The organism is Micromonospora sp. NPDC049891, from assembly GCF_040660295.1.
GTDB lineage: Bacteria > Actinomycetota > Actinomycetes > Mycobacteriales > Micromonosporaceae > Micromonospora.
On record NZ_JBFAML010000037.1, the window covers coordinates 1 to 45,425 of the forward strand.

Annotated in this window: 46 protein-coding genes and 3 pseudogenes; 28 read left to right on the top strand and 21 right to left on the bottom strand. The window is 69.8% G+C overall.

The annotated features are described in order from the left end of the window. The first annotated feature begins 217 nt into the window (after positions 1-217). Positions 218-376, top strand: coding sequence for a CNNM domain-containing protein (locus AB0I71_RS29340; RefSeq protein ID WP_357590105.1), 159 nt, complete (start codon positions 218-220; stop codon positions 374-376). A 162-nt stretch (positions 377-538) separates the two neighbouring features. Here the strand turns inward: AB0I71_RS29340 and AB0I71_RS29345 are convergent, their stop codons facing one another. From AB0I71_RS29345 to AB0I71_RS29360, 4 genes are all read right to left on the bottom strand, one after another. Then, on the bottom strand, positions 539-955 hold the full coding sequence (locus AB0I71_RS29345) for a PIN domain nuclease (protein WP_357590107.1): 417 nt from the start codon (positions 953-955) through the stop codon (positions 539-541). Next, entirely contained in the window at positions 946-1,170 is a 225-nt protein-coding gene (locus AB0I71_RS29350) for a hypothetical protein (RefSeq protein WP_282236437.1), read from the bottom strand. The genes AB0I71_RS29345 and AB0I71_RS29350 overlap by 10 nt, the downstream gene beginning before the upstream one ends. Before the next feature lie 379 nt (positions 1,171-1,549). Continuing rightward, positions 1,550-2,053, bottom strand: a complete 504-nt coding sequence (locus AB0I71_RS29355) for a tyrosine-type recombinase/integrase (RefSeq protein WP_357590109.1) — start codon at positions 2,051-2,053, stop codon at positions 1,550-1,552. Then, positions 1,968-3,098, bottom strand: a complete 1,131-nt coding sequence (locus tag AB0I71_RS29360) for a site-specific integrase (protein WP_357590111.1) — start codon at positions 3,096-3,098, stop codon at positions 1,968-1,970. Before AB0I71_RS29360 ends, AB0I71_RS29355 begins: the two co-directional genes overlap by 86 nt. Positions 3,099-3,721: 623 nt before the next feature. Here AB0I71_RS29360 and AB0I71_RS29365 point away from each other — a divergent pair. Further along, entirely contained in the window at positions 3,722-4,693 is a 972-nt protein-coding gene (locus AB0I71_RS29365; protein WP_357590113.1) for a hypothetical protein, read from the top strand. Here AB0I71_RS29365 and AB0I71_RS29370 read toward each other — a convergent pair. Next, positions 4,683-4,856: a CsbD family protein gene (locus AB0I71_RS29370; RefSeq protein WP_204009015.1), complete on the bottom strand. Its 174-nt coding sequence runs from the start codon at positions 4,854-4,856 to the stop codon at positions 4,683-4,685. The two genes, AB0I71_RS29365 and AB0I71_RS29370, sit on opposite strands and share 11 nt — an antisense overlap. Positions 4,857-4,961: 105 nt before the next feature. Between AB0I71_RS29370 and AB0I71_RS29375 the strand changes: the two genes are divergently transcribed. The 4 genes and pseudogenes from AB0I71_RS29375 to AB0I71_RS29390 all read left to right on the top strand — a co-directional run bounded on the left by AB0I71_RS29375 (position 4,962) and on the right by AB0I71_RS29390 (position 8,626). Next, positions 4,962-5,423: a hypothetical protein gene (locus AB0I71_RS29375; protein ID WP_357590115.1), complete on the top strand. Its 462-nt coding sequence runs from the start codon at positions 4,962-4,964 to the stop codon at positions 5,421-5,423. A gap of 2 nt (positions 5,424-5,425) precedes the next feature. Continuing rightward, positions 5,426-5,818, top strand: a pseudogene (locus AB0I71_RS29380) (ATP-binding cassette domain-containing protein); the annotation flags it as partial. 484 nt (positions 5,819-6,302) lie between these two features. Further along, complete coding sequence (locus AB0I71_RS29385) at positions 6,303-7,616, top strand: hemolysin family protein (protein WP_239099164.1); 1,314 nt, start codon at positions 6,303-6,305, stop codon at positions 7,614-7,616. Continuing rightward, positions 7,616-8,626: a hemolysin family protein gene (locus tag AB0I71_RS29390; protein ID WP_357590118.1), complete on the top strand. Its 1,011-nt coding sequence runs from the start codon at positions 7,616-7,618 to the stop codon at positions 8,624-8,626. The genes AB0I71_RS29385 and AB0I71_RS29390 overlap by 1 nt, the downstream gene beginning before the upstream one ends. Before the next feature lie 88 nt (positions 8,627-8,714). Here the strand turns inward: AB0I71_RS29390 and AB0I71_RS29395 are convergent, their stop codons facing one another. The 3 genes from AB0I71_RS29395 to AB0I71_RS29405 all read right to left on the bottom strand — a co-directional run bounded on the left by AB0I71_RS29395 (position 8,715) and on the right by AB0I71_RS29405 (position 11,625). Beyond that, the gene (locus tag AB0I71_RS29395; RefSeq protein WP_204009011.1) at positions 8,715-8,936 is read right to left on the bottom strand and encodes a hypothetical protein; all 222 of its coding nucleotides are present in this window, start codon (positions 8,934-8,936) and stop codon (positions 8,715-8,717) included. A 106-nt stretch (positions 8,937-9,042) separates the two neighbouring features. Next, entirely contained in the window at positions 9,043-10,128 is a 1,086-nt protein-coding gene (locus tag AB0I71_RS29400; RefSeq protein ID WP_357590120.1) for a sporulation protein, read from the bottom strand. 180 nt (positions 10,129-10,308) lie between these two features. Then, the gene (locus AB0I71_RS29405; protein ID WP_357590122.1) at positions 10,309-11,625 is read right to left on the bottom strand and encodes a hemolysin family protein; all 1,317 of its coding nucleotides are present in this window, start codon (positions 11,623-11,625) and stop codon (positions 10,309-10,311) included. Between the two features lie 127 nt (positions 11,626-11,752). On the opposite strand from AB0I71_RS29405, the gene AB0I71_RS29410 reads away from it, so the two are divergent. Then, entirely contained in the window at positions 11,753-11,953 is a 201-nt protein-coding gene (locus tag AB0I71_RS29410) for a hypothetical protein (protein ID WP_204009004.1), read from the top strand. A gap of 374 nt (positions 11,954-12,327) precedes the next feature. Here AB0I71_RS29410 and AB0I71_RS29415 read toward each other — a convergent pair whose 3' ends face one another. Beyond that, the gene (locus AB0I71_RS29415; RefSeq protein WP_357590124.1) at positions 12,328-12,657 is read right to left on the bottom strand and encodes a hypothetical protein; all 330 of its coding nucleotides are present in this window, start codon (positions 12,655-12,657) and stop codon (positions 12,328-12,330) included. A 205-nt stretch (positions 12,658-12,862) separates the two neighbouring features. Here AB0I71_RS29415 and AB0I71_RS29420 point away from each other — a divergent pair, with 205 nt between their 5' ends. From AB0I71_RS29420 to AB0I71_RS29450, 7 genes are all read left to right on the top strand, one after another. Next, positions 12,863-20,263, top strand: coding sequence for an RHS repeat-associated core domain-containing protein (locus AB0I71_RS29420; RefSeq protein ID WP_357590126.1), 7,401 nt, complete (start codon positions 12,863-12,865; stop codon positions 20,261-20,263). A gap of 15 nt (positions 20,264-20,278) precedes the next feature. Then, positions 20,279-20,815 carry a hypothetical protein gene (locus AB0I71_RS29425; RefSeq protein WP_204008999.1) on the top strand — a complete coding sequence of 179 codons (537 nt, stop codon included), beginning with the start codon at positions 20,279-20,281 and terminating at the stop codon, positions 20,813-20,815. A 28-nt stretch (positions 20,816-20,843) separates the two neighbouring features. Continuing rightward, positions 20,844-22,100, top strand: a complete 1,257-nt coding sequence (locus AB0I71_RS29430; RefSeq protein WP_204008996.1) for a S8 family peptidase — start codon at positions 20,844-20,846, stop codon at positions 22,098-22,100. After that, positions 22,093-23,259: a Dyp-type peroxidase gene (locus AB0I71_RS29435; RefSeq protein ID WP_357590129.1), complete on the top strand. Its 1,167-nt coding sequence runs from the start codon at positions 22,093-22,095 to the stop codon at positions 23,257-23,259. The genes AB0I71_RS29430 and AB0I71_RS29435 overlap by 8 nt, the downstream gene beginning before the upstream one ends. Before the next feature lie 214 nt (positions 23,260-23,473). After that, complete coding sequence (locus AB0I71_RS29440; protein WP_357590131.1) at positions 23,474-23,674, top strand: hypothetical protein; 201 nt, start codon at positions 23,474-23,476, stop codon at positions 23,672-23,674. Between the two features lie 120 nt (positions 23,675-23,794). Further along, complete coding sequence (locus AB0I71_RS29445; protein WP_357590133.1) at positions 23,795-24,025, top strand: hypothetical protein; 231 nt, start codon at positions 23,795-23,797, stop codon at positions 24,023-24,025. Then, entirely contained in the window at positions 23,989-24,537 is a 549-nt protein-coding gene (locus AB0I71_RS29450; protein WP_357590135.1) for an integrase core domain-containing protein, read from the top strand. Before AB0I71_RS29445 ends, AB0I71_RS29450 begins: the two co-directional genes overlap by 37 nt. A gap of 324 nt (positions 24,538-24,861) precedes the next feature. Here the strand turns inward: AB0I71_RS29450 and AB0I71_RS29455 are convergent, their stop codons facing one another. The 8 genes from AB0I71_RS29455 to AB0I71_RS29490 all read right to left on the bottom strand — a co-directional run bounded on the left by AB0I71_RS29455 (position 24,862) and on the right by AB0I71_RS29490 (position 29,675). Then, positions 24,862-25,164 carry a class I SAM-dependent methyltransferase gene (locus tag AB0I71_RS29455; RefSeq protein WP_357590137.1) on the bottom strand — a complete coding sequence of 101 codons (303 nt, stop codon included), beginning with the start codon at positions 25,162-25,164 and terminating at the stop codon, positions 24,862-24,864. A gap of 13 nt (positions 25,165-25,177) precedes the next feature. After that, a complete protein-coding gene (locus tag AB0I71_RS29460; protein ID WP_357590139.1) occupies positions 25,178-25,486 on the bottom strand; it encodes a hypothetical protein in 309 nt (102 codons plus the stop codon). A gap of 100 nt (positions 25,487-25,586) precedes the next feature. Beyond that, positions 25,587-26,837, bottom strand: coding sequence for an MFS transporter (locus tag AB0I71_RS29465; RefSeq protein WP_357590141.1), 1,251 nt, complete (start codon positions 26,835-26,837; stop codon positions 25,587-25,589). Further along, entirely contained in the window at positions 26,837-28,246 is a 1,410-nt protein-coding gene (locus AB0I71_RS29470) for an FAD-dependent oxidoreductase (RefSeq protein ID WP_357590143.1), read from the bottom strand. Before AB0I71_RS29470 ends, AB0I71_RS29465 begins: the two co-directional genes overlap by 1 nt. 86 nt (positions 28,247-28,332) lie before the next feature. Further along, positions 28,333-28,830 (bottom strand): N-acetyltransferase family protein, encoded by a 498-nt coding sequence (locus tag AB0I71_RS29475; protein WP_357590145.1) that lies wholly within the window; start codon positions 28,828-28,830, stop codon positions 28,333-28,335. Next, entirely contained in the window at positions 28,830-29,156 is a 327-nt protein-coding gene (locus AB0I71_RS29480) for a metalloregulator ArsR/SmtB family transcription factor (protein WP_357590147.1), read from the bottom strand. Before AB0I71_RS29480 ends, AB0I71_RS29475 begins: the two co-directional genes overlap by 1 nt. Before the next feature lie 114 nt (positions 29,157-29,270). Then, positions 29,271-29,507 (bottom strand): hypothetical protein, encoded by a 237-nt coding sequence (locus tag AB0I71_RS29485; RefSeq protein WP_357590149.1) that lies wholly within the window; start codon positions 29,505-29,507, stop codon positions 29,271-29,273. 18 nt (positions 29,508-29,525) lie between these two features. After that, positions 29,526-29,675: a hypothetical protein gene (locus tag AB0I71_RS29490; RefSeq protein WP_158240288.1), complete on the bottom strand. Its 150-nt coding sequence runs from the start codon at positions 29,673-29,675 to the stop codon at positions 29,526-29,528. 85 nt (positions 29,676-29,760) lie between these two features. On the opposite strand from AB0I71_RS29490, the gene AB0I71_RS29495 reads away from it, so the two are divergent. Continuing rightward, on the top strand, positions 29,761-30,135 hold the full coding sequence (locus AB0I71_RS29495; protein WP_357590152.1) for a metalloregulator ArsR/SmtB family transcription factor: 375 nt from the start codon (positions 29,761-29,763) through the stop codon (positions 30,133-30,135). Between the two features lie 39 nt (positions 30,136-30,174). Here the strand turns inward: AB0I71_RS29495 and AB0I71_RS29500 are convergent, their stop codons facing one another. Continuing rightward, positions 30,175-31,302, bottom strand: coding sequence for an NAD(P)/FAD-dependent oxidoreductase (locus AB0I71_RS29500; protein ID WP_357590154.1), 1,128 nt, complete (start codon positions 31,300-31,302; stop codon positions 30,175-30,177). A 62-nt stretch (positions 31,303-31,364) separates the two neighbouring features. Between AB0I71_RS29500 and AB0I71_RS29505 the strand changes: the two genes are divergently transcribed. Then, positions 31,365-31,697, top strand: a complete 333-nt coding sequence (locus AB0I71_RS29505; RefSeq protein ID WP_357590156.1) for a metalloregulator ArsR/SmtB family transcription factor — start codon at positions 31,365-31,367, stop codon at positions 31,695-31,697. 8 nt (positions 31,698-31,705) lie between these two features. Continuing rightward, positions 31,706-32,111 (top strand): annotated as a pseudogene (locus AB0I71_RS29510) (FAD-dependent oxidoreductase); the annotation flags it as partial. Between the two features lie 44 nt (positions 32,112-32,155). Here the strand turns inward: AB0I71_RS29510 and AB0I71_RS29515 are convergent. Then, positions 32,156-33,205 carry an ArsO family NAD(P)H-dependent flavin-containing monooxygenase gene (locus tag AB0I71_RS29515; protein WP_357590158.1) on the bottom strand — a complete coding sequence of 350 codons (1,050 nt, stop codon included), beginning with the start codon at positions 33,203-33,205 and terminating at the stop codon, positions 32,156-32,158. Between the two features lie 74 nt (positions 33,206-33,279). On the opposite strand from AB0I71_RS29515, the pseudogene AB0I71_RS29520 reads away from it, so the two are divergent. Continuing rightward, a pseudogene (locus AB0I71_RS29520) lies at positions 33,280-33,411 on the top strand (transcriptional regulator); the annotation flags it as partial. A gap of 49 nt (positions 33,412-33,460) precedes the next feature. On the opposite strand, the gene AB0I71_RS29525 reads toward AB0I71_RS29520, so the two are convergent. Both AB0I71_RS29525 and AB0I71_RS29530 read right to left on the bottom strand, forming a co-directional pair. Beyond that, positions 33,461-33,871: a MerR family transcriptional regulator gene (locus AB0I71_RS29525; protein ID WP_357590160.1), complete on the bottom strand. Its 411-nt coding sequence runs from the start codon at positions 33,869-33,871 to the stop codon at positions 33,461-33,463. Positions 33,872-33,886: 15 nt separating this feature from the next. Next, positions 33,887-34,906 (bottom strand): NADP-dependent oxidoreductase, encoded by a 1,020-nt coding sequence (locus AB0I71_RS29530; RefSeq protein WP_357590162.1) that lies wholly within the window; start codon positions 34,904-34,906, stop codon positions 33,887-33,889. A gap of 344 nt (positions 34,907-35,250) precedes the next feature. Here AB0I71_RS29530 and AB0I71_RS29535 point away from each other — a divergent pair, with 344 nt between their 5' ends. From AB0I71_RS29535 to AB0I71_RS29580, 10 genes are all read left to right on the top strand, one after another. Next, positions 35,251-36,450 carry a sensor domain-containing protein gene (locus tag AB0I71_RS29535; protein ID WP_357590164.1) on the top strand — a complete coding sequence of 400 codons (1,200 nt, stop codon included), beginning with the start codon at positions 35,251-35,253 and terminating at the stop codon, positions 36,448-36,450. After that, a complete protein-coding gene (locus AB0I71_RS29540) occupies positions 36,438-37,100 on the top strand; it encodes a response regulator transcription factor (RefSeq protein ID WP_357590166.1) in 663 nt (220 codons plus the stop codon). Before AB0I71_RS29535 ends, AB0I71_RS29540 begins: the two co-directional genes overlap by 13 nt. A gap of 130 nt (positions 37,101-37,230) precedes the next feature. Beyond that, positions 37,231-38,004: an ABC transporter ATP-binding protein gene (locus tag AB0I71_RS29545; RefSeq protein ID WP_357590168.1), complete on the top strand. Its 774-nt coding sequence runs from the start codon at positions 37,231-37,233 to the stop codon at positions 38,002-38,004. Positions 38,005-38,007: 3 nt separating this feature from the next. Next, entirely contained in the window at positions 38,008-40,545 is a 2,538-nt protein-coding gene (locus AB0I71_RS29550) for an ABC transporter permease (RefSeq protein WP_357590170.1), read from the top strand. 95 nt (positions 40,546-40,640) lie between these two features. Next, complete coding sequence (locus tag AB0I71_RS29555) at positions 40,641-41,879, top strand: serine hydrolase domain-containing protein (RefSeq protein ID WP_357590172.1); 1,239 nt, start codon at positions 40,641-40,643, stop codon at positions 41,877-41,879. Positions 41,880-42,020: 141 nt separating this feature from the next. Beyond that, positions 42,021-43,205, top strand: coding sequence for a serine hydrolase domain-containing protein (locus AB0I71_RS29560; RefSeq protein ID WP_357590174.1), 1,185 nt, complete (start codon positions 42,021-42,023; stop codon positions 43,203-43,205). Positions 43,206-43,411: 206 nt separating this feature from the next. Then, positions 43,412-43,798, top strand: a complete 387-nt coding sequence (locus AB0I71_RS29565; RefSeq protein WP_357590176.1) for a DUF2267 domain-containing protein — start codon at positions 43,412-43,414, stop codon at positions 43,796-43,798. A gap of 197 nt (positions 43,799-43,995) precedes the next feature. Further along, positions 43,996-44,385: a DUF2267 domain-containing protein gene (locus AB0I71_RS29570; protein WP_357590178.1), complete on the top strand. Its 390-nt coding sequence runs from the start codon at positions 43,996-43,998 to the stop codon at positions 44,383-44,385. 174 nt (positions 44,386-44,559) lie between these two features. After that, positions 44,560-44,781, top strand: a complete 222-nt coding sequence (locus AB0I71_RS29575; RefSeq protein ID WP_357590180.1) for a hypothetical protein — start codon at positions 44,560-44,562, stop codon at positions 44,779-44,781. Positions 44,782-45,261: 480 nt separating this feature from the next. Next, on the top strand, positions 45,262-45,425 hold a 164-nt coding region (locus AB0I71_RS29580), incomplete at its 3' end, for a TMEM175 family protein (protein WP_357590182.1).

Here is a 45,425-nt window from a genome sequence, read left to right on the forward strand (position 1 = left end):
CCCACACCCTGCCTCTCGACGAGGCGGAACGCGGATTCGAGATCTTCAAGAACAAGCAGGGCAACTGCGAGAAGGTCGTCCTCAAACCCTGACCATAAACCGCATCCCGGCGGGCACACAGCAACGTATCGGGTGCCTGCCTAACCGGGCCGGTATGTGACGCAAGAACGGAACCTCCCAGTACCGACCAGCCCGAGCTCCGAGAGGCGGCGTGCCGGTGACCGAGTGGCTGCTGCTGGCTGGGGCGGGCCTGCTGATCGCGGCGAACGCGCTGTTCGTGGCTGCGGAGTTCGCCTTCGTCACGGTCGACCGATCGACGGTCGAGCGCCGGGCGCAGGAGGGCGACCGCCGCGCCGTTAGACTACTGGCACGGTGAACTCGTACCGAAGAACTGGGCGACCTCCGAACCGCTGCGCGTCGGCCGCGCCGTCGCCCTGTCCGGGACTGCCCCCGGTTCGGTCTCGCCGGGTGGGGGCGCTCGTGGGTCTGCGGTCGGGGCCGGTTCTTGCGGCACTGGCTCTGACTTTCCGGGTGCGGCTCAGCCGGGCAGGGTTTCGATCGGCTGGCCGGTGAGCGTGGCGATGAGGTCGAAATCTTTGTCGACGGCCAGGACGGTTAGTCCGGTCTTTTCGGCGGTTGCGGCGATCAGTAGGTCGGGGATTGACGGGGCGCGGTGTTGGCCGCGGTCGGCGAGCAGCATCTGCACTTCCAGTGCCCGGTCCTCGATTGCGGGTGTGAGGTGTTCGACCGGCATGAGTGACAGCGGTGGGGCGGCGAACTGTCGGCGTCCTGCTTCTCCGGAGCGCGCCGAGTAGCCGAGTTCGAGGCGCGTGATGGTGGAGAGGCGGACGAGTCCTCGGCTGATGCGTGCGCTCCACTCGTCGCGGTTCGCCGCTTGACCATGTTGGAGGCGTATGTACGCGGACTTGTCGATCAGCCAGCTCGTCACCGCCACGCGGCCTCCATCACCGTAGGGTCGGCGAGGTCGGCGAAGGCCTCTGCGGATCGTTGCCAGTCCTCGGCGGTGATCGTCCGGTCGCCAGTGGGGCTGATGTTCTCCTCGAACTTGCGGCGTAGGTACTCGTTGCGGGACAGCCCGAGGCTGGCGGCGGCGGCGTCGATGCGGTCCACGGCTTCTTGACTGAGATCACGGACGAGGATGTTGGGCATGTAGCACCTCCCTTGGGCGAATGATATCACGATATCATTCCGACGATGACGTGAACGCGGATCCGGAGCGTTGCCGCACATGCCTCGCTGGTCTACGGACGGGTCGAGCGGCCCCGGCTGGCACGAGCCACGGTCACCTGCCGTGATGGTGCTCCGTTGGTGCTCGGATGTCCGGTACTTGATCGGCACGAACTGATCGGAATCGGCAACGGACGCCTCGCTCGCCGACATTTTACGCCTGATCTTGACCCTTCATCCGCTGTAGCGCCCGGACCAGCAGGTACTCAGCCGCTTGTTTCGGCACGCAGCACCACTCGGCGGCACACATGAAGCGCCGGTTACGCAGCGTGGAGAGCATCTGGTGGGTTCGGACTACGGATCAGAAGGTTAGGGGTTCGAGTCCCTTCGGGCGCGCAAGATCATAAGGGCTCTGAGCTGCGGGAACGCGGTTCGGGCCTTTTCTGTTGTTGGACCTGTTTGGACGGTGGGTGTCACGTGGGCGCCATTCGGGTGTCATCACGTTCCGTGACGATGGGTTCCGTCGGGGGTTGGTGACCTGTGGCTTCTTTTCCTTGGCGGTTGCCTTGCGGGCTGGAGTATGTGCCGCCGATCGCGGCTGGGGTCGGTTGCGGCGGCCCTTCTTGCGGATCTTGGCGCGGGTGCGGTGGGCGGCGGCGAGGACCAGGTGGGCGGTGGCGTCGGCGCAGCGGCGTTGGGCGTGGGGTAGGACGCTGGTGTAGGTGTCGGCGGTGATGACGATGCTGGAGTGTCCGAGCATGTCCTGCAGGGTCTTCAGATCAGCGCCGGCTTCGTGGGCCAGCGAGGCGGCGCCGTGGCGCAGGTCGTGCAGCCGGACCGGCGGGATGCCGGCGCGTTTGACCAAAAGCCGAAACCGACCGCTGGCATAGCCGGTGCAGGGGACTGCCGTCCTTGCGGACGAACACGTAACCGGACTCGACCCATGTCTTCCCGCCCGCCTTCCGGCGGGCTTGCTGGTCTCGTTGGCGTTCTCGGTGGTCGCGCAGAACCTTGACGGTGCGCTTATCGAGGGCGACCGGGCGGCGTCCAGCGGCGGTCTTGGGGTCGCCTTCGATGACCTGGTAGCCGGCGGTGGTGCGGTTGCGTTCGACGTACAGCACCCCGCGGTCGAGGTCGATCTCGGTCCACCGCAGTCCGCACATCTCACCGCGGCGCAGGCCGCGTAGGGCGGTGAGCCACCAGAACGCGAACAGCGGGTCGTCGACCACGGTGTCGAGGAACGCGCCGAGCTGCGGGGCGGTCCACACCGCGACGGTGGGGTGTTCGCCGGTGGCCTGCCAGGCGTGGACACGGTCGTCGGTCCACACCTGGGCGTGGGGTTTGCGGTAGCCGACGACGGTGATGTGCCGGGCCGGGTTCGCGGCGATCAGGCCGTGTTTGACGGCGAGGTTGAGCGCGGCGCGCAGGGTGGTGCGCAGGTGCTGCATCGCCGAGGCTGACTGTGGCAGTCCTTTGGTGTTGGTGGTGCGGGCGATCTGGTCGAAGACGGTGCGCAGTAGTCGGGCGTCGAGGTCGGCGAGCCGGTACGGGCCGAGGTGGGGGATCAGCACGCGTTCGACGTCTCGGGTGTAGTGCAGGCGGGTGGTCGGCCGGATCCGGGTGTGCTGCTCCAGCCAGTGCCGCAGCCACCGCTGCACGGACCAGCCGCCGGCGGTGCGCTGCTCCTCGGTCGCGGCCAGCCACTCGTCGCGCGCCCGGCGGGCCGCCGCCTGCGACGGGTAGCCGCCTCGGCGGACGCGTTCGGATCGGCCGAGCGCGTTGCGGGCGGAGCAGTGGAAGTACCAGGTGCCGTGGTTGCGGTCGCCCAGGTTCGGGCAGCGCTGTTCCAGCCGTCGGCCGCTGTCGTTGCGGCACCCGCACCGTTTGAAGATCACACCTGACGTCGCCATGACGGCACCTTCCTCGTGGAGTCACCTCTTTACCGATGCCGGTCTGCCGGCTGGTACGGGTCCGTCAGCCGATAGTCGCCAGCTTCCGACCATCAGCGCGCCCTGCCCGGGGGATGAGCCGTCGCTCGGCCGGCAGAGCGGCGGGTTGCGGCACTGGTGTGCTCCGGTGTCGAGGGCCGGTTCGCCGCCGCCTGCGCTCATGGTGGTGTGTGCCGCTGCTGACACCGGGTCGTCAACCATCGGCCGCCCTGCTGGCAGTGTGTTGTTCAACCCGGACCGGCAGGCCACGCCGACGGCGATCGCGTTCGCCGCGGCGGTGCTGGTGCTGCCGTATTCGCTGGTGGGGCCGTTCGCGGGGGTGTTGCTGGACCGGTGGAGCCGCCGGACGGGGACCGTGGTGACCAATCTGGTCCGGGCGGGTGTCGTGCTGCCGATCGCCGCGATGATCTTCTTCGGGTCGGAAGGGCCGCTGTTCTTCGTCTCGACGCTGGTGGTGATCGGTTTGGGCAGGCTGCTGCTGTCGGGACTGTCGGCGGCGACTCCGCATGTGGTGCCCGGCCAGGGGTTGGTCACCGCCAACGCCGGTCGGCGGTACGGCGGGGTCGGTGGCGTACTCGCTCGGGTTGGGCTGCGCCCTGCTTCTGCTGCAGACCGCCTTCCCGGCTGGCGACGCCGGTTACGCCGCCATCGCGCTGCTCGCGCCAGTCGGCTACCTGGCGTCGGCCGCGCTGGCTCGGTTCTCCTTCGCCCGGCTCGAGCTGGGTCCTGACGGTTCCCTGCCGCATCGCCCGGGCCTCGCGGGAGAGGCGGTTGCGGTGGTCCGCGGCATGGCCGACGGGATACGCCACCTGGGGCGGGCGCGCGGCGCCGCGTACGCGATGGTGGCTCAGGCGGGGTTCCGGCTGTTGTTCGGGGTTCTGGCTTTGGCGATGCTGCTGCTTTACCGCAACCGGTTCGCCGGCGATGATCTCGACGGCGTACCGGCGCAGTTGGGTCTGGTCTTCGCCGCGGGCGCGGGCGGGGTGTTGCTGGCGGCGGCGGTGACTCCGGCGGTGGCCCGCCGGGTCGGGGGGTGGCGGTGGGTGGTCGGGCTGCTCGCGGCGGTGGCGGTGGCGTTGCCGGTGTTCGGGTTGCCGTTCGACCCGCTGCTGCTGGTGGCCGTCGTCCTCGTCGTCAACGTCGCCGGGCACGGCATCACTATCGTGGTGGACACGAGTGCAGCACGAGTGTGCCGACGCGTTCCGGGGGCGGGTGTTCGCGGTCAGCGACACGACGTTCAATCTCGCCTACGTGCTCGGCATGGTGGCCGCGTCCCGGTTCATCCCGGACGACGCGCGTTCACCGGTGCTGCTCGGTGTCGCCGCGGCCGGCTACGGGTGCCTCGCGGGTCGGGTACGCAATTGCCGCCGGCCGGTGGGCTCGCGAAGCAGGGGCGACATCGCCCTGTCAGCCACGGGGATGCCGGGCGCCAAGCGGTAGCCCGTCGGCCGCGCCTGCCGCCGGTAAAGACGACGGCCACGGCGGAAGGTGCCGCCGTGGCCGTCGTCTGTCGTCTCACCCGTGCCGCGCCCTGCGCGGGGCGGGTCAGCTCTTGAAGGCGTCCTTGATCTTCTCGCCGGCTTGCTTGACGTTGGCGCTGGTCTGGTCGCCGCGGCCCTCGGCTTCGAGCTGCTCGTCGTCGGTGGCCCGGCCGGCGCCTTCTTTCAGCTTGCCGGTGGCCTCTTCGGAGGCGTTGCTGATCTTGTCGTCGATACCCATGGAGCCTCCCGCGTCTCGTGGTGGCGCTACACCGGCGTCAGTACCCTCGGCGCCGGGCCTGAACCACCGTCGGCAGGTCAGGTGTTGAGGCCGTGCGCCTGGTGGGTGCGGCTGCCGGTCGATGTCGGGTTCGAGGTAGATCGCTGTGGCGGTGGGCAGGACCCGGCGGATGCGGGCCTCGGCGTTGTCGATGGTGGCGGCGACGTCGGCTCCCGGTCGGCGGTGCCGATGGCGATCTTCGCCGCGACGAGGAGTTCGTCCGGGCCGAGGTGCAGGGTGCGCAGGTGGATGACGCGGTCGACGCCGGGGGTGGAGATCAGCTCGGTGTGGATCGCGGTGACCTCTTCGGGCAGGGCGGCCTCACCGATGAGCAGGCTCTTGGTCTCGACGGCGAGGATGACGGCGATGGGCGACCAGCAGGACGCCGATGCACAGGGTGGCGATGCCGTCGAAGAAGGCGTTGCCGGTGAGCACGCTCAGGCCGATGCCGGACAGGGCGAAGAGCAGGCCGAGGAGGCGCCGGCGTACTCGAGGAGGATCACCGGCAGTTCCGGGCTGAGGGCGTGATGGCCCTGGCCGCGATCGACCGGGTCGGCCTGTCGCACCGCTCCGGGCACCATCCGCACCAGCTTTCCGGCGGGGAACGGCAGCGGGTGGCGATCGCCCGCGCGCTGGCCAACGAGCCGGCGCTGGTGCTGGCCGGCGAACCGACCGGCGCGCTGGACACGAAGAACGGTCAGGCGGTGCTGCAACGGCTGCACCCGGAAGGCACCACCATCGCGGTCATCATCCACGACCGGCAGACCGCCGCGTCGATGCCGCTCTGCGTGGAGATCGTGTGGACCCGGACGGCCGCGGATCGCCTACGCAGCACCGCCGAGTTCGCCCAGGCCGACAAAGACCAGGACGCGTGCGAGCGCGAGGCGTTCCGCGAGGCCATCGCCGGCTACGGCAACGACTGACCGAAACGCTACGGATCAGGACATCAGGGGTTGGAGTCCCTTCGGGCGCACTTCACGGTCAAGGCGGTGACCAGCGTAAACGCGGGCTGCGGCCGTGATCGCCGTGATGCGGGCGTGCGGTGCGGGGTCGACCCTGCCGAGTTGTCCGCGACGGACAATCAGGGCTTCAGCGCATCGTCCATCGGGTTCGGCCGTTCCCGGTGGAGTCCAGGGATCGGGTCACCAGGTGCAGACACTTCAACGCGCCTACTCGTTGGGGAAGTGGCTGCGGCTCTGTGACCAGGCTGGCGAGAAAAGGGACCAGGAGCCGGCCAGGAGCGGAATTGTCAGGTTGCTACCAGAAAGCCATGCCACACTTCGACCACCGCTGGCACGAGGAGGAGTACGACCCGATGGGCGACGGCAAACGTCCGAGACCATTGGCCCGCCGCTGCGGGCCTGATTCGCCCGGCTTCACCCGCATCAGGTGCGTAGCCCCGTGTGGGTGCTGAGTCTCCTCCTGGGGCTGCTGGTGGTGTTGGCGATCACCGCGGCCACCGGTTACTTCGTGGCGCAGGAATTCGCGTACATGGCCGTCGACCGGTCGCGGCTCAAGGCCCGCGACGCGGCGGGTGATCTTGCCGCCAGGCGGGCGTTGGACGTGACCCGACGGACCTCGTTCATGCTGTCCGGTGCCCAGCTCGGGATTACCGTGACCGCTCTGCTGGTCGGCTACGTCGCCGAACCGTTGATCGGCGAGTCGGTCGGTGTCGCCCTCGGCGGGGTCGGCGTCCCGACCGGCGTCGGCGTCGCCATCGGTACGGTGGCCGCGCTGCTGCTCTCGACCTTCGTGCAGATGCTGTTCGGTGAGCTGTTCCCCAAGAATCTCGCCATCTCGCGGCCCGAGCCGGTGGCCCTCTGGCTGGCCAGATCGACCCAGATCTACCTCCGGGTGTTCGGATGGCTGATCGCCTTCTTCGACAAGTCCTCCAATGCCCTGCTGCGCCTGTTCGGCATGGAACCGGTGCACGACGTGGAGCACGCCGCCAGTCGCCGCGACCTCGAACACATCGTCAGCGATTCCCGCGACTCCGGGGACCTTCCCGCCGAGCTGTGGATGCTGCTCGACCGGGTGCTCGACTTCCCTGACCGCGACGCTGCCCACGCGATGGTCCCGCGGGCCCGGGTGGACGTCGTGGAGCCCGGCCTGACCCCCAAGGAACTGTGGACCAAGATGGCCGGCGGCCACTCGCGCTACCCGGTGCTCGACGACCGCGACGGCGTGATCGGGGTGGTGCACCTCGCCGACCTGCTCGCCGTCGACAGGGGCGGTGCCGGCACGGTGGCCGACATCATGCGGCCGCCGGTGCTGGTCCCGACCTCGATGCCACTGCCCCGGGTCGTGCAGATCCTGGCCGAGCGGAAGGCCCAGCTCGCCTGTGTGCTCGACGAGCACGGCGGGTTGGCCGGCGTGGTGACCGTGGAGGACCTTGCCGAGGAACTGGTGGGGGAGATCGAGGACGAGCACGACGACGCCACGGCACCCATGTCGCCGGCCCGGCCGGCCGCGGCGGACGGCACCTGGGAACTGGTCGGCACCCTGCCGCTGGACGAGGTCGAGCGCACCATCGGGCATGACCTGCCCGAATCGGACAGCGAGACCCTCGCCGGTCTGGTCATCGAACTGCTCGGTGAGTTGCCCGCTCCCGGCGCCGTGGCTCGGCTCAGCCTCGGCGAGGTCAAACTGGCACTTGAGGTGGTGGAGTTGGAGCGGCACGTCCCGTCGCTGGTTCTGCTGCGGACGGAGGAGAACCGCTGATGGGTAACCCGTGGGTGGTGGTGGCTGTCACCGTCCTGCTGATCGTGCTCAGCGCCTTCTTCGTGGCCGCCGAGTTCGCGTTGCTGGCGGTCCGTCGGCACCGCCTCGACGCGCGTTCCTCGCACAGTCGGTCGGCCCGGGCGGCGGTGCGCAGCTTCGACGAGCTGACCGTGCTGCTGGCTGGCTGCCAACTCGGTATCACCGCCTGCGCGCTCGGGCTCGGCGCGGTCACCAAACCGGCCGTCAACTACGCGCTGACTCCGCTGTTCCTGTCCTGGGGCGCACCCGGTTGGACGGCCGACGCGGCCGGTTTCGCACTGGCGTTGCTGGTCGTGACCTTCCTGCACCTGGTCATCGGGGAAATGGCCCCCAAGTCGTACGCCATCGCCCACCCGGAGAGAACCGCCATCGCCCTGGCGATGCCGATGCGTGCCTTCATGTGGTTCACCCGTCCGGTGCTGCGTGCCCTCAACGCCAGCGCCAACTGGTGCCTGCGCCGGGTCGGCGTCGAACCCCGGGATACCATCGCCACCGGCCAGAACGCCGCCGATCTGCGCCACCTGGTCGAGCACTCAGCCAACGTCGGCGCGCTCGACGCGTCATACTCCGCGCAGCTGACCGATGCCCTCGACCTCGACCAACTCACCCTGGCCGACCTCACCAACCCGGAACGTGAGCTGACCGCGGTGAGAGCGGACGACACTGTGCTGACGGTCCGCACGGTGGCCCGCGACACCGGGCACCTGCGGGTAGTCGTCCTGCGCGACGGCGCGGCCGTCGGCGTGGTCCACGTCCGCGACACGATGGACCAGCCGGACAACCAAACCGCCGGCGAGGTGATGCGCAACGTCCTCGTGCTCGACGGCTCGACGCTCGCCTACGAGGCCCTGGCCATCATGCGGACCACCCGCCACCACCTCGTGGTGGTCACCACCCCGAACGGACCGGCGGTGGCCACCTTGACCGACGTGGTCGAGCGGCTGCTCCGAACCCCTGCCGCGGCCCGCTGACCCTCCCACCCGTCCGGTGGCCGGGCCGGTAGCGCACACCACAGCGTGCGGCGTGGCGCCGGAAGCCCGGCACCACGCCGCGAGGGAGCTACTTGCCCCCGGCGAGGGCGACCAGGGCGTTGGCGGTGCGGAAGTACGGGTTGCGGCCGAGGTCGCCGACGGTGGTGACGTTGAAGGCGTCCTTGAGCAGCTTGGCGTCGCCGTCGCTAACCCCGGCGAGGGCGGACACCGGGGCGTCGACGATCTCGGTGAGGGTCTTGTCCTGGTAGGCCTTGTCGACCAGCTTGGTGAGGTCGGCGGTGACGGGCATGCACACTCCTTCGAAGTCCCGATCGGGCAATCCGACCGGTCATGGACAAACCTGCCGAATTAGATCATGGAGCGAGTGCAGGGATCCACTGTGGATCCCGATCGGTTCACGCCTCTTCGTCGCCGCCCTCGTCGTCACCGAAGGAGTCGAAGACCTCCTCGGCGACCATGCCGCCGGCGAAGCCGAGTGCGGCGCCGCCGACCACCCCGGCGGCGACGGCGCCCATGCCGGGGCCGCCGTGCCGCTCGTGGTGCTCCTCCTTGTAGTGCCCGCCGGGGTGGCCGTACCCGGCGTGGCCGTAACCGGGAGCGCCGTAGGCGGGTTGCCCGTAGCCGGGCGGCGGGGGCGGGGGCGGGTAGCCGGGGGTGCCGTAGCCCTGGGCGGGCGGGGCGTAGCCGTGGCCGGCGTGCAGGCGCTGGTATCCGTCGAGGGCCTGACGGACCCAGCCGTCGACCTGCGCGGCCCAGTCGACGCGGTCGGCGTCGGCGTGCGCGGCGTGGTAGCGGCCGAAGGAGTCGTGGCCGCCGGTGAACAGGCCGCCGCGCTTGTCGAACTCCAGCACGACGTCGACGCCGTGCTCGTTGGCGACGAAGGTCAACTCGACCTCGTTGACAGTGTGGGCGTACTGCGGGGCGGCGTAGTACTCGATCTCCTGGTAGAACGGCAGGCTCTGGTGCAGCCCTGAGATGTGCCCGCGCTCCAGGTCGGCGCCCTTGAACGGGAAGCCGAGCCTGCCGAAGGCATCCAGGATGCGCTCCTGCACCGGCAGCGGGTGCACGTAAACCGGGTCGAGGTCGCCCTTGTCGACCGCGCCGCGGATCGCCACCTCGGTGCGCAGGCCCATGGTCATCCCGTGCAGGTGCTGCCCGTACAGGTCGGTCACCGGGGTCTCCCACGGCATCTCCACCTGCAACGGCAGCGACAACTGCTGGCCCTCGCGCAGATGCAGGCCACCCGCGACCTGAACACGGTGGAACTCGACGAGCGCGTCGTAGTCCTCCTCCGCGCCGTCGACCTCCACCCGGGTGACCAGCCCGACGGTGATGTGGTCGATCTCCACATCGTGGCTTCCGCCGGTGAGGTTCATCTGCCCACCCAGCATCAGCCCCGGGCGGGTGCTCGGATTCGACAGGACGGTATCGACGCTGGGGCCGCCGACCCCGAACGCGCCCAGCATCTTCTTGAACACCACGAACCTCTCTCTCGACGCACACCGAACGCGCGACACCCGGATCCGATGGAACTTCCACGCGAAACCGTTATGCCGCAACGAGATCAACGACGTCCATAATGGAAGTCGCCGCGCCGGGAAGCTACCAACACCGCCTGAGAAGTAGCTGAATGTATTCGTTAGGTTACCGTCGGGAAGGGTTTAGGAACTCGTCTCGTCCTCGCCGGCCTCATGCCTGTTGCCGGGCGTCGGTGTGGCGCGCAGGCGTACCCGGGTGATGGCCCGCCCGGTCACCTCCGCCACCTCGGCCGTCAGGCCGGGTAGTTCGATCACCTCGCCGGGCGTCTTCGGGATGTGGCCGAGGTAGGCCAGGACCAGGCCCGCCACGGTCGTGTAGTCCCCGGTCTCGAGTGTGTCCTCGTCGAGGTCGATGCCGATGTCGGTCAGGTCGTGCAGCGGGAAGCCGCCGGGCAGCAGCAGCGCCCCGTCCGGCTCTCGTACGACGGCCTGCACGTCCCGGTCGGTCTCGTCGTAGATCTCCCCGACGATTTCCTCGACCAGGTCCTCCATCGTCACGATCCCGTCGATGGAGCCCCGCTCGTCCACGACGAGGGCGAACTGCTGCCGCTGGGCACGCATTTCCCGGATCGCCTCGGTCACCTTCAACGTCTCCGGCAGATACACCGCCGGGCTGGCGTACTGGGCGACCGGGCCTTCCTGGTCGAGCAGGTCCCGCAGGTGCACCACCCCGACGGTGTCGTCCAGGCCGCCGCGACCCACGACCGGGGCTCGGGTCTGTCCCGACTTACCCAGCTCGCGCAGCGCCTGCGGTGCCGTCAGCGACGCGGAGAGGGTGACCACCTCGCGACGCGGGACGAGGATCTCCCGCAAAATCCGTTCGGCGACCTCGAAGGCGCCAGAAATGATCATCCGGTGTTCGGGAGTGAGGTTGCGCTGCGCGGCGACCATGTCCCGCAACTCCTCGGTGGTGACCTCCTCCCGCCGCGCGCGGGGGTCACCGCCGCTCAGGCGTACGACCGCGTCGCTGGCCTTGCTCAGCAGCCAGACCGCCGGCCGGGAGAACGCCGACAACGCATCGAGGGGGCGGGCGACGAGCAGCGCCCAACCTTCGGCGCGCTGCATGGCGATCCGCTTCGGTGCCAGCTCACCCAGCACCAGCGTGACGAACGTCAGCAGGACGGTCACCACGACGATGGACACCGGCTCCGCCGCGCCACCGAAAAACCCCAAGGGGCCCACGAGCGGCTGGGCCAGGGACACCGCCGCCGCGGCCGACGCCAGGAAACCCGCCAGGGTGATGCCGATCTGAATCGTGGCCAGGAAGCGATTCGGGTCCCGCGCCAACTTCGCCAGCACCCGCCCGCCCCGGGAGGTCCGCTCCAGGCGCTGTAGCTGGCTTTCCCGCAGCGACACCAGCGCCATCTCGCTGCCCGCGAACACCGCGTTCACCAACACCAACACGAACACGAGCGTGACCTGCACGCCATAGCCACCCACGGCCTGTTCGACGCCTCCTCCAGCGGACCCTCCGGAGCATCAACCGTAGCCGCCGCGCACATCCCACCCACCCGGGGCCGGCAAACACGAGGGGCATTTTCGCCACCCATCGGTGGGTTCGCCACCGGTGCCCGACCTGACCGGCCGCGTCGCCGCAGTCCTCGGCGGCAACATCCTCGACGTGCTCACCCTCGTCGCCGGCGACCCCGCGTACCGGCACGGAGCCGCATGCCACACCGCCGGCAGCCAGGAGCTGCTCGCCACCACCGGCCTGTTCATGATCGCCACCCTGCTCGGCGGCCTGCTCATCCGCCAGACCTGCGGCTGAGGGCGCCTCGGCTTCGCATGGGTCGTGGTGAGATGCATCCGCAATCGTGACGTGCCACCGTACGGACACCTGTCGTTGAAGGCCGGAGGTAGCGCGTGCCGTGCGGCAGCGGCACCACCAGAGACTGGCTCCGGCGATCTTGATTCCGGCGCGCCGAGTGTCCTGGCGAAGCGCGACCACAGCTGTGCCACGTATCCGGCGGTCAAGTCCCGCCCTGCGCGTTCAAGCCGCTCGGGCTGGCCGCGCCTCGACAAGCCGCCGGTGCCAGTCCGCTGCGTGTTTGAACCGCCCCGGATCTTGTAGAGCCATCGCCGAGCCCGGCGTCTTGTGTCGTCGTTGCCGGACATTCTTGCTGCCGTCAGTAGGCGGACCAGTCATGTGGCTTCCTTGAGGCACTCGAGGATTGCGGTCTGTGCCTGCGGGGAGAGGTTGGCCTCGGTGGTGGCGTCAACACCGTCCGCGCCGTGGAGCAGCGCTGCCAGTTGGTCGTCGGGGGCGTAAGTGAGGTACCAGTCCGCCACGCACTCGGCCGCCGGGTCGGGCACGTCGGCCGTGCGTGGGTCACGCTTCAGCGCGGCGATGACCTCGGCCCGGTCCGGCCGGTCCGGGCCCGCCGTGAGGACCGAGCCGAGTACGGCCGTACCGGCGGCAGAGGCGACCACGGCAACGGCGAGGATGGTGGTCCACCGTGGAATCCTGGCCATGGTCGTCACGGTAGCGGCCGTCCGCATCGCGCGCTGCCCGCCTGCCTGCGCGCGGCCGCTGCGGCCTCCACATGGCCAAGCGACCCCCACCGAGGGATGACAGATCGCGTTGATGTCGCTACGGTGGGTTCGCACGCGGCGATCGATGAGCTTCATCGCAATGAGCGTCGACGTCGCCGTTGACAATTGATCTAACGGGGGATCAATGAGCGCTACGCGTGGCTTCCGTCTGCGTATCCGTCTGTCGGCGCTGGTCGTCGTCACGCTCGGCCTTGGCTTCGCGCAGGCCCCGACGCCTGCGTTGGCTGCCGTCCCGGAGCCGGGTGCCCGGCTTGCAGCCGGGCAGGCCGGGCCACTAGAGCACTTTTACGATGCCGCAGGCCAACTCGTTGCGACTAGCGACGGTACCGATGCGGCCGTCAACCGGTATGACGAAGCCGGCAACCTGTTGCGCACCGATCGGGTACCGGCGTCTCGTGTCACGATCTTCGCACTGGTGCCGGCGCGTGGCCCAGTCGGCACGAGGGTGGAGATTCAGGGCACGGGATTCGCTCCGGCGGCGGCCGACAACGACGTCACCGTCGATGGCATTCCCGCGACGGTTACCACGGCCAACGCCAACCGGCTGACCATTGAGATCCCTGCCGGCGTCACCGACGGTGTGGTGCGGGTGGCGACCGGCGGCGAGGCGGCGACGAGCCCGACGCCGTTCACGCTGGCGCGTGGGGTGACCAAGCCGCAGATCACCGAGGTGTCCACGGACCACGGCAACCGCAACGAGATTGTCACCATCACCGGAACCGGCTTTGACCCGGTGGCGAGCCGCAACGTTGTCCAGTTCCACCGGACGGTCGCGCGGGTGGAGCAGGCGAGTGCGACGAGCCTGCGGATACGGGTGCCCGACGCGGCGTCCGCGGGACGAATCAGCGTGCGTACCCCCGGTGGCGTGGCGGTCAGTTCGGAAGATTTCCTCGTCTCACCGCGCGGGTTCGTCATGCGTGACCTGGTTTACGCGGGCCGGCTGGCCAAGGACGGTCCGGCGATCGCCGCCACCATCCCGGCCGGCAAGGCGGCACTCCTGCTGATCGACGGGACCGCCGGCGAGCGACTCAACCTACAGACCTCGAACAACACCATTCCTGTTCGTTCGGCGCTATGGATGTTCACCCCGTACGGCGGCAACTTCGCCCGCGGAGCGCTGGGCGACCCGCTCGACATCTGGGCCGGTGCGCCGCTGAGCCAGGACCTGCCGGCCATGCCTACCACCGGCACGTACGCGATGGTGATCAAGCCGAACGACGGCGCGGCGGGGCAGGTCGCGATCGCGGCGTCCACGACGCTCGCCGGTACGAACCTGACGAAGAATGGCGCGGGCGTGCCGTTCCAGATCACCGTGCCGCAGCAGGCGACCGAGTTTCCGTTCACGGCGGCGGCTAACGAGTGGATCAGTCTCGGCCTGACCGAGCTGAGTGAGCCGTCCAACCGCTTCGTTGTCACCATCACCGCGCCCGATGGCACGGCGAACACCTGGAACTACGCCCTAGCCGACTACATCCCGACGATGGTCTACCGGACCCGGGGCGCCGGAACGTACCGGCTGGCGGTCACGTTCGGGCCGAACGAGTTGGGCTTCGGTAAGATCTGGCTGTCCTCGGTGATCAACGGGTCGACGCTCGGCGTCAACGGTGCCGAGGCCAGCCTGCGTATCGAGCGGCCGGGCCAGTCGGTGCGGCTGCCGTTCGAGGGCATCGCCGGGCAGGATCTCCAGCTCGGGTTTTCGGAGAACCTGCTCCAGCAAAATGACCGCCCGTACTATCCGGGCGCGTTGCTGATCGAGCCGGACGAGGTGCAGCGCGAACTGCCACGGGGATGGCCCGAGGCACGTTCCCTACCGACCCTGCGCAAGACGGGCACGCACCACCTGCTCATCACCGGGTGGCAGGCGGTGGGCACGGTCAAGGCGTGGCTGTCGACGTCGATCGACGGCGGCACGCTGGCTTCTAACACCCGCTCGTCCGTGACGATCGACCGACCGGGCCGGGATGCCGAGTTCTTCTTTGACGGTACCGCTGGTCGGCCGATCTCTATGGGCACGATCAACAACGCGATACCGGGCGAGGTGACGCTACGGCTGTTCCGGCCCAACGGCAGCCAGGTCAGCCTGGGCAGTGGGCGCAGCTTCGACATCGCCGCGTTGCCGGACACGGGCCGGTACCGGCTCCAAGTGGATCCGGAGTCACCAGGCACCGGGCGGGTCAACGTGTACGCGGCCGAGGCGATCGACGTCGGCGAGATGGCGCTGGACACGGCGATCCCGGCTCCGGTGGAGCTGCCCGGGCAGAGGGTGGTGGGCCGGTTTGCCGGGCAGGTTGGTCAGCGGCTGAGCCTCGGAACCCGAACCCCCATGGCGAACCTCACGGTTCGGGTGTACCGGCCGGACAACTCGCTGCTCACCAGCGCCAACATCGACACCCGGTTCGGTCTGGACTTGCCGGCGCTGACGGTTTCCGGTGAGCACCGAATCGAGATCACCACGTTCAACCGGGAGACCGGTGATCTCACGCTCTTTCTGTCGACCGAAGCCGACGCGGGCGACTTCACCGTGGACGGCGCGAACAAGACGATCACCATCGCGCGGCCGGCGCAGAATGCACGGCTGACGTTCACCGCCAACGCCGGTGACCGAATCGACATGAACATCGTCGCGCTCGGACTCGAGGGCGGCGGCGCCTTTTACTACACTCTCGTCGGCCCGGACGGGCGGGTGCTGGCCAACCACTGGTGGCCGGTCCGGTTCCGGGAACAGTTGCCCACGCTGACCGCCACGGGCGTGCACACGCTGATCCTCGACCCGGGCACGGGCGCCACCGGCACTATCGAGCTGGGTCTGAAGAACCGCACGACGCCGTTGATGCCCAGGACTGCTGACAGGAAGGCGCTCACCGAGCCGCGACCGGTCACCCCGGTATGCGACACGGAGCCGGAGACCGCACTCGTTCCGTCGGCGCCAGCGCCCGGGCAGGCGGACGCGGCGCCGAAGCCAAAGCCTGCGGCCAGCGCCTGTCAGGTCGCCACCGGCTGGAAGCCGGACGCCCGACACCTCGACGGCGGCGATTGGGTCACCGGGGAGTGGACTCCGCCGCACCGTGATCGCGCATTGCAGTTCCCGGTCGGGATGACCGGCGTGGTCGGCAAGGTGCTCGACACCCGGGGCCAGCCGCTGGCAAAGGTCACCGTCAGCGCGGCCGGCAAGCGCGCCGTCACCGACGCTAAGGGACGCTTCGCCCTGGCCGACGTGCCCGGAGGCCATCTGTCGGTGCGCGTGGACGGCCGCACCGCGGAGGGCGAGTACGGCGTGTTCGACATCGGTGTTGAGGTCGAGCGCGGCCAGGTGCTCGTCCTGCCGCACACGATCTACCTGCCGGAGATCGACCCTGCCGACACGGTCCAGGTGCCCAGCCCAACCACGACGGAGGTCGTGCTCACCACCAAGGCGATCCCCGGCTTGGAGGTACGCATCCCGGCCGGCACGGTGATCCGCGACGCGGACGGCAACGTTGTCCGGGAACTGAGTCTCACCCCCGTGCCCATCGACCGGCCACCATTCCCGCTTCCGCCGACGAAGGTGCCGGTCTACTTCAGCGTCCAACCCGGCGGCGGGGTGCTGTTCCCCGAGGGTGCCACGATCGTCTACCCGAACTACACCAAGGAAGCTCCGGGCACCCGGACCCAGTTCTGGAACTACGACCCGGACGGCCGCGGCTGGCACATCTATGGACACGGCACGGTCTCCCGGGACGGCAAGCGGATTGTGCCCGACAAGGACGTCAGGTTCTACCGTCTGACCGGTGCGATGACTGCTGTGCCGGGGATGAATCCCCCGCCGCGCGCCCCGGTGGCCAACGGCGTGCGGGTCGCGGATCCGGTGGACCCGGCCACAGGCCTGCTCGTCGACGAAAGCGTCGACCTGGTCATCGACGACATCCTGCCAATCGAGATTAAACGGACGTACCAGCAGGGCGACCAGGACGCCCGAGTCTTCGGCACGGGAATGAACTTCAACTACGGCATCTTCCCGTGGTCACCCGGTAGCATCGGCAACTTCGACTTTCAGACGTTCGACCTGATCCAGCCGGACGGCTCGAAGATTCACTACACGAGGACAACGCCGGGCACCGACTACGCCGGTGCTGTCTTCCGGGCCGCACCGACTCCCACAAAGTACGACGGGTCTACCGTGGCGTGGAACGGCGACGGCTGGGACGTCACGCTCCGGGACGGCACCGTGATCGTCCTCGGCGACGAGGCACCCGTCCAGGCGATCCGCGACAAGTATGGCAACACCACCACCATCACCCGGGCCACGGCCGGTCCGGGTACCGACGGCAAAGTCCGGCAGAACGGCGCCATCACCCAAATCACCTCCCCGAGCGGCCGCTGGGTGCGGTTCAGCTACGACTCTGCCAACCCGCCGCGCATCAGCGCCATCGAGGACAACATCGGGCGCCGGGTCAGTTACACGTACCACGGAACCGGCCACCTGAAGACGGTGACGAATCCAGACGGCGGGGTCACCGAGTACTCCTGGGATACGGCCGGCCGAATGAAGACCGCCCGCGACCCACGCGGCACCGAGTTCATGGTCAACGAGTACGACGACCAGGGCCGGGTCGAGTCGCAGCGGGCCGCAGATGGCGGACTGACCGAGTTCGAGTACACCACCGCTGGCGGCGCCATCACCGAAACGCGGATGACCGACCCCCGCGGCCACGTGCGTCGGTTCACGTTCAACGCCCACGGTGCGGTCCTCACGGACACCCGCGCCTTCGGCACCGGCAGGGCGCAAACTGTCCGGACCGAGTACGACGACAGTGGCGTGCGTCCCGTAGCCACGGTGGACGCCCTCGACCGCCGAACCACCTACGACTACGACGATGCGGGTCAGGTCCAGGAGATCACGTATCTCGCCGGCACGCCGCAGGCCCGCTCCGAGGTGTTTGAACGAAACGGCCCGCACGGTGAGCTGACCAACTTTACTGACACGTTCGGCAACAGCACGAGCGTGGACCTGGACGGGCGCGGCGCCACCAGGAGCGTCACCGACGCGACCAACCGCCGTACCACGTACGAGGTCAACGCAGCCGGACTGATCACCAAGGAAATCGATCCGGGGCAGCGCGAGACGACGTACGTGTACGCCGACGCGGACCCGGTGACCATCACCGATCCAGATGGGCGGAGCCTGCGGGCCGGCTTCGACGCGATTGGCCGACCGGTGTACGAGGTCGACGGCCGCGGTGCCGCCACCGAAACCGCCTGGGCGCACCACGGCAAGGCGCGTTCGGTCACCGACCCGCTCGGACACACGACTGTTTTCGAATACAACGCGAACGGCATGCTCCACATCGTGACCGACCCGCGGGGCGGCGAGACGGTCTACGACTACAACGAGATGGATCTGCTCGAGAAGATCACCGACCCACTCGGCAGGGCCGAGACCTTTGGGTACGACCGGAACGGCAACCTGACCCGGCACACCAGCCGGCGGCAAATCGTCACCGAGCACGACTATGACGAGCTGAACCGCCCCGGGCAGACTCGCGTCGGCGGGACCACGGTCGACTACACCTTCGACCTGGCCGACCGGCTACGCGGCACCACCGACTCACAGGCCGGCACGACCACGCTCGAGTACGACGACTTCGACCGGGTACGCAGCGAGATAACGCCGCAAGGCACCGTCAACTACAGCTACGGCACGACCGTGCGAGACCGCACCATGACGCTGCCAGACGGCGCCACCCGGCATGTTTACGACGCCAACGGCGCCCTCAGCGAGATCCATCGCAACGGTACGCAGGTCACCGCCATCACCCGGGACGCCGTGGGCCGGCCGGAGCGGGTAGGGGCGCCCGGCGAGGGCGTGCACCAGGTCTACAACTACAACCACGCGGGCCAAGTGAAGTCGATTACCTACCAGGCCGGAACGACCGTGCTGGGCGAGCTGGTGTACGACTACGACGCTGCCGGCCTGCCGATCCGGACCTCCGGTAGCTACTCTCGTCCAGTCCTACCCGCGCCGTTCGGGCCCGCGACCTATGACGCGGCCAACCGGATCGACACCTTGGACGACGTCGATGTCACCTACGACGCCGACGGCAACCTCACCTCCGATGGCGAGACCACGTACACGTGGAGCCCGCGTGGCGAACTATCCTCACTGAGCCGCCCGGGGTTGTCCGCCACCTTCGGATACGCCACTGACGGCCGCCGCACCGCCCGCACCATCGGCGCAGCTACCACGAACTATCTGTACGACGGGGCCAACCCGGTGCAGGAAAAGGTGGCTGGGGCGGTCACGGCGACGATGACCGGTGCCGGGTTCGACGGCTGGCACCTGCGCGAGTCGGGCGGTACGACCAAGCGGTTCCTCACCGACGGCGTGGGTAGTACCGTGGCGTTGGTCGACGACGCCGGGGCGGGGGCGCAGTACGCGTACGACCCGTTCGGCACCACCAGTGTTACCGGTGACGACGGTGGCAACCCCTACCGCTACACCGGCCGCGAAGACGACGGCACCGGGCTCTACTACTACCGGTCCCGCTACTACAGCCCGGTCCTGCAGCGTTTCATCAGCGAAGATCCGATCGGCATCACATCGGGCGAGTCCAACCCGTACACGTACGCCCTGAACCGGCCGACCGCGCTGAACGACCCACTGGGCACCAAGCCGGCGCGTCCCGGCGGCGGGCGAAGCTGTTCGACACCGAACAGCTTCACCCCGGAGACGTTGGTGCAGATGGCCGACGGTTCGCGCAAGCGGATCGCCGACGTGCGGTTGGGTGACAGGGTGTTGGCCGGCGATCCCGAGACCGGCCAAACGGCGGCCCGCACGGTCACCGGTGTGATCACCGGGGACGGCGTCAAGCGCCTGGTGGACATCGCCGTGGACACCGACGGCGACGGCGCCGCCGACGGCACGCTCACCGCGACCGACGGCCACCCATTTTGGATGCCCGAACCGGGTGAGTGGCGTGAGGCGAAGGACCTGCGGACGGGCGACCTGCTCCAAACCGGGGCCGGCACCCACGTCCAGATCACCGCGATCCAGCACCGCACCGACGTGCAGCGGGTCCACAACCTCACCGTCGACGACCTGCACACGTACCACGTGGTGGTCGGTGGCGAGCCGGTCCTCGTCCATAACACCAACGCGCCGCGCATCTTCGCGGTGGGATGCAACGGAGACACCGAGGTCCTGCCGGTGCATGAGATCAACCGCAATCGGTACCCGGATGTGGCCGACAACTTCGAAAACGCTATCCGCAACGGGCACAGCCCGATCGTCACCCGACAGACCGGCCGGTCGAATGTCCGGGCGAACCGCAACGCTGCCCAGGCCGGCGAGCCGCGGCCGGACTCGCTTGGCCGCAACCTGTCCTGGGAGGAGTACCCGTTCGCGTCGACCCGCGAGGGGGGAGCCGGAGCGCAGCTGCGTCTCATCGACCGGACACAGAACACCTCGCACGGCCGAGATTCGCTGTGGCCGTTCCTTCGAGACAACGGCGTTGCCAATGGTGATCGTTACTATGTGCGCGTCAATTGACGAACGGGAGCGCACATGCTGATCGACCGTCTAGACGAACTGGTGACGATCGTCCGTGAGCTAGGTCGTCCAGTCGCCTCGTTGCTCGTGCCGGGTATTTCCCGCCGGGAGGTGGAGCGCGCGTACGGTGCGCCCGTGCCCGAGGACGTGGCCACCTGGTTCGGCTGGTGTAACGGAGTTCGCTCCGAGCCCGGGCAGATCCAGGACACCGTGAACCTGGTGCCCGGCTACCGGCCGCTGTCGGCGGCTGAGGCCGCTGCCCTTCGGCCAGCGTATGAGGACGATCCGGTGCTTGGTACGCGGTGGATGCCGCTGCTCGGCGGACCGAGTGGTGACCTCTACGCGGCGGTGTGGTCCGGGAACGAGCGGCCCGGCATCGCCGGAGTGCTGATTGGTGAACCGACCGAGATTGAGTTTGCCGATACCGAACGGCTGGTGGACTTTTTCGTCCGCTGCTATCGGCAGGGCGCGTTCACCGTCGGAAGCGACGGGCTGCTGACGATGGACACCGACCGGTACGACGCGATATACGCCGACATCGCCGGCGGCTGAGCCGGCCACACACGGGGGAGGAATGGGTATGGCAAAGGATTCTTCGTGGCGCTGGTGCGGGCGGGTCGCGGCGGCCATGCTGGTCGTCGCGCCGCTGGCGGCAGGTGGATCCGGCGCGGCCGCGGCACCGCCCGACGGCCACATCGTCGTTCCGCACGGCGCCGAGGTGGTCGAAGGGCAGTACATCGTAGCGCTGCGACCGGAGGCTGGCCGGTCGCCCGCCTCGCTGGCCGGCGCGGTGGCGCGCCGGTATGGCGGCACCGTGGTGCGGACGTACGAGGCGGCGCTGGACGGATTCGTGGTGAGAACCACCGAGGAGAGGGCGCGCCGGCTGGCCGCCGACCCGTCGGTGGCGCTGGTCGAGGCCGACACGCTGGTCTACCCGGCGGAGACCCGGCCGTACCCGATCTGGAGCCTCGACCGAATCGACCAGCGCACATCGGTGCTGAACGACGAGTACATCTACCCAGACTCGGCCGGTGCCGGCGTGCACGCGTACGTCTTGGATACCGGGATCCGTACCGATCACCGTGAGTTCGGCGGTCGCGCCAGCGTGGGCTTCGACGCCATCCAGGATGGCTGGGACGGTGAGGACTGCAGCGTGAACGGGCACGGCACGCACGTGGCCGGCACCGTCGGCGGTGCGACGTACGGGCTGGCGAGCAACGTGTCGCTGGTGTCGGTTCGCGTGCTGAGCTGCGCCGGACCCGGCACGCAAAGCCAGGTCATCGCGGGCGTCGACTGGGTCACCGCCAACGCCCAGCACCCGGCGGTGGCGAACATGAGCCTCGGCGGTGGCTTCTCCACCCTGCAGAACCAGGCCGTCTCCGCCTCGGTCGCCAGCGGTGTCACGTACGTCATCGCCGCCGGCAACAAGGACGCGAACGCGTGCAACTACAGCCCCGCCTCCGAGCCGTCCGCAATCACGGTCGGTGCCAGCAACTCCTCCGACGAGCGGGCGCGCGGATGGGGCGGCACCGACCCGGGTTCCAACCACGGCACCTGCCTGGACCTGTTTGCCCCCGGCGAGAACATCCGCTCAGCCAGCCACGCCACCGCCAGCGCCTCCAGTTCCCAGCGCGGCACCTCAATGGCTGCGCCGCACGTCGCCGGCGCCGTGGCGCTACTGCTGGCGGAGGAGCCGACGCTGACCCCGACCCAGGTGGCACAGCGAGTCATTGCCGCATCGACCGTGAACACGCTGCGACTGGCGAGCACCGACACCTCACCGAACCGGCTGCTGTACGTCGGACCGGAACTGTTCGGCCGGACCGGCGATGCCTGACGGCGACGGTCGGGAGCCGCACCGGCCGCACATCCCGCACCGTGGCATGCGCCGTCGGGCAGTCCTAACCGGCCTGGTCGCCGCAGGCACCGCCGCCAGCGCGGCGGCTGGCTGCCGCCGGCCTGACTCGTCGAACAACGCCGACCGGGCCACGCCGCCCGGCACCGGACGACCAGCCATCGACCGCGCCGCCCCGGTCGTCCACCCGGCCGGTGTCGTCTCACCGCCGCTGCCCGCCTGCACCATGACCGCATACGACGTGACCGCCACGAATCGTGTCGGACTCGCAGCGGCTCTGCGTGCGCTGGGCCAGCCCGTGCGCGACGCCATCGTTTCCGTCGCGGTCGGCGGCTCACTCTTTGACGACCGGTTCGGGCTGAGCCCGCCACGACTACTGACGGCCATGCCGGAGTTCCCCAGCGACGTGCTCGATCTCGACTGGTGCCACGGTGACCTGCTCGTGCAGATCACCGCCACCGACCCGACTATCGCCAAACGGGCGTCGCGCCGGTCGCTACCAGGCCTGCGGCCTCGCTGGCGGCTGGATGGCTTTCACCCGCGTAACCGGGGGCCCGGGGTGCGCAACCTGTTCGGCTTCCGGGAGGGGGCCGGCAACCCGGAGGCGTCAGACGCTCAACTGATGGACGACCTGGTCTGGGTGAAGCCGGGCGACGGTGAGCCGGCCTGGTGCGTCGGCGGTACTTACAAGGTGGTGCGGCTGATCCGCCTGGCCATGTCGAGCTGGGACGTGGAGTCCACAACTGAGCAGGAAAAGGTCTTCGGTCGACGCAAGGACACGGGGGCACCGCTGGGGCAGGACACTGAGACCGCCGACCCGGACTATGCTGCCGACCCCGACGGCCGCACCATCGCACTGAACGCGCATATTCGCCGGGCGAACCCGCGCACCCCGGACGCGTTGGCGCACCAGATCCTGCGCCGTGGCTGGTCGTACCGGCGCCGTGACGACGCGGCGGGGGAACACCTAGGGCAGATCTTTGTCTGCTACCAGCGGGACGTGGAGAAGGGATTCGCCACCATCCAGCAGCGGCTGGCCGGCGAGGCGCTGGAGCGGTACCTGCTGCCGTACGGCGGCGGCTACTACTTCATCCCACCTGTCGGTGGCGAGTACCCCGGACAGGCCATGTTCACGATGTGACGCCGCACGAAAGGTCGAGTGAGCTCCTTGCATAACGCGCCGGGCCAAAGAGGTCCTAACGAAATGACGTTGGGCGCGTCCTCGGGAATTGAGGGTCGTTCTGTCTGAACGTAAGGAGGGGTGAGCAGCCTGTACCGTTCGAAAACTCGGCCACGGGCGTTGACGTGCGACTTTGTCCGCCATGGGATCGATGAGTGGCGTCATGCTGCCGGTCATGATCCTGTCGATCGGCTACCTGATTCTTCGTCAGGCACTGCAGTTGATCATCCTGTTGGCCCGCGGCGGTGACACTAACGCGGTCGTGCTGCGGCACCAGGTCGCGGTCCTGCGTCGGCAGGTGCGCCGGCTGGATCTGGAACCGGCCGACCGGTCAGTGCTCGCCAGCTTGTCGAGGCTATTGCCGCGGACCCGGTAGGAGGCGTTTTTCATCACCCCGGCCACGTTGTTGCGCTGGCACCGCAATCTGATCACAAGGCGGTGGACCTACCCGAGACGCCGACGCGGTCGACCACCGGTCACAACCGAGGTCCGCCAGATGGTGCTACGGCTGGCCCAGGACAACCCCACCTGGAGATGCCGGCGTATTCAGGGCGAGTTAACTGGCCTGGGCTACCGGCTCGCCGCCAGCACGATCTGGGCGGTCCTGACCAAGGCCGGTGCCGGGCCGGCTCCACGACGGGCGGGACCGGCCTGGACCGAGTTCCTCACCACCCAGGCCAAAGGCATCCTGTGCTGCAACTTCTGCACGTCGACACCATCAGACTGACCCGCATCTACGTCCTGTTCCTGATAGAGGTCGCTACCCGGCGAGTCCACCTGCTGGGCGCCACCACGAACCCGACCGGCGACTGGGTGGCACAGCAAATGCGCAACCTCATGATCGACCTGGGCGATCACGCGAACCAGTTCCGGTTCCTGATCCGGGACCGGGACGCCAAGTACACCACCGCGTTCGACACCGTGTTCCAAGCCGAGGGTGTCGAGGTGCTCCGAACGCCACCACAGGCGCCCAGGGCTAACGCGTTCGCGGAACGCTGGGTACGCACCGTACGGCGAGAGTGCCTGGACCGGATCTTGATCTACAACACCCGATACCTGCTCGCCGTGCTCGGCGAGTACCTCGCGCACTACAACGGGCATCGGCCACATCAGGGCCGCGGGCAACGCCCACCTGACCGGGACACCGTCCCAGTGCCGGCGACCCACCTGGATGCCCTCCGAGTACAGCGCAGGAAGGTCGTCCACGGGTTGATCAACGAGTATGAGCAGGCCGCGTAGCCGAAACCGACTTCTCGAACGGAACACGGTGCGACCGGCTGCTGGAAGGTGGCGCTGCGGCGCGACCTCTGGCGATCGTGGTTGCTCGGTGGCTGCTCGGGCGTCGGGAGACTGACGCTGACGAACCGCTACCCGCGCGGACCAGACCGGAGATGCGGCACCCTCCTTGTCATCGAAGAGCGCGAATACCAGCGTCACCACCGCGTAGACCTGTATGAACGCAACCGGATCGGGGCGGACTGTCGGGCTTGCGGTCGTACGAGTTGGGTCGAGTGTTGGTCGTAGAGGACATGCGCCCATGGCTTTGCACTACGGATCAGAAGGTTAGGGGTTCGAGTCCCTTCGGGCGCGCAAGATCATAAAGGGTCTGGCTTGCGGAAACGTGAGCCGGGCCTTTCTTGCTGTCTGTCCTGTTCGGATGATGGGTGTCCGGCTGGTGTCTGTTGGTGCGGGCGCCGCCAGTTGGCTCTGTGTCGGTGCGGCGGGGTCGGGGATAGAGCACAGCGACAGTGCGCAGACCACCGTGTCGAACGAGCCGTCGGGGAAGGGCAGGTGCTCGGCGTCGCCCTCCCGAAGGTCCACATCGCGGCCGAGGTCGGCGGCGCGTTGCCGGGCGATGGCGAGCATCGCGAGGCTCAGCTCAACGCCGTTGACGGTGGTGTCGGCTGTCCAGCCCGTGCCGCAGCCACCGCTCCGACGGTCCAGCCCTGCCGGTGCGGTCCGCCTCGGTGATGGCCAGCCACTCGTTACGGGCCCGGCGGGCGGCGGCCCGGGAGGGGTAGCCGCCGCGGCGAACGCGGTCGCGGCGGCCGAGCAGGTTGGTGGCAGAGGCGTGGAAGTGCCAGCTGCCGTGCCCGCGCTCGCCAAGGTTAGGGCAGGAGTTCTCAAGTCGCCGCCGGGTGGCGTCCCGGCATCCGCACCGTTTGAAGATCACACCTGACGTAGTCATGCCGATCGCACTCCTGCGGTTGTGGAGGCAGGATGCGCTGGGGTCGTCGGCTGCCGCTACGGCTCCGTGCAGGTCGTGCGGGTGCCGCGTGTTCAGCTGGTCAGCGGCTCCCGGGGTACTGCTTCGGGGACGTTGGGCGGGTCAGCATGCCGGTGGCGGCGAGGACACAGCAGGTGGCCACGGCGCCGAGCAGGAGGGTGTATCCGCCGTCGATGTGCAGAACGGCGGCGGCACCGAGAGGCGCGGTGGCCTTGGCGACGGTGACGGGGGCGGCGAGTCGTCCGGCGATGGTGGCGTACGCGGCGGTGCCGTAGCGGTCGGTGAGCAGAGCTGGGGTGGCGAGGCTGGCGATGCCGAAGCCGAGCCCGAATCCGGTGACGGTGACGATGGCTCCGACGCGGGTTCCGGCGGCGAGGGGCATGGCGAGGACGGCGACCGCCTGGATGGCGAACACCGCGGCGACGATGGTGGTGACCGGAAGCCGGCGTCGGGCGGCGGTGAGGACGAGTCGTCCGGTGACGGACAGGACACCGAGGAGGCCGGCGGCGGTGGCGGCGAAGGTGGCGGGGTGGCCGCGGTTGCTGAGGTAGCCGACCAGGTGGACGCCGATGGTGCTGGTCGCGGCGCCGTGGGCGATGAGCGTGGCGGCGAGGATCCAGAATCGGGGGTCGCCCATCGCGGCGCGGGCGGCTGCCCGTCGCGAGGTGTGGTCCGTTCGTGGCGCGGGGGTGGGCGCGGTGACGTGCGGTGGTTTGCGGATGGTGAGGGCGTGCAGGGGCACGGTCACGACGCCGTGGATGACGGCGAGGGTGAAAAGCGCGCCGCGCCAGCCGAGGTGTGCGGCCAGAAGGCCGGTGAGGGGCATGAAGATGGTGCTGGCGAACCCGGCGACGACGGTGACCGCGAGCAGGGCGGTGGGGCGTCGGTCGGGGGTGAACCAGGTGACGATGACGGCGAAGGCCGGTTCGTAGAGGACCATGGCGCCGGTGATCCCGATGCCGATCATGACGGCGTACAGCTGCCCGACGGTCTGGACCTGGGACCAGGCGACCAGGAGGGCGGTGGCGGTGATGGAGCCTGCGGTCATGAGGGCGCGTCCGCCGTGCCGGTCGAGCCATCTGCCGACGGGGATGGCCATCAGCGCGCCGGCGAGGACGCTGGCGGTGAGCGCGCCGGTGACGGCGGTGGTGGAGGCGTCCAGGCTGGTCGCCATGGGGCCGAGTAGGACGGCATAGGCGTAGTAGAGGGTGCCGTAGCCGACGGTCGAGGTGATGGCGAGGGCGGCGACGATGCGCCACCCGTGGCGCCCGCCGACTGTCAGGTCGGCGGGCGCCATCGTGGCGGTGGTCATCAGCTGGCGCAGCAGCCGCCGGTCTGGCCGCTAGCCGGGGTGTCGAGGCTGATGGGGTTGAGCGGCGCGGCGAGCAGCCCACCGGAGATGCCGGTGGCGAGCCCCTTACCGGCCGGCTGCGGGGTGGGGCCGCAGCAGCTGTCGGTGCCGGTGGACTCGGCGGGGTTGCTGTTGCAGACGCCGGTCTCGGGCAGGTCGAGCTGGACGGCGCGGGCGGCCTGCCAGTCGCCGGCGAGAGCGGCGACGACGGAGCGGACCTGCTCGTAGCCGGTGGCCATGAGGAACGTCGGGGCGCGGCCGTAGCTCTTCATGCCGACGGCGTAGTAGCCGGTCTCCGGGTGGGCGAGTTCGTCGACGCCGTGCGGAGGGACGGTGCCGCAGGAGTGCTCGTTGGGGTCGATCAGCGGGGCGAGGGCGCGGGTGGCGCCCATGACCGGGTCGAGGTCCAGGCGCAGCTCGGCGGCGATGGAGTGGTCGGGACGGAAGCCGGTGGCGGCGACGATCCGGTCCACGACGATCTGCTCGTCGCCGCCGTCGGCGTGGCGGACGGCGACAGCGACCCGGCCGCCGGTCGGCGTGAGGGCGTGGACGGAGAAGCCGGTGAGCAGCCGGATCCGGCCGGCGTCGACGTGCTCGCGCAGGCGTGAGCCGAGCGCCCCGCGGGCGGGCAGGGCGTCGGCGTCGCCGCCGCCGTAGGTGCGGGCCGGGGCGGCCGAGCGGATGGCCCAGGTCACCCCCGTGCCCGGTTCCTGCGCGGCGAGGTCGGCCAGGGAAAGCAGGGTGTTGGCGGCGGAATGCCCGGCACCGACGACGAGGGTGTGCCGGCCGGCGAACCGGTCCCGGTCCGCGCCGAGCACGTCCGGCAGCGCGTGCTCCAGGTACGCGGCGGCGTCCCGCTCACCGCGGGCGGGCAGGCCGGACGCGCCGAGGACGTTGGGGGTGCCCCAGGTGCCGGAGGCGTCGATCACGGCACGGGCCAGGATCTCCTCGCCGGTGGTGAGGCGGACCAGGAAGGGGGCCTGCTCGCGGCTGGCGGTGCGGAGCCGGTCGAACCCGAGTCTGCTGATCGCCTCCACCCGGGCCTCGTAGCGCAGGTGCGGCTTGACTTGAGGCAGCTGGGCGAGGGGCTGCAGGTAGTCGGCGACCAGTTCCGCGCCCGTGGGCAGGGCCTCGAGGTCGGGGGCGAGCCAGCCGGCGTCGTCGAGCAGACGGCGGGCGGCCGGGTCGATGTTGTACCGCCACGGGGAGAACACGCGGACGTGACCCCACTGCCGCACGGCGGCACCGGCGGTGTCGCCGGCTTCGAGGACGGTGAATGGCAGCTCGCGCTCGTGCAGGTGCGCGGCGGCGGCGAGGCCGACCGGGCCCGCGCCGATGACAGCGACGGGCAGTTGGTCCAGGGCGCTCATCAAAAACTCCTTACGTTGAGATTCATCGAATCAGCAGGGCGTAGCGGGTCGCGGGCAGCGGCAGCGGCAGCGGCAGCGGCAGGTGGTCAGGTAATGGCAGGGCTGCGACGCTCGAGCAGGACGACGTCCCGCCATCGGTCGTGGTGGCGGCCGACGCGTTCGCGGGTGCCGATGATCCGGAACCCGGCGTGCTGGTGCAGGGTGAGGCTGGCCGTGTTCTCGGGGAAGACGCCGGACTGGATGGTCCAGATGCCGGCGGCCTCGGTCGACGCGATCAGCGCATCGAGGAGTAGCCGGCCGGCTCCACGCCCCTGGGCGGCGGGGTCGATGTAGACGGAGTGCTCGACGACGCCGGCGTAGACCGCGCGGGCCGACGCCGGTGACACGGCGACCCAGCCAAGCACGGCCTCGTCTGCGTCGACGGCCACGAAGCGGTGGTCGGCCAGCTTGCCGGCGTCGAATGCCGCCCAGGGCGGGGCGACGGTCTCGAAGCTGGCGTCGCCGGTGTCGAGACCGGCCTGGTAGATGGCCAGGACCCGGCCGGCGTCATCCACCGTCATCGGGCGAACGGTGATGTCGGCCATCAGCAGGCTCCGTTCGGGGTCGGGGCCGGGCGGCCCATGACCACGTCGGCGGCGGACGGGAAGCAGTCGACGCAGGCATCGTTGATGCGGTAGTGGCGTGCAGTGCCGGCCGGCTCGACGAGCACGAATCGCACCTCGGCCAGGATCTTCAGGTGTTGGGAGACGGTGGACTGGGCCAGCCCCACGGCGGCGACGATCTCGCCGACGCTCATCGGCCGGTTGTGCCGGGCGAGGTACTCGACGATCTGCACCCGCGTCGGGTCGGCCAGTGCCCGGAACCACGAGGCGTACGTCTGCGCGGTCGCCCGGTCGAGCAGTTCGTCCACCACCCACTCCTTCTATCGTTTATCGCCGATCGGCGATGAAAGTCTAGCGGATGTCGTCGCGGCGAGGCGGTCGGTGGCAGAGCTGGCCGAGCAAATCTGCCGGCATGGCAGAGGTCATCGGCAGCACTTCCGTCCCGCGTTGATGGCCTCGGCCTTGGCCTCTGCGTCGCAGCAGGAGTCGGCGGCCCGAGCGGCCTCCGTCGTGCCGCAGCAGGGGCCGGCGGTCGCCGTCTCAACGACGGGCGGGAGGGCCGACTCGACCGCTCGGGTGGAGCTTGCGCAGCAGGAGCCGGATCCGGTGGCCGCGAGGGCGGCGGCCGAGTCGCCGGTGGTCTGGGTGTTTTCGCTCATCGGGGATGTCCCTCCCGGTTATCGCAGGCTGATCAGGGCGTAGATGGTGGTGCGGGCGCGTTCGTAGCGGCGCTGCGCGCGCTGGGCGGCGGTGGACACCTCGGCGCAGGAGTCGCAGAACAGAACTCCCGCCGGGGCTGCCGATGACCGCCGAGCCTTGCCGAACATGGCGACTCCTTCCCGAAGACGCCTGTCTTGACGTCCGTCTAAGCAGAGACTTGCACGCTGATTAGATAAATGTCAACCTAGAGGCATGTCGAAGCAAGTCGCGCCACTCACCGTGATCGACCTGAACGCCGATGCACCCTGCTGCCCGCCGCTGGCGCAGCGCCGGGTGCCGGCGGAGACGGCCGCGGTCCTCGCGCCGGCGTTCAAGGCCCTCGGAGATCCGGTGCGGCTGCAGCTGATGTCGATGATCGCTTCCGCCGAGGGCGGGGAGGCGTGCGTGTGTGACCTGACGCCGGCGTTCGACCTGACCGGGCCGACGATCTCGCACCACCTGAAGACGCTGCGCGAGGCGGGTCTGGTGGACGCCGAGCGGCGGGGGACGTGGGTCTACTACCGGGCGCGTCCGGGGATCCTGCGCCAGTTGGCGGCCCTGCTCACCGTCGAGCCAGCCGAGTCGTAACACCACCCGACGCCGTGCGCCACGTGCGCCGTGCAGTGGTCAGCGTGGTGCGCCAGCCGTGCCACTGCGCGCGGACGTCGGGACCATCGCCGAGCGTGGCAGCCTGCGCCGCCCGGACAGGTGCGCGGCGAGAGCACGGATCACGTGGGTGGCGTCGCGGCTGACGCCGCGCAGCGTGTTCGAGGCGAAGGATCGCTGGAACTCCAGCCCCACGTAGGCCAGCCCCCGATGGGTGGTGGAGAGTCCGCCCACCTGTCGGGGCGTGCCTTGCGCGACGGTGCCGAGGGGTTCCAGGTAGCCCAGGTCCGGGCGGTAGCCGGTGGCGAAGATGACCGCGTCCACCGCATCTGTCGTGCCGTCGCTCCAGACGACGCCGTCGGGGGTGAAGGTAGTGAACATGTCCCGGCGGGCGAGTTGCCTGGAGGTGATGGCCTTGCGGTAGACGCCGGTGTCGAGCACGGCGGCGTGCCGGATCAGGCGGGTGAGGATTCGCCGGGGGAGGCGGTCCGCGCCGGTGACGCGCAGCCAGTGGTGCAGGTCCCGCCCGCCGATGCGCTGCGGCAGGAACCGGACGGGTTCGCGGGTGGCGAGGGTGACGTGCGCGTGCGCCGCGAGTTCGTAGGCGACCTGTACCGCGGAGTTGCCGGCCCCGACGACGATGACCCGCTTGCCCTCGTATGGCTCCGGCCGGCGGTAGTCGGCGACATGCAGCAGGCCTCCGGTGAAGTCGCTGCGGCCGGGCAGGTCGGGCAGGTACGGGTTGCCGAAGGACCCGCTGGCGGCGACGACACCGGCTGCGGCTATCTCGTCACCAGCATCGGTGCGGATGAGATACCCGCCGCCAGCGTGCGGGTGTACCTCGGTGACGCGCACGCCGGTGCGGATCTCGGCGTCCAGAGTTGCCGCGTAGCGGCGCAGGTAGGCGAGGACCTCGTCGCGGTGGGGGTAGTGGTCGGGGTCCCCGTCGAAGGCCAGTCCGGGCAGGGCGCTGTAGCGGGCGGGTGAGAACAGGGTCAGGCTGTCGTAGTAGCCCGGCCAGGAACCGACCGGCTCGGTGTCCGCGTGCAGGACAACCGGACGCAGGCCGGCGGCGAGGGTGGCACGGGCGGCGGCGAGGCCGGCCTGTCCGCCGCCGATGATGATCACCGGATCAACTTGAGCAGTCACGTCACGATCATAACGTCATTTCGTTGAATGACAATATGATGCTGGAGGGGGAAGGTGTGCCCATGAACCAGACCGCCGACGACCAGCCGACCGGGCTGCAGGACGCCGTCCCGGGCCTTACGCCGCAGACGCAGGAGTTTCTCAAGGCTCTCGGCAGCCCCACCCGGCAGCGGATCATGATGCTGTTCGCCCGCGGCGCCGAGATGTCCGTGGGCGAGGTGGCCGAGCGGGTCGGCATCAGCCAGGCCACCGCGTCGCAGCAGTTGACCCTGCTGCGACGTGGCGGAGTGGTCACCTCGCGACGCGACGGCAAGACGGTGTACTACCGGGCCGACCGCGACGGCGCCCTCGCCGCGTTGGCGGACCTGCAGTCGTACCTGGCCACCTGCTGCTGACGCCCCACGAAAGCTTCCCCGGCTTCCCCGACGGCATCACCGGTCCCGACCTGATGGACAACCTCCGCAAGCAGGCCGACAGCTTCGGCGCCCAGTTCCTCACCGGCGACGTCACCCGAGCCGACCTCACCACCCCCACCAAGACCGACTGGGTCGGCGAGAAGGCTCACCAGGCGCGGGCGGTCATGCTCGCCACCGGACACGACCCGCGCAGCGAACTGTTCCGCGACCAGGTCACCCTCGACGACGACGGCTACGTCACCGTCGAGGCCCCCCGGCACCCGCACCAACCTTCCCGGAGTGTTCGCCGCCGGCGACCTCGTCGACCACGCCTACCGCCAAGCCATCACCGCCGCCGGCACCGGCTGCGCCGCCGCCCTCGACGCCGAGCGGTACCTCGCCGTCCTCCCCTGACCGGCACCGTCCGCGGTCGGGTCAACCCGCCCCGGGTATCGGGCCTACGGCTGCCCGTCCAGCCGGGAGGCGATGTCAGCGACCGTCGCTTTCGCTGTCCGGCCGGCACCCACCAGCGTGGCTGACGCCGGCCCCGTCCAATCGCCGTAGCCGAGCAGGTAGAGGCGAGGCTCGTCGACCGACCGGGTGCCCTCGGTGGCCACCTCCCCCTGACAGCAGCCAGGCAGCAGAGGCGAGAGGTGGGCGAGACTGGCCCTGAAACCCGTACACCAGATCACAGCGTCGCAGCCCTGCTCGGTGCCGTCGGCCCACCGCACGCCGCGTTCGGTCAGCCGCACGAACATCGCACGACGGTCCAGAACTCCACGATCCCGCGCGTCGCGGACGCTGGGCACCATCACGATGTCGCCAAGGTCGCTCACACCACCGCCGGCACCACCGGCGGCCTTTCGGGTCGCCACCCCGAACAACACCCGACCATCGACGTCGTCCGGCATGAACCGCGCCGGGCGCGCCGTGACCCAGGTGGTCTCGGCGGCCCGGGACACCTCCGCCAGGATCTGCGCCGCCGAGTTGCCCCCACCGACGACCACGACCCGCTGCCCCCGGAACTCCTCCGGCGACGTGTAGTGCACCGTGTGCAGCTGTCGGCCGGCGAACTCTTCACGGCCCGGGAGATCGGGCACGTACGGGCACTCCCACGTACCGGTGGCGGAGATGACGTACCGGGCCAGCCATGCCCCGGCGTCGGTCTCCACCAAGAGGTGCTCCCCGGCTCGCCGCACGTCCCGGATCCGGACCGGCCGACGGACCCGCAGCTCGTAGCGCTGCTCGTAGGCCCGCAGGTAATCCACGACGTGCCCGGCGGTCGGGAACTCCTCACCGGCCTGTCGCGGCATCCCCCACCCCGGCAGCGGGCTGTACTCCGCTGGAGAGAACAACCGCAACGACTCCCAACCGTGCCGCCACGCGCCACCCGGCTGTGACTGGGCGTCGAGGATGACGTAATCCAGACCCGTGCGGCGCAGGTAGTAGCCCGCCGCCAGTCCCGCCTGCCCACCCCCGACGACCACCACGTCACACGATCCGGGCACGCTCGGCACCTCCCTCGATCCGCAGATCATCATGCCGATACGGCAGAGACGGTGGACTCCCACATGAACTCACGGTGATCCTGTCCTCCCTCGCCGGCGAGCCGATCAACCGTGTCGATGCCGAACGGCTCGCGGGAGTGCTCAAGGCGTTCGCCGACCCGACCCGGCTGCGGCTGCGGCTGCTCAGCCTGATCCAGTCGGCACCGCGAATCCCCTGGTAGGCGGGCTGGCTCAGATCAGCGCAGGGAGGGCGGGTCAATGGGTGTCTGCCGTCGCGGGCGGCGCTTTCTCGGCCAACTGAGCGTGGCAGACGGACAGCAGTTGCCGCAGCCGGGTCAGCCGTGTGATGTGCTCATCGATGACCTCCAACCGGCGGCGGAACATCTCACTCGCCTCTGGCAGCCTGATGCGGTCGGGCACGGTGTGTTCGGGCAGAGTGTCGCCGTCGAGCAGATGAAGGTGGGCGCTGAGCGTGGCGATGTCGTCAACGGTCAGGCCGAGCGACAGCAACTCACGGATGATCTTCACTCGGGCCACGTCGGCATTGCTGTAGGTCCGTTGCCCGGTGCGGGTGCGTATCGGTGGCGGCAGCAGTCCTCGCTGTTCGTAGAAGCGAAGCGCCCGCGGTGTGGTTCCCGCTGCCGCTGCGGCATCACCGATACGCATCGTGCCTCCCGACTGTCAGAGCTCTACGAGGACGGCGCCGACATGCCGTCCCTCGACGACCTCCTGGAACGCTCGGGCGGCCCGGTCGATTCCATGGATGCGGGAATGCGGAAACCGGATGCCGCCGGTGTGTAGCCAGGCGCCGAACCGCTGCGTCCATTCGGCGAGCGCGTCGGGGTGGTCGGCGGCGTTGAACCCGCGCAAGCTGATTCGCTTGAGCACGATGGGCACGAGGTCCAGTTCCAGCATCGCGGTCGTGCCGGCGCCCTTGGCGGCGAGTTGCGCCGACAGCGCGCCGATCAGAACGATGCGGGCGTGGGGCCGGGCGGCTTGCACCGCCGCCTGAAGTTGTTCGCCGCCGACGGTGTCGAGCGCCACGTCGATGCCCCCCGGAGCGGCGTTGCCGAGCTGCGTGGCGATCGGTTCCGCTCCGCGTACGATGACCGCGTCGTAGCCGAGTTCGGTGGTCAGGACGCGGGCCTTTGCCGGTGAGCCGGTGGTACCGATGACTCTGGCCGCGCCGAGACGACGGGCGATCTGGCCGGCGAGGGAACCGACGGCGCCGGCGGCGCCGGTGATGAGCACCGTGTCGCCGGTACGAACGGCGGCGGTGCGGGTCAGCGCCGCGTACGCGGTCCAGCCCTGCGACAGGTGGGCCAGCGGATCCGGTAGCGAGTCGCCGAGCCGACGGCACCGGTCGACCGAGACGACCGCGTACTCGCGCCAGCCAAGGTCGTGCCCGACCAACTCGCCCGGACGCAGGCCGCTGGAGTGGGGGGCGGCGATGACCTCGCCGATCGCGGCGCCGGGCAACGGATCGCCGGGTCGCGGACCGGGCAGTCCCGCCGCGGCCGCGCCGATGAGGGTCCGGAGCAGGGCCGCGGAGACCAGGAAGGCACGATTGCGGACCAGGACTTCGTCGGGCGCGCGGGGTGGCACCGGGACCTCAACGATGCTGAAGTCTTCCGGGCGCGGCAGGCCGTCCGGAGTCGTGAGCAACTGAACCTGACGATGGACGGAAGGCAGTGGAGGCACGTAACGCTCCTTGCTCGGTCGGTGGAGCGCGACCGTAAACCCTGACCCATGCGTCAGCTGCAACACTCAAGGTGGATGTTGGGCATTCCTAGGGCGCGGGCCTCTGGCTGGGTTCGTGCCGTTCGACGAGTTTGCCGGACGAGATTTCCGGCACCCACAGGACTGGTACAGCAGGCTGTACTTTCTGGGCCGTGGCACGTCGGAGCCGACCTTGCGTCGCTATCGTCTCTGCCGGGAGGTACGGGATGCCGCGCAGGGACGTCGCTGGCGTATCGGCCGCTGCGGGACAACTGGGCCCGCAGCTTTGGCGGGCGGCGCGGCGATACCTGCGACGCCGACTACGAATGTCTGTCGACGCCATCGAACACCTCGTCGGCGGCCTCGGCACGTCGATCCTGGCGCTGGCGGCCGTACTGCTCCTGGTCCTGGTGGCGCTCGCCAGCGTGGTCGGCATCGGCCTGGCGATGGTCCCGTCGGCGGCGAAGGCGGTCCGGCTCGCCGCCAACCGGGAGCGGGCCCGACTGTCGCGATGGGACCGCGACCTGCCCCTGCCGCCGGCGGTCCCCACCAGCCTGCGCGACGTCCTGCGCGACCCATGGTTTCGGCGCGAGTGCGTGTTTGTGGGCATCCACGGCACCGTCGGGTTCGGGCTGGGTGTGCTCGGGCTGTCCCTGCCCATCTCCGCCGTGCAGAGCCTGTTGTTCCCGCTCTACTACTGGATGCTGCCGCCGGAGGCGGGCGGCCCGGGGATCGTCGTGTGGCGGATCGATGGACTGCCCGACGCGCTGGTGGTGGGGCTGATCGGGGTCGGCTGGCTCGCCGCGACCGTGGCGCTCAACCCGCCGATGGCCGGGCTGCAGGCGCTGCCGGGGCGGCGGTTGCTGGCCCCACCGCGCGACGTCGACATGTCGCTGCGGATCGCCGAGCTGACCGCGACCCGGGCGGCCGCGCTGGACGCGCACGCCGTCGAGCTGCGGCGCATCGAGCGGTCCCTGCACGACGGAGCGCAGAACCGGCTGGTCGCGGTCACCGTACTGCTGGGTGCGGCGCGGCGGGCGATGCTCCGGGATCCGGCGCGGGCGGTGGAGATTCTGGACCGCGCGCACGACTCGGCCGAACTGGCGCTGGCGGAGCTTCGCAGCGTCGTACGCGGGATTCTGCCCCCGGTGCTCGACGACCGTGGGCTCGCCGCCGCGCTCGACGGTCTGGCCGCCGGCTGCGGGTTGCCGTGCACGGTGCGGGTCGACGTCCCCGGCCGATGCGCCGCGTCGGTCGAGGCGACGGCGTACTTCGTGGTCGCGGAGGCGCTGACCAACGTCGCCCGGCACAGCGGTGCCGCCTCGGCGTCGGTCACGGTGCGACGCCACGCCGACCGGCTGCACGTGTCGGTCGTCGACGACGGCCGGGGCGGTGCCGACGAGGGCCGCGGCTCGGGCATCGGCGGCATCCGGCGGCGGGTGGAAGCCCACGACGGCCGCTTCACTCTGACCAGCCCACCTGGTGGGCCGACGACACTACTCGTGGAGCTGCCGTGCGGATCGTGATCGCCGAGGACGACGCTCTGCTGCGGGAGGGTCTGTCGCTGCTGCTGCGGGCCGAGGGGCTCGACGTGGTCGCCACCACCGACTCACCGACGACCTTCCTGGCCGCCGTGGACGAGTTCCGGCCGGACGTCGCGATCGTCGACGTCCGGATGCCGCCCACCCACACCGACGAGGGCATCGTGGCCGCCGTCGAGGCCCGGCGTCGTCGACCCGACCTCGCGGTGCTGGTCCTGTCGGCGTACGTCGAGCAGGCGTTCGCCACCGACCTGCTCGCCGGCGGCGCGGTCCGGCTCGGCTACCTGCTCAAGGAGCGGGTCGGCCGGGTCGAGGAGTTCCTCGCCGCGCTGCACCGGGTCGCCGACGGCGGTACGGCGATCGACCCGGAGGTGGTCGGGCAGCTGTTCGCCCGCAGCCGTCCCGACAGCACCCTGAGTCGGCTCAGCGCCCGGGAACGTGACGTGCTCGCCCTGATGGCCGAGGGGCTTGGCAACGGGGCGATCGCGCAGCGGCTGTTCGTCACCGACGGCGCCGTGCACAAGCACATCCGCAGCATCTTCGCCAAGCTCGGTCTCGCCCCGGACGACCGCGCCGACCGGCGGGTGACGGCGGTGCTGCGCTACCTCGAGGACGCCCAGCGCCGCAGTCGGTGAGGCCAGCCCCGCGCGATTGGTACAGCCTGCTGTACCCCGGTTGGCCAGTACGCTAGATCGTCCGACAACCCGTCTGACCATAGCGTTCTCCATGTCATCGTCCACTGACGACATGGAGAGGTTGGTCCAGATGTCCGTCCGCGTTGGACCCCCCGCCGACCCGGCGGTCCGCGTGATACAGCTCGCCCGTACCTATGGTTCCGGACCGCAGGCGGTCACCGCGCTCGCCGGCGTCGACGCGGAGTTCCACCGGGGCACGTTCACTGCGGTGATGGGGCCGTCCGGTTCCGGCAAGAGCACCCTGTTGCAGACCGCGGCCGGCCTGGACCGGCCCTCCTCCGGGCAGGTGTGGATCGGTGACCAGGAGCTGTCGCGGCTGTCGGAGACGAAGCTGACCAAGCTGCGGCGCAGCCGGATCGGCTTCGTCTTCCAGGCGTTCAACCTGATCGGCGCGCTGAACGTCGAGGAGAACATCCATCTGCCGCTGCGGCTGTCCGGGGCACGCCCCGACGCGACCTGGCTGCGCCAGGTGGTGGACCGGGTCGGGCTCGGCGACCGGCTGCACCATCGCCCGGCCGAGTTGTCCGGCGGGCAGCAGCAGCGGGTGGCGATCGCCCGGGCACTGGCGATGCGCCCCGAGGTGATCTTCTGTGACGAGCCGACCGGCGCGCTGGACACGCAGACCGCCGCTGACGTGCTGGCCCTGCTGCGGTCGGTGGTGGACGAGTCGCAGCAGACGGTGATCATGGTGACCCACGATCCGGTGGCGGCCTCGTACGCCGACCGGGTGATGGTCCTGGCCGACGGCCGGATCGTGCGGGACATGCCCCAGCCGGGTGCGGAGCAGATCGCCGAGCAGTTGGCGTGGCTCGGCCGCCGCCAGCTCGTCACCCAGGAGAGCTGAGCCATGCTGATGCTCGCCCTCCGGATGCTGCGCCACCGCATCGGCAGCGCGGTCGCCACCCTCGTCGCGCTCACCTGCGGCGTCATGATCCTCATGTCGATGGGCGTGCTTGTCGAGTCCGGGATGCGGTTCACACCCGCACCGCAGCGGTACGCCGCCGCCGACATCCTGGTCGCGGATCGCGACATGACCATCGAGACCACCGAGTTCGGTGAGACGGCCACGGTCACCGTGGACCTGCCCACCGGTGGAAGCGTGCCGGTCGACCTGGCCGACCGCATCGGGCAACTGCCCGGCGTGGCGGTCGCCGCCGCCGACCGCTCGATTCAGGCGGTCGTACCGATCCAGGACACGGCACAGGAAGCGGTCGCGCACGGTTGGAGCAGCGCCGCGCTCACCCCGTACCGGATCGTCGACGGCAACCGGCCGGCCACCACCGACGAGGTCGCCATCGACACCCGGCTCGCCACGGCGGCCGGTGCCCAGCTGCGGCCCGGCGACCAGATCCCGGTCCTCGCCGCCGGATCGGAGCGCCAGTACCGGGTCAGCGGCATCGTGGACCGTACCGCCGCCGGTGACACCCCGGCCGCGATGTTCTTCACCGACGACCACGCCGCAGCGCTCAGTGGCAGCCCGGACCGGGCCGGACTGATCGGGATCGTCCTGGCCCCGGGCGCGGACTCCGCCGCCGTGACGGACGAGGTCGGCCGGCTGGCCGCCGAATCCGGCGTGACCGTCCACACCGGCGACGAACGCGGAAAGCTCGAGCAGTCCGAGGCACTCGCGGCGGCCACCATGCTGATCCAGCTCGGTGCCGTCTTCGGCGGCTACGTCGCCGGGCTCGTGATGTTCGTCGTCGCCGGAACGATCGGCCTGGCGGTCCGCCACCGCCGCCGCGACCTGGCCCTGTTGCGTGCCGTCGCGGCGACCCCGGGACAGGTACGGCTGATGATCGTCGCCGAGGTCGCGCAGTTGAGCATCGTCTCGGCCGTGCTCGGCGTCCCTGCCGGGCTGTGGGTGACCGACTGGGTGCACGGACAGCTCATGACCAGAGGCTTCATCCCCGACGGCTTCCCGCTCGCCGGCGGGGTGCTCTCCGCAGTGGCGGTCAGCGCGGCGACGGTGCTGGTGGCGGTGACGGCGGGGCTGATCGCGGCCCGCCGTACGGTGAAGATCCGCCCGACCGAGGCGCTCGGCGAGGTCGCCGTGGAGCCGGCCCGCAGCAGCCGCGTCCGGCTCGTCGCCGGTCTGATCGCGCTCGGCGGCGGGGTCACGCTGACCATGTTCGGTACGGCACTCCGTGGCGAAGCGGCCCTCGGCGCGGCGCTGGGCATGCTGTTCGTCTTCGTGCTCTCCGCCGCGCTGCTCGCGCCGTGGATCAACCGGTACGCCGCGCAGGCACTCGGCCCGGTGCTGCGTGCCGTGTGGGGCGACAGTGGATACCTGGCGGCGGCCAACCTGCGGGCGAACGCTCGGGGCATGGCGACCGTACTGACCGCGCTGGTGCTGTCGGTCGGCTTCGGTGGTTCGATCTGGTTCCTGCAGGACAACCTGGAGCGGGAAAGCATCGCCCAGACCCGCGACGGAATGCTGGCCCAGCACGCGCTGGTGTCGGCGGTCGGGCTGCCGGCTACCGCCGTGGCGGACGCCCGCCAGGTGCCCGGCGTCGTCGCCGCCACCGGAATCCGGCGTACCTCGGTGATCGTCCCGGTGATGGGGGGCGTCGAACCCGTCGCCGCTCAGGTGATCGACCCCGACGGGGCCGACCGGGCCCTGGACCTGTCGGTCACCGAGGGCAGCCTCGCTGACCTGCGTGGCGACGCCGTGGCAATGTCGAGCCTGCAGGCGTCCACACAGGGGGCGGATCTCGGCGACCAGGTCGAGTTCTGGCTCGGTGACGGCACCCCGGTGTCGTTGCGGCTGGTCGCCGTCTACGAACGCGGGCTCGCCTTCGGGGACGTGACTCTCCACCGGGGGACGGCCGACGGCCACACCCCGACCAACCTCGACGACCAGGTCCTGATCAGCACCGAACCGGGCGACGCCGAGGCCGTCGCCGGGCTCGCCGGCCTGGTCGAGCGGTACCCGGGCAGCGGCCTGATCGACACCGGGATCATCGGCGCCCAGCTCGCCACCGACCTGGCGCTCAGCGCCTGGCTGAACAAGCTGCTCATCGGCGTCATGGTCGGCTACGCCGCCCTCGCCGCCGCCAACACCATGATCATGGCGGCGCTGGCCCGGGGCCGCGAGCTGGCCCTGCTGCGCCTGGTCGGCGTCACGACCCGTCAGGTCAAGCGGATGGTGCACGCCGAACAGGCCGGCCTGCTCGGCACGTCGCTGCTCATCGGTGGCGCCATCGCCGCCGTCACGTTGGTCTCGGTGGTCCGGACGATGACCGGGCATCTGATCCCGTACGTCCCGCCGCTCGGCTGGATCTCGATCATCGGCGGTACCACCCTGCTCGCGCTGGTCACCACCGTCGCCCCCATCAGCGCGCTCCTTCGTACGCCGCCGGTGCACAGCATCGGCGTCAAGGAGTGACCGCCAGGCAGTCCACCGCAGGCTCCGACGAATCGTCGTCGGCTCCGTGGACCGGCGCACAGGTTGCCCGGTCCGAACACTCACCAGGAGGTTCCGTGTCACCGCAACGCACCGACGAGTCCGGCTGGGGCGACAGCACCGCCACCGCTACTGGCAACGCCACCGTGACGCCGCGCAAGCGGTTCAGGGCCGGTCGCCGCAGTGCCGCCGCGCTGGCGCTCGTGGCGCTGGTCGGGTTCGCCGGCATCGGCATCCAGTACGCCGACGCCGCGCAGGCCCACCGCCCGAAGAAGGACACCATCCAGACCAGCCTGGACGCGCTGGTCAAGGCCGGGGTCGCCCCCGGGGCGCTGGTCTCGGTACGGGACAGCAAGGGCCGCGTCACCAACTACACCGCCGGCGTCAACGACCCGCGTACCAAGGCGAAGGTGCCCACCGACGGGTACGTGCGGATGGCGAGCAACACCAAGATGTACACCTCTGTCGCCGTCCTGCAGCTCGTCGAGGAGGGCAAGGTGCGGCTGGACGAGCCGATCGAGACGTACCTGCCGGGGCTGGTCCGTGGCAAGGGATTCGACGGACACACCATCACGGTCCGGCACCTGCTGAGCATGACCAGCGGCCTGCCCGAGTATGACCTGCCGGACGTCTCCGTGTGGGGCGAGAGGTACTACGAGCCGCGCGACATGCTCGACTCGGCGTTCGCCCACGAGGCGCACGCCCCGGCCCCCGGCGGGCAGGTGCAGTACCGCAACGCCAACTACATCGTGGCCGGTCTGCTGGTGCAGAAGGTCACCGGGCGGCCGATCAGCGAGGTGATAACCAACAAGATCCTGAAGCCGGCCGGGCTGCACGAGACGTACTGGCCGAGCGTCGGTGACAAGACCATCCGCCAGCCGTACGCGAAGGGCTACCTGCCGGACCCGGAGACGATGAAGTGGGTCGACACCACCCAGGTGGACCCCTCCATCGCCTGGGCGGCCGGACAGATGATCTCCACCCCGAGTGACCTCAACAAGTTCCTGGTGGCGCTGCAGAACGGGAAGCTGATCTCGCCGGCGACCCTGGCCGAGATGCGCGACAGCAAGGTCTTCCTACCCGGTGGCGAGGCCTTCCCGGACCTGGTGTGGCACTACGGTCTCGGCGTCACCGGGTACGACCTCTCCTGCGGCGGTCGCGCCTGGGGGCACGGCGGTGACATCGACGGATACTCCAGCCGTTCCGCCATCACCTCCGATGGACGCGCGGTGACCATCGTGGTGACCGCCGCGGTCAACGACGGCGTCTTCCAGGTCCTGGACGCGTTCGACGCCGCCCTGTGCGCCGGCAGGTAGCCGTCGCCGGTCAACGGACCCGATCCCTTCGCCCGAACCGCCACTGACGGGGCGACCCGCCGCCCGTGCCGGAACGCCTGGCGCCCCCGGCCCGGGCGGCGGCCCGGCCGCCATCCGTACCCAGTCAAGGAGCAGCCTGCCATGCCCACTCACCTCACTCGACACCGCCGGCCCACCCGGTCGCGTCGCCGGGTCGCCGCCATGGCGACGACCGCGGTGATCGCGGCGGGCGGTCTCACGGCCGCCGGCCCGGCCGGCACCGCCTGGGCCGAGACCCGTCCCGACGCCATCGGGCATCGCATCGAGAAGCTCGTCGGTACCGATCGGCACCCGGGGGCGCTGGCCGCCGTCCGGGACCGTCGCGGCCGGACCCAGCACTACACGGCTGGGGTAGGCGACCTGCGCACCGGCGCGAAGGTGCCGACGAACGGCCGGGTACGCATCGGCAGCGCCAGCAAGATGTTCGCCTCCGTCGTCGTGCTCCAGCTCGCCGGCGAAGGCACAGTGGATCTCGACGGGTCGGTCGAGACGTACCTGCCGGGTCTGGTGCGCAGCCCCGGTGTGGACGCGGATTCGATCACGGTCCGCCAACTGCTGCAGCACACCAGCGGCCTGCCCGACTACACCGAGGCGATGTTCCAGGGCGTGCGAGACATCCCGCCGTACCAGCACATCTACTTCGAGCCCCGGGACCTGCTCGACATGGCCAACGCCAGGGAAGGCAGGCCGGCCGGCGACTGGGCCTACAGCAACACCAACTACCTGCTGGCCGGTCTGATCGCCCAACGGGTCACCGGCCGGCCGTTCAACGAGCTGGTCACCACCCGGGTCATCGAGCGGATAGGTCTGCGCGACACCTACGCGCCCGGGGTCGGTGAGGAAGGTATCCGCGGCAGGCACCCCAAGGGTTACCAGCTCGATGAAGCCACCGGCGAACTGCTCGACTTCACCCGGATGGACCCGAGCTGGGGATGGGCTGCCGGCCAGCTGGTCTCCACTCCGGCCGATCTCAACACGTTCCTGCTGGCCCTTCTGGCCGGCAAACTGCTCAAACCTGCGCAGCTGGCCGAGATGCGGACCACCGTCGCGCTGCATCCGCGATCGGGCGTGGGGTACGGGCTCGGTCTCTTCCGCACCCCGTTGAGTTGCGGCGGGGTGGCGTGGGGCCACGGCGGTGACATCCCCGGTTACTCGACCGTCAACGGCGCCACCGACGACGGTCGCGCGGCGACCCTGGTGGTCACCTCGCTCAACGGGTCGGTCACGGACGGCTCTGTCGGCGCCGACCGGTCCGCCCTCGTCGACGCCGCGCTCTGCGCGAAGTGACCGGGATGGCAGAGGTACGGCTCTCAGCATCGCCCGCCTTCGGGGACACCGCGTAGTCAGACGCGCGGGCAATCACGGGACGTATGGGAATCAGGAGCAAGAGGTGTGCCGTGAGCGTCGGCGGCGCGCGGCAGGGGCGGCCATCGCTTGTTTGTGCCCGGTAGCCGGGGGTAGCCAGGCCTGTCCGGGACGGGAAGGGCGGGGGCATGGCTGAGCTGAAGTTCTTCGAGAAAGTAGCAGCACGGGCGGACGTTGCTCCGGACACGGCGCAATCCCTGACCGTGGCCACCCTGCGTACCCTCACGGAGCGGATCAGTGGCGGCGAGGCGGCGGACCTGGCCGACCGCGTGGCGTACGAGCTACGCCAGTTCATGGTCAAGGGTACGGATGAGCCGGAGGTTTTCGCTTACGACGAGTTCCTGCGACGGGTGTCGGAACGCGCGGGGGTTGAGCGCGGCGTCGCAGAGCGTGGCGTGCGGGCCGTTCTGCAGACCATGCACCGCGTGGTCGGGCACAACGAGTTTGAGGATGCGATGGCGCAGCTGCCGGAGGACATCCGAGCCCTTGCCCGGCCGGTTCCTCGCGGACCATAACCGGCGCCCGCCCCCGGTGGCGGCCGTCGCGCGAGACGATCCTCGTGTAAATGGTCCGCGAAGCCTCGCCGCATTATGGATTTCCTTTCCTCCCTCACGGGAGGGGATTCCCGCACGGGTGCCTGGGAAGGCAGAGTTGAGCACGACGCCGGTCGTGGACGTCGCGACACACCTCAACCGGTCGGGAAGGAGAAGCGGTGAACTACGCCGAGTTCCTCGAATCGGTGCGGGAGCAGGCGGGACTCCCACCGACGGAGGCGGCAAACGTCATCCGAGCCACGCTCACGACGCTGGCGGAACGGATCAGTGGCGGTGAGGCCCGCGACCTGGCCACGCAACTTCCCGAGGAGTATCGAGGGTATCTGCACAAGGAAGTGGACTTCGCCGAACGGCTCGATCTTGTGGAGTTCCTGAATGAGGTACGGACGCGGGCTGGATTGGATGACCAGCGGGCGGCTGAAGGTGCTCGCGCGGTATTGACGACCCTGCGCAAGACGATGAGCGCTGACGAATTCAAAGACCTGGAGTCCGAGCTGTCAAAGGACATTCGGCAGCTGTTTCATGCAACGGGCCGAGTCTGGGCGTGACGCGAGCCAAATCCCTGGCGTCCGCAGCTAGGCGAGGCCCGAGGAGCGCGGCATTGGCCGGCGCACCGTCCGTGTCCGTTTCGAGTAACTCGGCAAACTGAACGCTTCGGCATCCTTCGCCGGAGCCGTCCCGCCCGAAAGCATGGGCGCCCGGGTGCCGGGTACCCACCGGGCATGGGTAGCCACAAGCGCAACAAGCATGACAGCGGCGGCGAGTCGGCGCGGGGGCGCCGGCACCCGGGCAGCGGAGCGCGGGGCCGGCAGGGGGCCACCGTGGAGCACTCGCCGGACCAGCGGCACGAGCGCACGGCAACCGGATCGGCCGGAACCGAGCGCGACCATGGCCGGTCGAAGGCGGCCCACGAGGGGCGGGTCAACCGCCAGGGTACGGCGTGACCTGCGGTTCCCTGTTCCGCCCGATCGTCGGCCAGCTCCGCGCCTGCGCGGCTGCCGGGAGTAGATGCCGCACCGCCGGCAGACGCTCGCCCTGCTCCGGGCTCGAACCTTGGCCTTCCGATCGGCGCGGGTGAGTCGGTCGCCGTGCTCGCGTAGGTGTTTGTCCCAGGACGGGACGAGGTAGACCTCGCCCTCTCGCGGAACAGCCCCAGCGCGCAGTCCCGGTGCGCCTCAGGCTGCACCCTGGACATTGCCCAGAGGGCCGCGTTCCGCCGGCCGCCGGGCGAGACGCGGGCTTTGCGGTTTGTGGGTTTGTGAGGGAGGCAGCGGTTTGTGCTCGCTGCGGGGTCGGGTGGACATGGTCGTCGTCGTGATGCGTACCAGGGCGTCTGTCGGTCGCTCGATCCTGGCAAATGTTCGTGCCATAGGTCCGGTTGCGAGAAGCCGGTTATCGGGGGCGTCGGTGGGTAGCCACCGACCGTGAGCAGGCCAACCGACGACCTCGGCACCCGGTCGGACACCAGCCGTGTCACAGCGTTCAGCGACGCCGTTTTGGCCATCATCATCACGCTGCTGGTGGTGGATCTTCGGGTGCCGGAGGTACCGCCCGGTCGCCTGCTGTTCGGGCTGCTGGAGCAGTGGCC

What these genes read in the sequence shown, in the direction of transcription:
- AB0I71_RS29350 (WP_282236437.1), bottom strand. Translation starts at nt 1,170, where the DNA reads ATGCCCAACATCCTCGTCCGTGATCTCAGTCAAGAAGCCGTGGACCGC.
- AB0I71_RS29360 (WP_357590111.1), bottom strand. Translation starts at nt 3,098, where the DNA reads ATGGCGACGTCAGGTGTGATCTTCAAACGGTGCGGGTGCCGCAACGAC.
- AB0I71_RS29370 (WP_204009015.1), bottom strand. Translation starts at nt 4,856, where the DNA reads ATGGGTATCGACGACAAGATCAGCAACGCCTCCGAAGAGGCCACCGGC.
- AB0I71_RS29390 (WP_357590118.1), top strand. Translation starts at nt 7,616, where the DNA reads ATGGGTAACCCGTGGGTGGTGGTGGCTGTCACCGTCCTGCTGATCGTG.
- AB0I71_RS29395 (WP_204009011.1), bottom strand. Translation starts at nt 8,936, where the DNA reads ATGCCCGTCACCGCCGACCTCACCAAGCTGGTCGACAAGGCCTACCAG.
- AB0I71_RS29415 (WP_357590124.1), bottom strand. Translation starts at nt 12,657, where the DNA reads ATGGCCAGGATTCCACGGTGGACCACCATCCTCGCCGTTGCCGTGGTC.
- AB0I71_RS29420 (WP_357590126.1), top strand. Translation starts at nt 12,863, where the DNA reads ATGAGCGCTACGCGTGGCTTCCGTCTGCGTATCCGTCTGTCGGCGCTG.
- AB0I71_RS29425 (WP_204008999.1), top strand. Translation starts at nt 20,279, where the DNA reads ATGCTGATCGACCGTCTAGACGAACTGGTGACGATCGTCCGTGAGCTA.
- AB0I71_RS29430 (WP_204008996.1), top strand. Translation starts at nt 20,844, where the DNA reads ATGGCAAAGGATTCTTCGTGGCGCTGGTGCGGGCGGGTCGCGGCGGCC.
- AB0I71_RS29435 (WP_357590129.1), top strand. Translation starts at nt 22,093, where the DNA reads ATGCCTGACGGCGACGGTCGGGAGCCGCACCGGCCGCACATCCCGCAC.
- AB0I71_RS29440 (WP_357590131.1), top strand. Translation starts at nt 23,474, where the DNA reads ATGATCCTGTCGATCGGCTACCTGATTCTTCGTCAGGCACTGCAGTTG.
- AB0I71_RS29445 (WP_357590133.1), top strand. Translation starts at nt 23,795, where the DNA reads ATGGTGCTACGGCTGGCCCAGGACAACCCCACCTGGAGATGCCGGCGT.
- AB0I71_RS29455 (WP_357590137.1), bottom strand. Translation starts at nt 25,164, where the DNA reads ATGCTCGCCATCGCCCGGCAACGCGCCGCCGACCTCGGCCGCGATGTG.
- AB0I71_RS29460 (WP_357590139.1), bottom strand. Translation starts at nt 25,486, where the DNA reads ATGACTACGTCAGGTGTGATCTTCAAACGGTGCGGATGCCGGGACGCC.
- AB0I71_RS29465 (WP_357590141.1), bottom strand. Translation starts at nt 26,837, where the DNA reads ATGACCACCGCCACGATGGCGCCCGCCGACCTGACAGTCGGCGGGCGC.
- AB0I71_RS29470 (WP_357590143.1), bottom strand. Translation starts at nt 28,246, where the DNA reads ATGAGCGCCCTGGACCAACTGCCCGTCGCTGTCATCGGCGCGGGCCCG.
- AB0I71_RS29475 (WP_357590145.1), bottom strand. Translation starts at nt 28,830, where the DNA reads ATGGCCGACATCACCGTTCGCCCGATGACGGTGGATGACGCCGGCCGG.
- AB0I71_RS29485 (WP_357590149.1), bottom strand. Translation starts at nt 29,507, where the DNA reads ATGAGCGAAAACACCCAGACCACCGGCGACTCGGCCGCCGCCCTCGCG.
- AB0I71_RS29490 (WP_158240288.1), bottom strand. Translation starts at nt 29,675, where the DNA reads ATGTTCGGCAAGGCTCGGCGGTCATCGGCAGCCCCGGCGGGAGTTCTG.
- AB0I71_RS29495 (WP_357590152.1), top strand. Translation starts at nt 29,761, where the DNA reads ATGTCGAAGCAAGTCGCGCCACTCACCGTGATCGACCTGAACGCCGAT.
- AB0I71_RS29505 (WP_357590156.1), top strand. Translation starts at nt 31,365, where the DNA reads ATGAACCAGACCGCCGACGACCAGCCGACCGGGCTGCAGGACGCCGTC.
- AB0I71_RS29525 (WP_357590160.1), bottom strand. Translation starts at nt 33,871, where the DNA reads ATGCGTATCGGTGATGCCGCAGCGGCAGCGGGAACCACACCGCGGGCG.
- AB0I71_RS29535 (WP_357590164.1), top strand. Translation starts at nt 35,251, where the DNA reads ATGTCTGTCGACGCCATCGAACACCTCGTCGGCGGCCTCGGCACGTCG.
- AB0I71_RS29545 (WP_357590168.1), top strand. Translation starts at nt 37,231, where the DNA reads ATGTCCGTCCGCGTTGGACCCCCCGCCGACCCGGCGGTCCGCGTGATA.
- AB0I71_RS29550 (WP_357590170.1), top strand. Translation starts at nt 38,008, where the DNA reads ATGCTGATGCTCGCCCTCCGGATGCTGCGCCACCGCATCGGCAGCGCG.
- AB0I71_RS29560 (WP_357590174.1), top strand. Translation starts at nt 42,021, where the DNA reads ATGCCCACTCACCTCACTCGACACCGCCGGCCCACCCGGTCGCGTCGC.
- AB0I71_RS29565 (WP_357590176.1), top strand. Translation starts at nt 43,412, where the DNA reads ATGGCTGAGCTGAAGTTCTTCGAGAAAGTAGCAGCACGGGCGGACGTT.
- AB0I71_RS29575 (WP_357590180.1), top strand. Translation starts at nt 44,560, where the DNA reads ATGGGTAGCCACAAGCGCAACAAGCATGACAGCGGCGGCGAGTCGGCG.